Origin of the sequence: Bradyrhizobium monzae (assembly GCF_021458635.1) — a bacterium.
Taxonomy (GTDB): Bacteria; Pseudomonadota; Alphaproteobacteria; order Rhizobiales; family Xanthobacteraceae; genus Bradyrhizobium.
In genome coordinates, this window is the sequence record NZ_JAIRDQ010000014.1 from 1 (window position 1) to 55,121 (window position 55,121).

Genomic DNA, 55,121 nt, shown 5'->3' on the forward strand with positions numbered 1-55,121 from the left:
TTGCAGACCTTGGCCGTGAGCCGTTGCTCGTATATCCTTCAGGTTGCAATTCGCTGCTAGTCTCGGATTTTCCTTAAACAGTGGGAATTTGGTCATGACGCATAGCGCAATATCGCGTCGCCGCATGCTTCGCAGTGCTGCAGCTGGTAGTCTCATCGCAACAGCGGCGCCCGACGTGATGGGTGCCGCCCGCGCGCAATCTGGGCAAAAGACCTTCGTCTTCGTCAGCGGGGCTTTTTGCGGCGGCTGGATATGGCGACGGGTCACCGATCGACTCGAACAGAGCGGCCACAAGGTATTCGCTCCATCACTGACCGGTCTAGCAGAACGCTCGCATTTGTTGAGCAGGGACGTCAATCTGGACACCCACATCGTCGACGTCGTCAACCTGATCAAGTGGGAAAGTCTCGACAACGTCTGCCTCGTGGCGTGGTCCCTTGCAGGCTATGTAGGTTCCGGCGCGCTCGAAAGCATCGGCGATCGCGTCTCATCGGTTGTATGGCTTGATGCCTTCATTCCAGCCGATGGGCAAAGGGCTGCAGACACCGCGGCCGAGCCGGTTCGCAAAGGCATACAAGCGGCCATCGACAAGGGCGAGGCAGGTGTTCGCGGATCGGCGACGTATCCGCCCGCTGTCGTTGCCGAACGCGATCGGGCGTTCGCCGAGTCCAAAGTGACTCCGCATCCAGTCGGCGCCTATCTTCAGCCGATCAAGGTAACCGGGGCGCTCCAAAAGGTGGCGAAGAAGACATATATCCGTCTCCCCAAATTTCGACAGCCGCCGTTTGATAAGGCTCTGGCAGAATGCAAGAGCGACAAGTCTTGGGCCACGTTCGAGCTGCCTGATGTCGGGCACATGGCAATGCTCGATGCACCAGATCGCGTGAGCGAGTTGATACTGCAAGCCGCGTGAGATCGAACTCCCCATGACGTAAAGTACAGACATCACGCCGGAGTGCGTCATGTCCGCTGTGGGTCAAAAGCGCCGGTTTGACCCTCAGAGCGAGACGTCCGGTCTACCCCCAACTGCGGACATATCCCTGCGCCACGCAAACTGTCGCGAAGGGCCCAGAACCGGAAGTAGCCGGTTTCTCGACTAGGTCGTACATTGCACCATTATTCTTTTGAGAGATTGGACATGGCAGAAGGTAGGTCGGACCCCCCTCCTCACGTTCGATTAATCCAAATGGGCCGGGCCCATGTTGTCGCGAGAACCGTCTACGCGGCGGCCAAGCTGGGGTTGGCCGATCAACTCGCCTCTGGTCCCAGGAGCGCTGCGGAGCTTGCCGGGCCTATGCGAGTACACTCGCCTTCGTTGCACCGGCTGATGCGTACTCTTGCGAGCATGGGCATTCTAACCGAGCAAGCGGAGCGGCGTTTTGCCCTGACTGATTTGGGCGAGGCGCTGAAAACTGGAGCGCCTGGCTCAGCAAGATCAAGCGTGTTGATCTCCGGCAGCCATTGGGCTCAGAGGGGCTGGGATAACATCATCTATTCATTGCAGACCGGCAAAACCGGCTTTGAGAAGGCGCACGGCGTATCGTTCTTTGACTACCTCGCGCAACATCCCGATGACGCGTCGCTGTTCAGTGAGACGATGGTCGGCTTCCACAGTCAGGAGCCGCCGGCCGTCGCTGCCGCTTACGATTTTTCTACTTTGAACACCATTGTTGACGTTGGCGGTGCGACTGGGAATTTGCTGGCGGCCGTCCTTGCCAGTCATTGCGGACCGCGGGGCATATTGTTTGACAGGCCGCACGTGGTGCAGGACGCACCAGCGTTGCTTGACGCAAAAGGCGTGAGCAATCGGATCAGCATCCAGCCCGGAAATTTCTTCGAAAGCGTTCCCGCGGGGGCGGACGCTTACATTCTTTCTCACATTCTCCATGATTGGACCGAAGATCAATGCCTTACGATCCTCGGCCATGTCCGCAAGGCTATGAACCCGGCCGGACGTCTGCTGATTGTCGAAATGGTGGTGCCGCCCGGCGACGCGCCGCATCCAGTAAAAATGCTTGATATAGCGATGCTTGTGCAAATGGGAGGCCAGGAGCGTACGGCCGACGAATACAAGCTACTTCTAGGCAAAGCCGGCTTTCGCCTAGCTCAAGTGGTACCGACCAATTCAGCCGCAAGCATTTTGGAAGCTGTTATTGCTTGAGGCTGGAGCGTATCTTCTTGACGTCCGTTGCGGGTCAAAATGCGACCTCCTATCCATCGAATTGGACCTAAGTATGCCTCCAACCGTCCGGAAGCCGACGTATGTTCAGAAGGTGACACGTTCGAAAGTGACCGGCCTCATTAACTGAGGAGGTCATCATGACCGATGTCTCAAACTTCGGAAAGTACGTCCCGTGGAACAAGGGTAAGATTGTTGGCGCTAAGCCGCCACTTCGCCCGAAGTACGTCTGGTCTATCCGGACGAAGCTCCAGGTCGAGGGGCGACTCCGTGATCTGGCCTTGTTCAACATCGCCATCGACAGCAAGCTTCGTGGCTGCGATGTGGTGGGCTTGAAAGTCGATGACGTGGCACCAAGTGGCTATGCGGCCGATAGAGCAAGCGTGCGCCAGAAGAAAACTGGACGGCCGGTCAAATTCGAACTTACAGAGTCCACCCGCCAAACCATCGATGACTACCTGAGGGCAACCGGCAAGAAGCGTGGCGACTGTCTGTTCACCGGTCGTCGAGGCTCCGGGTGCAGCCTGACAACTCGGCAATATGCCCGGCTGTTATCGGGTTGGCCGGCCGGTATAGGTTGGATCCTCACCTGTTCGGAACGCATGCGCTCCGTCGAACAAAGGCGACCCTTATCTATCGGCGCACCGGCAACTTGCGAGCCGTGCAGCTGCTTCTGGGGCACACCAAAATCGAGAGCACCGTCCGGTACCTGGGAATTGAAGTCGACGATGCGCTCGCGATAGCAGAGCAAGTCGACGTCTGAACTACTGGGCAGAGCGGACATGCTCTGCCCCCTCTCTTTCAGCCGGCTGCGGGCCATGAAGCGACAGAAGGCGACATTCCAACCGAACGCCAGATCGAGCAGCTGTTGGAGTTGGCCGAGCGTATCGGCAGCCCGGCTCAAGTTAGTAACGGAGCCCTCGCAGAGGGTGTCCTCTGATTTCAGTTTACTTTCGCAGCATCGCGCCCGGTTTTTGGTGTACTAGGTCGGCTTGCGCATGCCAATGGAAACGGTCTCGTGTGCACCCACCGGGGTGCAGGTCGTGAATACGAGCGCAAACCGGCTGCACTGCCAGTCCGCGCCGAGCGCGGCGCTGGTGGGTGATGTCAGGTTGACCGACAGAAATGCCGCTACGCAGGCCAACGTCACGTACGCCGCGAACAACATCGCTCTCTTGTGGGTCCTTGGCTGAGAAATCATGGCCTTGGCTCCTGTACGATGGCCGGAAGATTAAGGGGCAGGCTCCACAGTCCCTGTGAGTCCTTGTGATCTAATCCACATCCTGACCCACACTTTTCGCTGGCGGCCCGAAGGCGCGCGCGATTGCTGGCACTGGATCCGCGCCGCAGCCGGACTCGCGCACCGGAGCAAACAGCATCTTTAGTCGATCAACCTCGTCGGCACAGGCGAGCAACGCGGGCGGAATGTCAACGCCGAGCGCCCTGGCTGTCATGGGAGTGATGACCAGCTCAGACCTGGTTGGCTGCTCGACAGCCCTCGCGTGCGGCTGCTGCCTGGGTTTGATCGTGATCAAATTCAGCAGCGTCGCCACCACGATCATCACCAGCACGCCACCAACACCGAGCGTGATCTGCATCGTCAGCCCCTTCGAGATGTCGAGCAGCGCCAGGTGGCTGACCAGCGTCAGCAGAACGCCAAGGCAGTAGATTGGCAGCGAATTCTGGCCACAGAGAATGGCGCCACGCATCACCGGCGTCGTCAGCCCTCGCCAATCGCGAGGCACGAGCCATGCGGCCAAAACTGCAAGGGCCAGAAAATGCAGCAGTCGCAATGGAGCGAGATTCGATTTGTCCATCGGGTAAAACAACGTCAGGAGTGCCTGCGGGACCAACGCTTCCAGCGGTTTGACGCTAAAGCTCAATGCGATGATGAGGCTGATCAGCAGATAGAGAACCGCGGGAACAAGCACGGTGCGTGACGTCACCCACGGTCGAAATCTCTTGCCCTCGATGATCCACCACGCGCCAAGCACAAGCGGCAGCTGCCAGGCCAGCGGATTGAAGAACCAGTGGCCGTTCGGCCATGCCGGGATGGTCCAGCCGAAGACGTGCACCAGTGTGTAAAGCAGCAGCGACGCGCCCAGCGTTGCGTTCGGCGCTCGCAGCAGCAGCCACAGCAGCGGCGCGAACAAAAGGTGATAAAGCACGAAGAGCGGCAAGATGTCGGTATTCACCGGGCGGTATTGCAGGGTCGCCGCGTGCGCGAGCGTCACGCCCGGCTGATCCAACAGAATGCGGGTATTGCTCTTGTCGGCAAGAGGGCCGCCGCCTGCGAGGTGAACCACGATGGCGCAGGCGAGCGTGAGCAGCAGAAATGCGACATAAATATCCCAGCTGCGCCACAGCGTCCGGCCGATCACGCCGGCCCAGCCCCCGCTCTGCCGTGCCTTGCCGTAGGACAGCGCGCAGGTCAAACCCGAAAGAAACATGAATACTTCCGCGGCATCGCTGAAGCCGTAGTTGCGCAGCGTCAGCCAGCTCCCGATGTTGTCGGGGACATGGTCAAGAAAGATCCACCAGAGCGCGATGCCGCGGCAGGCATCAATGCGCAGATCGCGGCCGTAGCCGTTCAACTCCGGCAGCGCGCCTGCGAATGGCTTCGGGGTGGCAGTTCGATCAAGCATCTGGTTCCCCGTCCGGCGTCCGAGCACGTTTCAAGAGGGACCGAAACTGACGAAAAACATCAGCCGCGCCGGACCCGGCCGCGAATTACGGCGACGCCTGGTAGAACCTCCTGGCGCGGGAGGCTGTCGGTTGACGATTATCGTTCAATGGCACAGCGCGTAAATCAGCCGGAGGTCCTCACGGAGGGGTTCCTAGGTCCTATGATCAAGGTACCTACAGATATCCGCAGTCTGAATCCCGCGTCTCCTGTGGTCCGCACGCGCTTTTTTGGCGTCCCGTGAGCTGATTACAATTACAGCATACAACGGCATTCAACTTCTATCTTGGGTGCCTCACCGTGAGCCGCTGGTTGGGCCAGCGATGAAGAATGGACCGGTTTCGGGGCCAGTCTTCCCGCCAGCCTCTTCCTCGCCAAGGACCCAAAGGCGGGTGTATGATTTCTTGAATTGGATCTCCGTGCCATGCGATTACGGAGAGCTTTTCATGAAAGTCCTTATCGTCGACGATCATGCATTGATACGCGAGGCGTTGTGCGCCGTCCTGAGACAGCTGAAGCGAGAAGCCGTCATATTTGAAGCTTCGAGCAGCCGTCAGGCAGTGGGCATAGTCGAGGAACATCCCGACATCAGCCTCATCTTGCTTGATATCAATTTGCCCGACAGAGATGGCTTCTCTGTCCTCCGCGAACTGCGAGACAGCTATCCGACTATTGCTATCATCATTCTTTCGTCCTCGAATGATCAAGACACGGTCAAGCGCGCTTTCAAACTTGGCGCGCTGGGTTTCATCCCTAAAACGACCGAACGAGAGGTCATGCTCAACGCCATTGAGTTGGTGTTCTCTGGCGGTATTTACATTCCCTCTGAAATTCTGGAGGAAACACCGTCTCCGCGGCTAACAAATAAATCAACGACGCCCGACTTTCTCAGGGGTCTCGGATTGACCGATCGGCAGATCGAAGTGCTTGCACTTCTGATGAAGGGAAAAAGCAACAAGATCATTGCCAAGACGCTCAACATGGCAGTGCCGACAGTGAAAAATCACATCACGGTCGTTCTCAAGGCGCTCAGCGTAACGAGCCGCACCGAGGCAGTCATAAAAGTAGGAAAAATGGGCTGGGAATCGCCGCCGAAATCCGAGTCATGAAGCCGCCCGGGTACCCCTCCCATCGCCATGATCCATCAAGAGCTCGTGCATGACAGCGCGGAGCCGCATCGGGTCGACAGGCTTGTGCAGCAAAATGTATCCTCTATCTTTGACCTCACGTGCTGGTTCAGGTGCCGTATCGCCGCTGATGAGAATAGCTGGAATGGATGAACCGAGCGCCGCATTGATTTTTTCAATGGCTCGGATCCCGGTCTTTCCATTCGCAAGATGATAATCCGAGATGATGAGATCGGGGCGTTGTTGGCGCTCCGCAAGTCGGATAAGTGCCGCTTCGTCGGATCCGGTGGTAAGGACGGTGTATCCCCATCTGCCAAGCAGTCCGCCCGTTCCCTCCTGGACAATTGGAGCATCGGCAATAACAAGAACGACCTTGCCTTCGACTGCAAAGGCCGCGGGATGGGGAGAGTCGACGGGCTCGGCGGATGTGCCGCATTCATCGGCCATCGGAACCAGGATCGCGAATCGCGAACCTCGGCCCACGGTCGAAGCCAAGTCGATTGGATGGTTGAGAAGCAGGCGGAGCCTGTCGACAATAGCCAAGCCGAGCCCCATGCTGCCGTACCGGTTCCGGTCTCGGGCGGCCAGTTGAATGAACTCGCCAAAGATATTCTGCTTCTGATCCTCGGGAATGCCGGGACCACTATCCCATACTTCGATGCGCAACATTTGACCGCGCCGGCGACAGCCGACAATGATCCCACCCTGCAACGTATAGCGCACAGCGTTAGATACCAAATTAAGCAGTATGCGTTCGAGCAGCATGGCGTCGCTCCGCACCCAGGCGTCACTTCGCCTGACGCGCAGACGCAAGCCCGTTTCTCGCGTTGCCTGATCAAACGTCGTCTCAATTTTTTGCAACAGTCGCGCGATCGGGAATTCGGTGATTGTGGGTATAAGGATTCCAGCATCCAGCTTGGACATATCCAGCAGCGAATTGAGCATTTCATCCATTTCCTTGCGCGTTGCATCGACCAGCTCGATCGTCCTTGTCCGTTCCCCCGATCTGAGCGGCATGCGCAGCTGGGCAATGAACAAGCCCAGTGCATGCAATGGCTGCCGCAAATCGTGGCTTGCCATGGCAAGGAAGCGCGATTTTGCTGCATTGGCGAGCTCAAGCTCCTGCGTACGCTCTGCGACCTTCCGTTCGAGTTCGATCTGCGCGCGGCGCAGACGTTTCTCCCCCCTCTTGCGGACCTCGACGTCGGCGCTCAGTAACACGCTCGGAACCGTAATGCTGATCAGGAACATCAACACCAGCAGGAATGAAACGTTGAGGTCCGCGGTCGTGAAGGGGCCGCCGCCCGTGAGCGTCCCCCAAACCGTGATGCCGGCAAGCACCAGCGCAACCGTTGCGGTGTCACGCGGACCGCGGCGCAGCGCCGCCCACAACATTGGCAGGATCGCGAGAAAACCCAGTGGATCTCTGCCCGGCGTTTGCTCGATCAGGGGACTGAAAGCAATGAGTCCAACAGCCGCCGCCGTTGCGAGGACACCGACCGTCTCCAAAAAATCATTGCGGTTGAATGCAAGGTCGTGGCTCGATGCCCAAAGCACGATAACGGGGGCAATGACCAGCGCGCCGGTCACATCTCCCAGCCACCATGTGACCCAGGCGTCCGCGAAATTGGTCCGATCGATGTACCCGGCGGTCGCCAGGCTGGTCAGTCCAATGCTGGCGCTGATCGGCGTCGCGATCACGATGCAGATCAGAGCAAACTTCGCGACAGAATTTGGTCTCGAAAACGTATGACGTCCGCGCGACCATCGATTGACCAGATAAGCGCCAACAACGGCCTCAAGAGTGTTGCCGGTCGCAATCGCAATTGCGGTGGCAACGGAGCCGGCGGTGGTCGCATTGGCGATCACCGCTGCAATGAAAATTGCGGGCCAGGTCCGATATCCCCACAACAGCACCGCCGCCAGCGCGAGACCCGTCGGTGGCCAGATCGGCGTTGCGCTGGGATGAATAGAGGCGAGAGCGAGGCCGCCTTTTGCCAGGACGAAATAGATCACTCCAATCGCGACCAGGCCGCCGGCATACTTGGTGCCCCGGCGGAAATTTATCTCCGGCATTAGCGATCGTGGATCGGACATCGTCGACGCCTGGACCAGGCAGTTGGATTGTCCATGATGGCTGACCTTTTGATCTCCCTGATAAAGATCGAAGATCGCTACTTTCCCGTTGACCAAGCGGTTGATCGACGCCCCTACGTCCGATCGGTGCGCCACTGCAAAACTCGGCGAGATGCGCTCAGATCGGATTGATCACTGCAGTCTGCCGACGGACGAAGAGATGGCGCGTGTTTGGCTCACGCGGGCAAACCCTCTGCCGATGCCGATCGGCATCGGCCTGGGGGCTGGAATGGGCGTGGCGGTGAATATAGCGAAGACGGAGCCTTCCGGAGCAATGCTTTGGGCCTGGACATTGCCAGCCATGAGAACGGTAGCAACTAAGGACGTTGACAGAACTGAATAGACATTTGCCATTGCGGCCTCCTGGAACTGCGAATTGGGACTACAGCTCGAGGATCTAAAGTCGCGCAAACCTTTCGGAGCTAAGCGGCCTGTCGCTGACTCTGATAGGAATCAAGGCCGCCCCCCACAACCGCGGCGGCCACCGCAATTGCCCTGCATCATCGCGCATCGGGTTCGTTGGGGAAACTACCCATTTCGAGTTAGAGGAACGCGCAACTGCTTTGTAAGCCCTCCCCGCGAAGTCTGAAATGGGCCAAAATGCGAAGAACTCAACGTGAGCAAATCTAGACCGCTCTACCCCACTGACCGGACCTCGACGAGGCGCGCCGACACTTCGCAAAAGGGCCAACAACGGACATGGATGTCGATAGTGGAATCTTCGCAGGGAGGACGCGGCCCACCACAGTTATTTCCGTGAAACAGCGAAACCGGGCTCGCCTGGTTGGACAGTTTGAGAGGTAGCGTCGGCAAATCTTGGCTTTGACGTCAATCGCCATTTTCAACCAGAATCGCCAACGTGATCTCGCCATCGGTAATGTAGTGATTGACGCGTTCGGCGAGAAGATTCTCGCCGGCCTGATAGACTTTCACCGCTTCGATGGTTCGAATCCTCTTCAACTCACCGACAATATGATCGCGCTCTGCATTCGTATCCGAATCTGTGGCGTGGGTGATTTGAAATGAAAGGCGAGTGAGGGATAGGCCGGTGTCCCTGGTGCCAGCTCCTATCCAAAGAACGCATTCGTTGTCCGGCGGGCGTTCGGTGTTTAGCCAGAAATCTGCTGTTCCCCAGGTTGCCTGGGCACGCGTTTGACTCAAAGCCCAGAACCGTACGTGGTGGCGCTTCCGCGGGCTGTTATCGATCGCCTTTTGAAAACCGATGTCCTGGCCCCGCCCGAAAAGATGGAGGGTGCTGAACGGGGCGGTGGGGTATGGGGTATTGAGCACAAAGGCTCGGACCATGCCCCATGAACTGACTAGACTAAGCCGATCTGCCTCCGACCAGCCGAGCGCTGCGAAGGCCCCGCGAAGCTGCTGGAGCGTGCCGACGAGCACGACATTCACGGGATCTCCAGGCAATCCGTCGCCCGTAATCGTGTAACTCGGCACACGTTTGCTTTGGAGAATCTTCAGGCCCATTCGAATGGCGCGTGGCAGAACAATATACGCGGCAATGCCGTAGGTAGCACTGACCGCCAGGATCCAAGGTAGCCTGCGGTCCGCGGTTTCAAAAACAACAAAGACAATCAACCAGACACAGAAGATTCCCAATCCAAAGATCAGCAAACGCTGCACAAGAAGCTTGAGCAATCTCATGATCTTGCACGGCCTCGTTGAAAGCCCCCTCAGTCCAACAGCTTTCCCTGAGGGGACCGGATTCAGCAAGACACGTCCGTATTGCTGTTTGGACAAATTGCACGTCTCGAAATCCTTGAGAACTTCAAGAACAGGTCGGACAAGCTCCCATTGAGTGGAGACGACAATCGAAGTCGCCTTCGGGTCAAAAGCGTCGGGCAGAACCCAAGTTGGCGACCTCCGGTCTAACCCCAACTTCGGAAATGTCGGCGCGCGGCGCAACCCTCCACGATCAGCCCAATAGCTCCTGACATCTCCAATACCTCCCGAGCCTCATTCATACCTTCAGGCTGCAATCGCGGGTCCCGAGTTCGCCTAAAAGCACGCCCCTCCGCAGATCGTGTGCGGCAGCCGTCAAATGGGAGCCCACGATCAGACCGAGCCGCCTTAAGGTCAGGAGTGCAACGGGGTCGCACAGCTCGATAGAAAGTCCGGCTCCCAATATCGCAATGGCGCGTTGCTCATCCGCGTCGAGATCAGTCCATGCAACGCTTTCCATCACACGCCTCAAAGTCGTCCCCGAGGGACAATCTCAAAACCCGAACGCGTGCCTGATTTGCCGCAGCATAGCCATGGCCGCGTCGGTGTATCGACCGTTGGTTAGGTATTGATCCAGTTGCGCTGTACTAATCAGCGCCACAACTGCCGCCGTGAAGCCCTTAAACATTGGGCCTCTCCTACAAAGGACCGCCAACCGGCCGTCCCGAAGTATTAGACTGTTCTCAGAATGCGCTGCCGCATAATGCGACCTATGTGTAAATGGTGACAGTGACCAGTAACCAATCCCTTAACCGGTGCGACGTTTGGATGCGCGGGCTGCGGGATGAGACGAAGGCGCTGCTGCGACCATTGCCGGATGATGTGCTTAAGATCGTGATGCGCGGGGCGGAGATGGAAGATCGGGCGGCAGCATAATCTGTCCGCTTAGCCCTAAGGAGCAGACCAACAGAGCCGGCCCAGTAAGGGCGCGATGGGCCATCAGCGGAAATGCGAGCTTTGGTCGTCGCCCAGTTGCTACATGATGCTTGTCAGACTGGCGCCCCTGGGCTTAGGGCGCCCGTCACCATATTCTACTTGCCAGCGTGCGACTGAATGGCCTTCTCGATCTGCTCCTTGACGGCTTCCAGGTTGAAGCTCGCACCCTTCTGCATTGGTGGAAACTCGATCGCAGTCTGGGCGAGCTTGCCCACCTCCTGCTGCACGAACTGGAATCGCCAGAACTCGTAAGCGAACCAGTTATAGAATGCCAATGACCCCTTATCGCCGTTCGGCAAATTTGTGCGCTCGAAGGGATCAAGGCGGAGATTGGTGAGGATCGGCCAATCAACCTTGACTGTGCCGCCCAACCAGCCGCCGGGCTGATCGGTGAAGCGATACTTGAAGTCGTCGACGCGCACCGCGCTCAGTGTGCCCTCCGTGAAATAGAAGATCGCGTGGCGCGATGACGGGCCTTTTCCGGTAATCAGGTCCATCTGGTTGTACCCGTCGAGGTAGACCTTATAGGTTTTGTCGCCGAGCTGCTTTCCCTTCCTCAACTCGTCGGCGATATTCGGATTGCCGGCGGCCGCGACAAAGGTCGGGAACCAGTCGAGTCCGGACATAATGCCGTTCTCGACCTTTCCCGCCGGCACCTTACCCGGCCAGCGAATCATGCAGGGCACACGGAAGCCGCCTTCCAGGGCTGTTCCCTTGCCGCCCGCGAACGGCGTCTGGCCGCCATCAGGCCAGGTGAAGTTCTCGGCGCCGTTGTCGGTTGTGAACGCGACGATCGTGTTGTCGTCGAAGCCCTCGTCCTTGAGCTTCTTCATCACGGCGCCGACGATGTCGTCGAGTTGGGCGAACCCGCCCTCGGAAACCGACCAGCCGTTTTCCGAGTTGCGCATGTTCTCGTATTTTTCCGAGAGATGCGTGACGACGTGCATGCGCGTGGGGTTGAGCCAGACGAAGAACGGCTTATTGTCCTGCTTCGCCTTGTCGATGAAGGCGAAGGTGGTTTGCAGAATTTCGTCGTCGACCGTTTCCATCCGCTTCGGATACAGGGGCCCGGCGTCCTCGATCCGCTGCTTGCCGATCTTGCCCCAGCGGGCTTGCACCGACGGATCGTCGACGTTGGTCGCCCATGAATGAACCATGTTGCGAGGACCGACCGTGGCTAGCAGTGATTGCGGGTAATTGCGGTGGGCGGGGTCTTCCATAGCGTCGAGGTGATAGAGGTAGCCAAAGAACTCATCGAAGCCGTGCACCGTCGGCAGAAACTCGTTGAGGTCGCCGAGGTGGTTCTTGCCGAACTGACCTGTGGTGTATCCCATGGATTTCAGCGCGGTCGCAATGGTCGGCGCTTGCGCCGGCATGCCGATCGGGGAGCCTGCCTGACCGACCGTGGTAAGCCCGGTACGGATCGGCAGCTCTCCGGTGATGAAGTTGGCGCGGCCCGCCGTGCAGCTCGCCTCGGCATAGTAGTCGGTGAAGCGCATGCCTTCCGCGGCGAGCTTGTCGAGGTTCGGTGTCCGGCTTGCCATGATGCCCTGGTGATAGGCACCGATATTGAACCAGCCGATATCGTCACCCATGATGAAGACGATATTGGGCCGCTGTCCGCTCGGTGCCTGCTGCGCCTGGGCCAGTGCCGTTTCAACCGATGCGGCGGCGCCCAATGCAGACGCGGCGGCAATGCTTGTCGTCGCGAGCAGAACATTGCGGCGGCTCATATTGCGCGCCTTGTTATCCTTCTTCTCATCGCTCATCATTTACTCTCTTCCTTATGACGCATCGAAAACCAACGTGGCTCGTGGACGTATCCACCGCTTCCGCATGGCGCGCAGCCGGGCGATAGCGGCGGCAGTAGTTCGGCGCGCAGAGATGCGAGCCGCCTTTGAGAACCTTGCGGGGAATTTTGATCCTGGGGAGAGACGGATCATGGCTGTCTTGCTCACGCCCGCCGCGTGGATTGCGCGGAATGCAGCACGCCTTGGCCGCATCGGGCTCATGTCTGGTGGACCACCAATCCGTGGTCCACTCCCAGACGTTACCGATCATGTCATGGAGGCCGTAGCCATTCGGCGAGAACGCCATCACGGGCGACGTGCGTGCGTAACCGTCGCTCTCGAGATTTTGGTACGGAAAAGCGCCTTGCCAGATATTCGCCATGGGCTTGCCGCCGGGCATGAGCTCGTCGCCCCAGGCGAACTCGGCTCCGTCGAGTCCGCCGCGCGCGGCAAACTCCCATTCGGCTTCGGTCGGCAAGTCCTTGCCGGCCCATGTCGCGTAGGCCTCAGCATCGCGATAGGCAATGTGGACCACGGGATGATCGTCGAAGCCGCTGATCGAACTGCGGGGGCCGTATGGCCGGCGCCAGTTGGCGCCAAACTTGAAACTCCACCATTGCGACCAGTCGCGCAAATCGATCGGACGCTTCGGTGGCGTGAACACCAGCGAGCCTGCTTTGAGCATGTGCGGCAGCGCGCCTGGATAGTCCTTTGCCTCGGGCCGCGTCTCCGCGAATGTCACGTAGCCTGTAGCGTTGACGAACTTGCGGAAATCGCGATTGGTGATCGGCGTTCGGTCCATCCAAAAGCCGCTCACAGACACGCGATGGACGGGTGCCTCTTCGGCGTAGTGCCTGTCGGAGCCCATGCGGAACGTGCCGCCCGGAATCCAGTTCATGCCGCCCTGGCTAGGCTCATCCGACAAAGGTACGCCTGCCGCAACCCCAACGTCGTGCATCTCTGCTCCCAGCGAATGAGCTTTAAAAAAGTGCGAGGGGCACCCGCAAAATCCCTCGGCAGTTTCCTAGCGTCGATTCTGCCGGCGGCGAGCGCGACTTAACATCTTAGTCAGTCAACATGACCAATCGAACACCTGAAGCGGTCGCACGTTCGCAGCGGCACATCCTTCTTCTATTGATCTAGATCAATCGAGAGAGGTCGCCTCTTCCTTGTCGAGAGGCCCAGATGACTATGCAAAAAGTGCCAGGGTCGTGGCGTCATGGACACAACCGTTCAATAAACAATCCGGCTGAACTCAAGTATGCCGAATTTGCGTAGACGAACGGCGGCATCACGACTGATGCGACTAACAAGACTGAACGCAGCATATCTTCTCCTCCATCCTTTTGCTTACTTCGCGGGCCAAGCACGAAAATGTCGGGCTAAGATCCTTAAGTTCTATTCGGTCTGACCGTTTGCTTCCTCCACTCGGCAAAACGTTTCGAGCAGTTAACTCGCTCTCCTCGGAACCAGTTGCATCGGCAGCCCATTTGCGGGGCGTAATGTAACGCGCTGAAGGGGCCAGACCTCAGCGTGCGGCAACAGCCGCATTTCGAAGCGGCGGGTTAAGAGAGCAAGAACGATTGCAGCTTCCTGCAGGGCAAAGGACGAACCAATACAAGTCCGAGGCCCAATCCCGAAGGGCAAAAAGGCAAAACGTGAAATTCCGTCGCGGTTCTCCGGTAAAAAACGCGAGGGGTCGAATGCATCGGGGCGGCCCCACAGCTCGCGATGTCGATGAAGAACATACGGCGCTATCACGATCCGCGAGCCTGGCCCGACCGGCATATCACCCAACACATCAGTCTCTACCGCAGCCGGCTGAGTGCGGCGATTGGTGGGTAGAGGCGGAGCGCTTCTTCTATTACTGCCTTTGTGATGATCAACCGGTCGGCCAAGTCATCTCCCGGATTGGACAATTCGCGTTCAGCTTCCTCCACGACACGTGCCCGCCGCTCGGGCACTTGTGAAAGCAAATAGATCGACCAAGCCAGAGTGTTCGCAGTCGTCTCATGTCCCGCCGAAAGAAAAGTGAGAATGTTCGAGCGAACCTCTGTCCGGCTGAGTTGCCGTCCCGTCGAGGGATCCGATAATCCCCGCAGGGCTCTAGAGCTGCGGAACACGTGGAAGCCCCAGCCCTGCCGATCGTGAATCCCTGACCCGTGCTACCCCCGGAACGAGCAGGCGGGCCGAAGGATTCGTCCCGGCAGGAGTGATCTCGATGCTGATGACGAAGGAACGGAGGCCGGCGATCCGCACGCTGCGAGGGTGGGCCATCAACGTGCTGCAGGAGGCGGGTGCTATTCAAGAATGCGAGGAGCACGGCTGGATGCAGGACCGCGCCGACCCCCATGCGCGCGACCGCGCCTTCGATGTCGCCCGGCAGGATCCGCCGTCTGGGTTCTCTCCCGACGAGGCGGTCGCGGAAGTCCACGGCGTCCTCGATTCGATCGGCGACACCTGCCCGGAGTGCCGCTTGGACGCCGCCTAATTTAGACCGCCTCTTCCCTCCCTAGGCGCTCGCGACCGACCGGCACCCGCAGGCGAGTGAGTTCGATCCACGCCAGTGCGGCGTTGATCCACCTCTGCCGTTCGGCGCCATCGGCTTCGGCGGCGAGCTTCATCGCCGAAAATGCCTCGCGCTCGGGGTCGTACTCGACGTCCATGGGACTGAAATATAATCACAGATCGTAAACGATCACGCATCGTTGCGACCGTAGGAATCCGGGGCGGCCACACCGCCGAACTTCCGTGCTGCCGGTGATGGTGGACATCACGCTCCTCCCGCGATCTGCGACGGACCTTCAAGAATGACTTGTTGCGTCGGCCAGACTTCCCTGACGACAGCGATACTTCAGAAGATGCCAAGGAGAGCGAACACCGCGACTTCGCCGAGGAAGGCCAAGGTCATGACCGCGACCGTGAGAAACACATCACCTATCGGCATGAGGGGCATGGGCAAGGCCTCGCGTGCTGCGCCCCCTGTCGTGAACACATGAAGTCACGGGAAAGTTTCGGTTCCGCCTACCGGGTTCCCGGTATAGAGTTCGCCGCGGGGCAGGCCCTTCCAACGGGGCAGATTATGCGAGTCCTGTGCGTGACCGCGACGGGCCTAGTCGTGGTTGTCGCGGTCCTGACGCTGCTCTGAAGTCCGGCGCAACGTCCAGCCGGGTCAGACGGGCCCCCTCCCCACGTTAAGAAGCTGCGAGACGGCGGTGACCAGCTGCGCCGGCGCGAACGGCCCGCCATGTAGGCCATCGGAAAGTCCAGATCGATCTCCCTCGTCCTTCGGGCGAGCGCCCAGCCGTTGAGGCCAGTGTCGATGCCTATGTCGGTGAGCAGAGCGAATCCGGCGCGACGTTCCGTGGAAATATCCGCTTGCTCTGCGCAACCACCGACCGCCCAGCATCTTCCGAAGTGATAGCGGCCGACTGAGGCGGCGTTACAATTGAGATACCAAAAGGGTCACGCACGCGACCAGCGTTGCCGTACTGAGGGTCACTACGACGAGAGCTTGTTCACTGCGGGCTTGCAGATCATCATCGTCCATTCACCCCAACGCGGGGATCACGCTTCCGGTTTCCATCCACAGCGAGAGACTCGTTGGTTGTTTTGGCTGTGGAACTCAGCAGGGCCAATGGCGGCGACCGCGACCATCCTGACCGTCGGCGGGAGATCATCACGCGAGGCGGAGAAACTCGCGTCGCCATCACCACGAGATGGTCCTTCGCCTTTCGGAGCGCATGCGGGCGACAATTAGGCCCGGCGGACCGACGGACCTGAGCGGAACGATGGCCCGGGATGGGCGACTTCGAGCCAAGCCTGCGCAATCTGGATCAAGCGCTGCCGTTCTGCGCCGTCCGCGCGCACGGCTTCTTTCATCGCCGCTTCCGCCTGCCGCTGGGGATCGAACTCATTGTCCATGACGCGCAATTCGTAGCAGGATACCCCCGATCCCTATGGTGCGACTTCCAGCCTAGAAGGCCGCTCCGACCCTCAGCTCTGTAGGTGCGAACGATCGCGAGATCATGCTTCGCCGCATAGACCGCGATGGTCGCCATCTGGTTTTCGGCGAATACCGCTGATGTTCCGTCGACATCGACTGAGCTACGCGTCCATCGCTTGTCGGCGGCAACAGATCGGTTCCTGGGCGAACGATCAGCGCGTTGGCCATGTGCTGCCTCCGCAACGGGCGTCACCAATACGTGGCAAGGCCACGCCTGCTCAGCCATCCGAGCACAGCCGAACCTAGGAGGGAAAACAAACCACCCAATAGCCAGGAACGTCCGCCCGCGGCGCTGATAGATCTTAGATACAAGAACGCTCCAAGCAACGTCCCGTAGTTTCTTCGGAAGTCTCCATTGAGCTTGGCTATCTTCGATAGCTCGGACGACGCTGGGAATTCTTCCGCCATAGGGTGCGCTCCTCATTCGGTCGGGAGCACCCTATGAACCACTGTTTTGCCCGACGGAGCAAGCAATAATTCGGAATATCAGCACATCCTTTTTGAGACGATCTGTCCCCCTACCCGCTGGGTATCGCTAGGATTCCGCGACCCAAGGGATTGATAATTTGACTCTCGCCGAGACCGCGTTTCGATGGGCGTCATGACCAAGGCAGAGAACCGCGCGGCCGCAAAGGCCTGGCACGAATATCGCGAGCAACAGCGCCGAGAAGCTGGCCGGGCCGCTGATATCGCCGCAGACCTGGCCGAGCTCGACCGGCTGCGCCGCTACCTCATCCTCGGGCGGCGTGCCCACGGCGCCGACGCCGAGAAACTGCGGAGCGCGATCGACGACTATGTCGAGGAGCTGACGGGAGATCGGACCAGGCTGCACGCTGGCTCATCGAGCATCGGATGAAGAATCGCCCTATAGTTGGTTGAACGTTTTTCCACGGCTGGGGGACCGATCCATGAACATGACCAAAGACCGTCCTTACTCCAACCCGGAGGCCGCGGCGCGCAAGCTGATCGAGCTCGCTGCCAGCGTCCCGGCTGTCCAGGACGGCCGCATTTATATCGAGCGCATCAACGCCCCGTTCCTGTTCACGCTGGAGGCCAGCGGCCCGGAGTTCGGAGCCGGGCTGCGCTATGCGATCGAGCAAGGCTGGCTCGATCTGCAGGAAAGCGGCTCCTTCGTGCGGCTGATGGCGCCGAGCGCCAGCCCATTCCCGCGTCAGTAAGCAGCATCACCGACATCCAGGCCGCCGGTGTTGTCCTAATTAGGACAGTCGTAACGATGAATTGAATTAGGACAGTGGGGCTAGGCTGTCTTCGTTCGGCCGTCGCACACCCGGACACCTTTTGGTGCGCTATGACCCCAACGGATTCAGCCCGGAGCTGGGGTCTTTGCGTTTAGAAGCAAAAACGCCGCCCGCTTAAATGTGACGCGGGCCGCGGCTTTCCAGCCCCGGTGGGTGTGGGTGCAAAAGACCGGTGCGGATTAGTGTGCACAAGTTGTGCCAAGGTTTTATGTCGCATTACGGGACACCCGCGGAGGGGAAACAAAACCCCGCCGAATCGATGGGGTTTCTCCACTACCAAAAGAGGCCACCAACTGAGGCGGCCTCTTTGACAACGGCCCTGCTACAAGAAGTAAATGCTCGTAATCGCCACCGCGAGCAGCAACGCGCCGCCGCCCAACGCAATGGCGAAGCAAATGCGTGCCGGGATCGAGTACGTATCGAAGTGGCGTTCTCTGATCATCATGCTACGGCTCCCTCCTGGGTTGGAAGTGCAACCGGCGGCTTTTCATGAGTGGAACCAGTTAATTCCCTTTTTGGAACGACGCCGAGTCGATTCAGTTCCACCGCGGACAGGTCGGGTTTCAGACGCCATCGCAAGCTAATTCCGCGAATTAGGACATTTCGAAATTCACCTTAGGACACTGGGATTTAAATACGGACAGTACCCAAATGAGGCGGCCTACTTCGGCTTTTCAGCGTGGATGTGGAGAACGTACAGCGTGTTCTGGAATTCGTCCGTTACTTCCATTCGCCAATCCCGGTCGGGCGCAAGCTTACCGTCTATGCCTTGAAGGATCTGCCCGGCCGTTATCGTGGCTTCCTTCCACGCAGCATGCTTGTCGGGCAGCTCCTCGCCTTCGCGGTCGATCTCATGGCGTTCATGCGTGATGTGAAAGAAGTACCTCGGCATGCGTCAGTAATGCTGCCGAGCTGGTCGCGTTCCTATTTCGGCGGTTGCAATCCCGGCGACTTAGCCCATTTGTCGAGATGATTGGCTACGTCGGCCTGCCGCGCCTTCTTGATCAAGGCGTCACGTTCGGGGCCATGGGGAAGCTTCGCAGCCTCCAGTTCGATTTGCTTGGACCAAGCCGCCAGACGATCTTGAAGCGTAAGCTGTTGTTTGAAACGACGCCGCCGCTTGTACATGGCATGCTCCTTTCCAGGAGGAGGACAGGCGCGCAACACCGGCGGTGACCGCGCGCCAATCGGCAGTAGACGATTGTGCCCCTACGACCCGCTCAGGCGCGATAACTTAGGTTAATAAATCCGCGGACTGAACCGGCTCTACGTCCCGGAGTCCGGGGCCGACGCAAGCTGAAGAGGGATCAATGACCGTCTTCGTGTACGTGAACACCGCTAAGCAGGTCGGCGACAAGGACCATGTCAAGGTATTTGCGAGCACCGACGCGGCCGAGACATGGTTTGAGGAAAACGACCCCGAGGGGTGGCGTTTGAATATGAGGTTCTCGAATGAACCGGATGGGCCGCAGGACGGTCTACGCAATGCTTGTTATCGCGGTGCTCTTGGTCCTCTGGCAGATTCTTGGCTCGCGCTGGCCGGCATGAATGGACGCCGGCCCAGCAGGCCAGCCCAGCGTGACCGGCGGTCTTTGCTAAGCCATGCTAAATGAACTAACCCGCGATTGGGCCGGAGAGCGTTTGAATCCCAGCCTCAATAGCCGCGAGGTCTTGCTCGACCTGTACGATCGACGATCGGTAATCGAACCCGATTCTAGCCTTCAGGTCTACGGCCAAGCGTCGGCGATGCATCCTGAGATTTTCCAAGGCCTCCCGATCTTTCAGCCTTGCGTACCCATCTACAATCAAATCAATTGCACTCGACATGACGCTACCCACAACGAAAATTCGGATTTGCAATAGCCGCTAGGCTAACGCTGGAACTGACTTCTGTAAATTGGTAAAGGAAAACCCGCTTGGCCCTTTCCCTAGCGAGGAACAAAAGCGGGCAGTTAGGCTTTGTGAGTCTCGCTGGCTCGTCATCCGAGCTAGCGAGCGGCCCGGCCATACCCCTGCCCCTGCGAGCCCGGGCCGTCTCTGGACGTTGGCTGTATCCGAGTAAGCGCAAACGTTCCTCGCCATCCATGGTGCCGACGCGAGGGTCACAGGAGCAGTCCAAGACGGCTCCCGCAACCGACACCGCGACGTTCCGCACGATCGCCGCGGCGGTTGCAGGGCTTACCCACATCCCAGGCCGGTCCGGGCAAATCAGGAACAGACCAGATGCTCAGCCGTGTGGTGGCGAGCGCAACTGCTCCAGACCACCCTCGATCACTCGGATGTCCTCAAGTATAAAATCTCGAGACTGAGCCGTGTCGATGCTGGATTTGGACTGTAGTGGTTTGAGCAATTGGCGGCGCAACTCTCGCATATGCTCCAGAGCTTGCCGGTTTTTCAAACGTACGTAAGCCGAAACGATCGCTTCGATGGATGTTGGCAATGGGTAGCTCCAAAACACAAAGTTCGAAAAAGTTCTAATATGAGTTGCATCATAGCCCGTTAGAGTTAAGCCGCAAGATCATCGTCACATATAGACTTTGGTAGGGAATTGGGCCCAGGCTGGCCTGTGGGACGGGGCCGACGTACGCGGCCTTGTGCTTGGGGTTGAGGGCTCGCCAGTTTGCCAGCCCCGGCGGGTCCTCCCTCACTTGCTACGCAATTAAATACATTTCCAAGTGTGACTTAGATTACATTGCAGCGCGGCGGAGTTGCTGTACGTCTGCACTCACCGGGGCTGGCTGCATATTTCACTTAGATCTTTTTAACCCGGAATTTTTTGACCAAATGCGCGGGCCGCAGTCTGCCCCCAGGCTGCGGCCTTCGTGCTCTTCGAGAGTCCTTTCTGAGGATGATCTTCATGTCTAACGAACATTGCCTGATAGTCCACGCAGCCGGAAGACAGTTGGATCTACTGCGCGGAGAAGCTTCGCGGATAGCGAAAGGGAAACAGATCAACTGGTGGACCGATCGCGCAGACATCGGCACACGCTTTTGTTTTGAAGACGCGAAGGCGAAAGAGTCTTTTGCGCTTACATGTGACGGCTTTGGCATTCGTTGCCGAGACGGTTAGTTTGAACGTTTGCGCGTGTTGAGGAGACATCTTTGTGGGTCGGGACTATTTGGGGAGCAATGATGCCAACATCGATTTCAGCACGAGCGATCTACACTCAAAAATCATTGGATACCGGCTCTGACCAACTATCCGCAGTTGCCATTTTCTCAGGAATTGGTCTCTTGGTTTCCCTTGTAGCAGTGCTGTTTGGCACGCAGGGTGTCTGGCTTTAGCATCGGCAACAAAAACCCTCGGCCTCGACAGCCAGCGGGTTCTCCATACCCACGCGTCCGCGGCAGTTGTCACCCGATCCGCGATGGATTCTGCCAAGGGGAATTATCCCCGCGGAAGCGGCGCGCCCATCATCTTTGCCCAGCTAACTGCTGCAGGCATTCATGCTAACCGCGCGGAAGATCTGACCCCCTCGACCGCGAGAGGGAGTGCTGCCCACTCGCCGGTGAGATTCGACCAGCGATCTCGATTGACTTGGTTGAGGCTACGAGCCGCCTGCGTGCGGCAGTTTCCGCCTCCTTATAAAATTGCTGAGCGGACAAGGCCACCTTGGAATAGTGCGAGAGCTCACGAGTCCGGCATTTGATGGATTTTGAACAGTGCCATGGGGTCGGGTCGCGGGAGCTCTGAAGGGTAAGGCGAAGCTTCATCGCCGCGCCCTTACGAGCATTGTCGCCGGCCACGGCGAAGGGATCGACTTTTTACCTGTGAGGCGCCACCGAGCGGGGACAACATGGCCCCGCTCACGGGTTTCCAAGCACCGTCCCTGACAAAGCTGCGCCGTGCCAAGCCGGGCGCCTGCAGCCTTCGCCGCGACGTTCGTCGTGTCCTATCCTGATCGCTTTGCCACTTCGGCGACAATCAAAGCCCGCTCCTGCAAATGAGCCTTTTGGGTGTCGATCAGTGTGTCGAGGACGGATAGCGCGATAGCAAGATCGCGCCCGTCCCGCTTTAGCTGCGCAATCACCGTCTCTTGATGTGCAATGTGCTGCTCGCCTTCGATAATGCGACGTTCGACCACGGATAGAAGTTTGTACAGACGCGGCAGCGGTCTCGATCGTCTCCGCTCCGGCTCAAAGCGTGCGAAACACCGCGGACCACACCAAACCTCCACAGGGTGGTTCGCCACTGCGGGAGAGCCCAGCTGTAGAGCCTCTTCGACGTTATTGCAGTCGATTTCTTGCGCATTCAGTGTGCTACCGCAGTCGTCGAGCGTGAATAGATAACAGCGCATCGAAGTTTGGCAGCCGTTGGACCTATTAACTGCGCCCTATTCTAGAGAAAGAACGCTACTAGGAACGGCGCGTTCCTCTGCTCAATCCCTTGAAGGAGCTGGCTCGCAACAGCCCTTCGGACGTGATGTCCCGGTACTCTACTTCGGCGTAGAACTTCGGCTCGACCCACGTCGCCTTGGGCTTCCTGATAGGCCTGGTGAGCTTTGTCTTCGGACTAACGACCGTATCCAACGCCTTGCGGATTTCCACAGATTTGGTTCGGCTCCAACCGGTGCCAACCTTTCCGTGTACAGCAGATCTTTCGCATCCTGCTTGCCGAGATAGAGCGCTGCAACGCCGGTAGGATCTTTGACGAAACCGACAATGGGGAATTTGTCGCGCTGGACCGTCTTCACCTTCCACCAGGCTTCGGTCCGCTCCGATGGATACGGTGCGTCAACACGTTTCGAAACGATACCTTCGAAATTCAGCCGGGCGGCGGCCTTCTTGATCTCGTGAATCCAGTCCTCGCCCGCCGGGGCTTTCATCTTGAGGGTGGCGAGCTGAGGCTTGATGAAGCCTGGCATCGCCGGTCTGGTACGCCTTGCCACTTACCCAACTCACAAAAATACCCGCCCCCGGGTTCGCGCCGATGGCGGGCAGTTTACCTTCTTCACTCAACGAGTCTGCAACTCTCCAAGCCGCTCAGGTGTTCCATCCGCAATTACATTCCAACGTGGTCACACAACCGCACATGGCTTTCTAGGTTGTGTTTTTAAGAACCATCCTCGAACGGCCCGCGAACAGGATGTGACAAAGGAGAACGGTCTCAGGTATCACTCCTGCTCCGGTTCGGCCCGATGCTGTGCGGTTTGTTGAGGAAGAACTCCCGATTGCCGAAGGCCGCCCTCGAGTCCTGTCCCGCATGTGTCCCAGGAACTATACGTGGCAGCCACGGTTCCCCGGGTAACGCAACCCGCTGCCCAGATGTCCCAGACCGTCACCGACTTCATCGTCCAACGTCTGCATCAATGGGGAGTCCGCCATATCTTCGGTTACCCCGGCGACGGCATCAACGGTGTGTTCGGCGCGATGAACCGGGCAGAGGCCAAGATCGATTTCGTGCAGGCCAGGCATGAAGAGATGGCGGCGTTCATGGCGAGCGCCTATACGAAATTTTCCGGCGAACTCGGCGTCTGTATCGCGACATCGGGCCCCGGGGCGTCGCATTTGATTACTGGCCTCTATGATGCGCTACTCGATCACCAATCGGTGCTGGCGATCGTCGGCCAGCAGGCGCGCAGTGCGCTTGGCGGGAGCTATCAACAGGAACTGGATCTCGTCTCGATGTTCAAGGACGTCGCGGGCGCCTATGTGGCGCAGGTGTCCTCACCGGCCCAAGTGCGCCACCTGATCGACCGCGCAGTGCGCATCGCGCTCGCAAGCCGGGCTCCGACCGCAATCATTCTGACCAACGACCTCCAAGAGGAACCTTATGAAGCGCCGCCGCGCGCGCACGGGACCCTGCATTCTGGTGTCGGCTACAGCGCCCCACGCGTGATGCCGCGCGAAGCCGAGCTCGATCAAGCCGCGGAGGTGCTCAACGCCGGCAAGAAGACCGCGATGCTCATCGGAGCAGGTGCGCTGAACGCCACCGACGAGGTGATTGCGGTCGCCGACCGCTGTCCGCCGGCTGTGCCAAGGCGCTGCTCGGCAAGGCGGCCCTGCCGGACGATCTTCCATGGGTTACGGGCTCGATCGGCCTGCTCGGCACCGAGCCAAGCTACAACATGATGATGGAATGCGACACGCTGCTAATGATCGGCTCCGCGTTCCCTTACGCGGAATTCCTTCCCAAAGAAGGTGCCGCACGCGGCGTGCAAATCGACATCGATGCTGCAATGTCGTCGATCCGCTTTCCCATGGAAGTCAGCCTAGTCGGCGATGCCGCGGAGACATTGCGGAGCCTGCTGCCACGCCTTGCGCCCAAGAGTGACGGCGCCTGGCGCAAGGGTATCGAGGACGGCGTCGCCAGATGGTGGAAGACGCTGGACGACCGTGCGCACCAGCCTGCTGCCCCCATCAATCCGCAGCTCGTCGCCTGGGAGCTTTCGCCGCGCCTGCCCGAGCGCGCGATCATCACCAGCGATTCCGGCTCCTGCGCCAACTGGTTTGCGCGCGACATCAGGATTCGGCCCGGCATGACGGCCTCGCTGTCCGGTGGTCTCGCCTCGATGGGCGCGGCCGTGCCCTACGCCCTCGCCGCGAAATACGCCCATCCGGACCGACCTGTCATCGCGCTGGTCGGCGACGGCGCCATGCAGATGAACAACATGGCCGAGCTGATCACCGCCGCGAAATACTGGCGATCCTGGCGCGATCCTCGCTTCGTCGTCTGCGTCTTCAACAAAGAAGATCTCAACCAGGTCACCTGGGAGCAGCGCATCATCGATGGCGATCCCAAATTCGAGGCCTCGCAGCGCATCCTCGACGTTGCCTTATTCGCGCTTCGCCGAGATGATCGGCCTCGCCGGCATTTTCGTCGACAGCCTGCAACTGCTCGGCTCGGCCTGGGATCAGGCGTTGGCCAGCGAGATGCCCGTCGTGCTGGAGGTAAAGACAGATCCCGAGGTGCCACCGCTGCCACCGCACATCACCCTGCAGCAGGCCAAGAACTTCTCGCTTGCCTTGATGAAGGGCGATCCCGACGAAACCGGGGTGATCAAGGGAGCAGCCCGGCAAGTGCTGGAAAAGATCCTGCCCGGAAAGGAATGAGGTTAACCATGGGTGACTTCCATGACATTCAACATGGCGTCAACGATCCCGTCGACGGCGTCGATGTGGAGCACCAGATCAATGCCAATCAGACGCCACACGAGCGGGCGCAGCATTATGCCGACGTGCGCGCGACGCCGTCGGTCTTGCCGTCCGAACCTTTCCTGCCGGAGCGACTGCGGCGGAAGCCGACCGATCCGATCAATCCCAGCACCGGCCGCAACCCGACGGATTAGGAACATCGGCCCGGGCGCGGTGTTGGTCGGCACAAAGATTCGCGCGGAAGCGGCCGCGCAGCCAATCAGAGGGACCGAACTATGAAACGCACCATCATTGCCGCTGCCTGCGTACTGCTCGCAGGCCCAGCGCTCGCCCAGTCGCTCGGCGAGAAGACCGGCGTGAACTCGGCGCTCGGCGTCGCGCCGACGACTGCCGATTTCGTCAAGGAGGTCGCCGTCAGCGACATGTTCGAGATCGAATCGAGCAAGCTCGCGGAGCAGAAGGGCAACGCGCAGGAGACGAGATTCGCTCAGCAGATGGTGACGGACCACACCAAGACCAGCAGTGAGCTCAAGGCTCTCGTCGGGGACGGCAAGGTGCAGGCCACGCTACCGACCGCGCTCGACAGCTCGCACCAGAGCAAGCTGGACAAGCTCAAGGGTGCCACGGGCAAGGATTTCAGCTCGGATTTCGACTCCTATCAGGTCAGCGCGCACAAGGATGCGGTCTCGCTATTCGAGCGCTACGCTAACGGCGGTGACAATGCCGCGCTGAAGGACTGGGCCGGCAAGACGCTTCCGGCATTGCGCCACCACCTCGACATGGCGCGGGAGCTCGGCAAGGCGCCGAGCGTCGGACAATCGAAGTAAGGTTTCGGAGAGCGCCGGTTCCGCCGGCGCCTTCTTCAAGCAACGAGGGTCTCTCGGGTGGTTGAATCGCAAAGAGCGATAGGTGTCCGCACGCTCTCAATCGGGCATTCTGCGGGAGAAATTTTGCCAATGATCTGCGAGCGCCGCCCGAGCAACATCAGCAAGCCGCCGACCTGGGCAGTAGCGCGAGCAGAACGAGCCGAAGCATGGCGAAATCGCTCGGCGCCGGTCGAACCGTACCGAGCGAAGCCCATGCAATGAGCTTCGCCGCGGCATCCGTCTGGGGATCCGCAATTTGCCCAACGGCGGCCACCGCCGCGTCCAGGATCTGTCGTCGGTCTACGACCGCCGCCTCGCGCTCCCGGCAGAACTTTCCTGTTCCGCCTTTGCATTCGCGATCTCGAGCTGTCATCGCGTCGGAAAGAGCCGACTGCGAAGCCGTGACGGCGGGCGTGACGTGACGCACGTGCAAGCGTCATGTCACTAACGTTCGTCGAGGCGAAACAAAGGCCCGCTGTGACGGCGAAAACGAACGTCACCAGCCACAGCAACCACCCAAGAGAGCGGTCCCGCGCTGGCGGATCGGCCAGAGATTGGCGGCACGGGATGGAATCCCCAGCGCAATGAGATCGGCGGCCACGCCAAGGGCGAGGAAGAGCCATCCGGCGATGTCGCTGGCACCTAGCGATCGCGCGAACCAACCGTTGATTGCTATGCCGACGCCGGCGAGCGCGAGAGCGGCTATCGTAATGAGAATCGGGGCGACTTGGAGCCGTGACGGCGTGACGGGCGCGAGCGTAACGAGGTGGGGCGCGGCGGCCGTCACAGGCAGCGTTGTTGCGGCGCCGGGCGGCGTTACGGGGGCATCTTCCGTTTCAAGGCGCGCGGCCGGTGTTGGCGGCGGAGCGTCAGCTTCAGCCGGCGCGTGTTTTCCTTTCCGCTTTCTATCCCGGTAAGCCTTGGCGCGCTCAGCGCCCGTCAAGGCATTGGATTTTGGTGGAGCTTGGCGGAGCGAGATGACGGCGGAGCTGTCGGAGGTCATATGAGGCGATCCGTTTTGTCGCTTTCAGCGGTTTGATCGGGTTTACTGTGACGCTTGAGGCATGGTTCGCGGGACTGAGTTTGGCGATGCGGGGTACTTCTCAGGACGTTGCCGCTGGCGTCACTTTTTCACTGAGCTCCCGCACAACGAGCCAGCGTTTCTTTGAACTGCGGTTGAACTGCTCACGCATCGAAGCCTTCCTTCGGGAGTTACCCCGCGCGACCTCGATCTCGGCTGCACAGCTGCAAACGACCGTCGCCGTCATCCCGGATCTGACGACCTTTTCGAGCGCGCCGGCCGAAATAATCGGTAAGCCTGCGCACGACGGCGCCGAGCTTCTCGTTTGCCGTGGCTTGGCCGCTAGCACATGCCGCAACAGCTAGTGCGCCGCGCACGTGAGCGCAGTCCTGACTTTCATCTACCCTCTCCCCGCGTTCCTGTCAGTTCAAGCATGCAAGGCAATTCAGGAGTCGCAACCGAAGGAGTGCTAAGGCGCGGCCGCGCATCTGCTCTGCAAGCGCCCGCACGGCGGCAATGAATTGTTCTCGGCCAACCTTGATGGTCATCCAGCGAACGGCCGCGTGCTCGCGCTCCGCGCCCGGGAGCTTCCGAAAGCGGGACTTGCCCATGTGGTTCTTGAGGGCGAAGCGCGAAATGCCGATGTGGTCGCATATGGCGTCCACCGTGAGGACAGGTTCCGTCACAGGGCGCAGAGCCGGCGGCGGGAGAGCGCGCGCCAGGACGGGGCGGCCCTCGTCCTCGGCCAGCCAGAAGCGCACGTCGCCGGCAGCCGTCCGGACGTGCAGCGGGGCCACAGGGAAGGGCGGCGGTTGGGTCACGGCGATCGGTGCCGAAGACGTCGGACACGATGGACGGTGCCTGCGGGAGAGTCAGGACCAGTGGAGGGCAGCTTTCGACGGTTGGCGGTCCGACGTCCTCCCCGACCGATTCAAAAAGGGCCAGAGCTTTACCCAATCGATCGGACCACGCCGCGCACGATCCGAATGAAGGGCCGGATCGATCGACACCAGATGAGATCGCCTAGAGCCGGCGATTCTGTACCGATATAGGGGCCACCCCCGTGCCCTCCGTCCTTATAGGAATATCTCTATAAGGACGAAGGGCACCTTTCGCCGCCAATACCGCATCCCCCCTCGCGCAATGCCATTTCGGTCGGGTTTTTCTCGAACCAGCGGCGTACGGCGGTAGGAGTGGGAAAAAGGTCCGCCAAAGCCGCCTGTTTGCCTTCCCAGCTAGTCGGCCAGAATCCGCGCGCCGCGAGGAGGCCGGAGAGGTCTCCAGCCACTCTTCGAACGTGCCGGTGGTGTCGACCGTGATATCGATGGGAACGCACGCTACGATCTCGAGGATTAACGGCTTATCTTTGCTCCGCCGCATCGGCCGAGCGCGGTGAGCAGCTTGAGTGACTTCGGCGTCCCGAACTTGCTCCAAGATCGCGTCAGGCCGCTTGTCCGGATGGTAAGACTGTTCGACCAAGACGACCACATTGCCCTCGCTTCGCAATGCGACGATGCGGTCGGGGTAGAAGCCCGCCCCTATTGAGGGCGTCGGGTGCCGTCCGAATTCCTCGCCGCGCGTTCAACGTCGCCCACCTGAGGTTCAGGGCGCGAAATTAGGATCTCGCGTAAGCAGTCCTCAAGATTGTTCATGCCTCGAATGTTTCCATAGTGGTTCAGGATCACATTCCGCGGCCGGGTCCCCCACATCCTCCAAGTTTGCTCCAGGTACTCCTCGAGGCTCTTCGGCGCGATAACGCCTGTCTTTCCGCCCGCTTTGCGGTCCTCAGCCGCTTCACTTCATTCGCGCGCATGATCCGTTGCGCGTAATTTTCCTGAGACGATAGCTTTTGCAGGCTCTTGTCGCCGCCGGCGCCAGGCACCACTCGCCCATAACTCACGGCCTGATCGACAATCTGGTGCACCGTCACTGCTTCGCCACGCTCGACGCGAATGAGCAGAGGAACGCGCCGTTCCTAGCAGCGTTCTCTTCTCCAGATCACGGAGGATGAACGTGGCGGATAATCTCAGCAAGCGTCGTCAGCCCAACCGCAGCAAGATCAACATGCACGAGGCTCACGAGGTCAAGTATTGGACCCATGCGCTCGGCGTCACCCGTGAAGTGCTTCAAAGAGCGGTCGATAAGGTGGGCAACTCTGCAGCCACGGTCCGCAAGGAGTTGGGCAAAGAGGCAGATGCGCAATGAGGACCGCGAATGGCTGCTGTTCTATGTCGACGTCGCGATAGCGGTTTGCATTTCCGGTCTTATGGTATCTTTCGCTCACATGGTGGCCGGGCTGCTCTTTGACTGAACAAAATTGCCCCATCGGCCACGGCCTTGGCTGGGTTTGCGAGAACCTCCCGATCGGCCGTGGAGCGAACGGGCGACGGTTGCCAGTGCGGCGCGGGCAGGCCGTGCGAGTGCAATAGGATACGGCGTCGATCTGCCGGACGGCGAGGGAATCATGAAAGAAGTGGAGCCGAAGCGAGGCCGACGTCAGCTTGGCTGAAGATCATACCGGCGCTTCAAGCGATCAGTCGCGACTTTTACAGCGTATTGAATGCGGTCGAGATCGCCTTCATCACTCGCCATGACATATAGCCTCCAATCGATGCCCCGCGGGGCGCCGGTCTCGCCTTCGACTTCCACAGAGAGGACATGTTCGGAACCGGGGAAATTGCGGATTTCCTGAAGCGCGATACGTTCGAGGTCGGCCTTTGAAATTAGAGCTTTTGCCACCTTAGCCTCGCCGAACACCACACCCCGGGGCCACGCCCGGCTGCTCCACGATTTCAGCACCCGGTATTGCACGATGGCGTTAATGCAGCGGAAGAGCCAGGAGTTCCTAACCTCACTCCCGGGCCAGCAAAGGCATTGGGTTGACATGGTCGACTACGGTGTCGGGCTTCGCGCAGGAAGTCCGTAACCATCATCTGTCCGTGCGCTGCATGATCGATCACAACAGCGGCCGGTATCGGCTAAGCCTCCTTCCGCTTCGCAATCAGCTTCGCGCTGGCCGACGTCAGGTCGCGGCGGATCAGATTTTCGTCGATTTCGGTCAGCGTGTGAGGAACAGCCTACCCGCGCTTTCATTGGTTTCCTACACGAGCTTTTGGAGGACCAACATGACATCGGAAGGACGTGAAACAGGCAATCTGATCGGCAGCGACAAGGTCGAAGGCACCGCGGTATACGGGGCCGACAATCAGAAGATCGGCAGCATCGAACGCCTCATGATTGATAAGACCAGCGGGAAAGTGTCCTACGCTGTTTTGAGCTTTGGCGGTTTCCTGGGCATCGGTGACGATCATTACCCGCTCCCCTGGCAGTCACTGAAGTACGATAAGAACCTCGGCGGCTACGTTACTGGCATCACTGAAAGCCAGCTAAACGGCGCGCCGAAATATCGCGATGAAGGCGGTTGGAATTGGAATGATCCGGCGGTCGGAAAATCGGTCAACGACTACTACGGCGTGCCATTCTAACCCTTGCCACGGTCCCGGCGGCGGGCACGCCCAGCCCCGGTCTGGTCAATTAAAAGCGCCGATCAGGGACGGACGCCGCACGGCCCCTCTCCGCGAAGCGCCGATACGAAAGACGAACTCCGCTACGGCATCTAGCATCAGGTTGGCGCTCAGGGAGCGCAAGACCTTTACGATTACTTAGACGGCTTCGAGGCCGATGAACCCTGCGCCGCTGCGGAGGGCCGTGAGCTGCCGGCGCATCTCAATGAGATCGATGGTTTCGCGGTCTGACTGCTTGATCAAATAAAGCTCGTGGACTGCTTTACAGCCAAACGAAGCCGACGCGCCGAGTATATTGACGCGACGGCTTCGCCACTGGGGACCCGGACGGTGCAATGTCCGGTGTGAAGAGAATAGCGCTCCGTAACCTCGCTGCAATCAAAGGCGCGGATTAAGCTTGATGCGGGCACAGAGCGTTAATTCTGGAACTCAACCTCAGACGCTTCTCCAAGATACATGTGGCCCATCCGGCTGGTTTGACGACCAGTGTTGCGCCACGCAAACCACCGCACCGAGCAACACTAAGTTGGCGGCCTCTTTCATTGGTCCCGCTTCAGCTTGCGTCGCCCGTAACGGCGAACAGGCGGGGACCGAGGACAAAGAGTAAGGCGCTGTGGTCATGCTTCTCGGTACGTTCATGTATAGGTGGCTCGGTCCCCATCAGTGTCGCCAGCCGTCGTCCTTCTCAAATTCAATGCGAAAGAACCGGGGACGGCGCGGTGCCTGGCCGTCAACCGGCACGTTGCAGCGATGGCAGGGTGCACCGGGGCCATCGCAATCGCAGGCGAGAGGTCCATCCCACAGGCGATCGGGGTGGGTTCTGCAGACCCAGCCGCTGTCTCCACACACTTTGCAACTCATCACGCGCTTCTCTGGCATGCAGAGACGGCCCCGGCGGGGCTGGGGGCCGGAGGTTTGCCGGGGCCGTCTGCCAGCATCCGCGGGGGTGCATGGCAAAATGCTAATGAAGGTATACCGCCTGAGGTTCCAAACGCTCCAGGTTACAACCGCAGATTCATGGCCGCGATCCGACGCTCATGCAGATCATGCTTTACTGACGTGGGAAGAGCGCGGCGCCCGGCGCCAGCAGCCGGACGTAGGTGCCACTCTCGTGCAATTCCAACCAGCCGCGCTCGATCGCTAGCTTGATGCCGGCACCGAACTCCGGTCCGCTCGCCTTGAGCTTGGAGAGAAACGGTGCGTTGATCTTCTCGATGTGAATGCGGCCGTCCTGGACCGCCTCGGTGCTCTTGGCGATCTCGATCAGCTTGCGCGCCGCGGCCTCCGGATCGGAGTAAGGACGGTCAATGGTCAGTTTCATAGATTGGCCCGCAGCCCCAAAATTGCTAGTGAGCTATAGGGCGATTCTCAAACGAGTAGGACAATGCCATTTCCAGACAGTCGCGCCTGTCCGAGCTCGCTCACGTCGTAGGATCTCATCGCGGATTGGTGACGAGCACCGCGGTACGTATGAACATCAAGACCCTCAGCCCGCAACGCACCCTAGCATCGGCTCACGATCCGTCGCCGAATCAACACCCGGCGCCGCAACATGGCAAAGTGGAGGGAATCGCCTATCCGACGTTTGAGTGCGGATGGCTCCAGCTCGTCGCGAAACATCAACTGACGGCTATCGTGGCTTGCGGTCGAATGGCACTTGGAAGCGCCGCCAAAAATTGGTCGCGGTCCGTCGGAGGCTTTGGCCGATTATTGCAGGCGACATCGCATCAGCTTCGACTGGATGCTCACCGGCTGCCCCGTGGACCTCAAGAAAATGGTCGACGAGCGCTGCGGGCGAGAGGCTGCCGTGCTGAGCACCTCGAGCTTATTTGCGAAGTATGCCAAGCTCACACCTGAGCACCAGGCGATCATGACGGCCGAGATCCACCGCATTCTAGCGGAGCGCGACGAATGAAGAGCAATCGGCAGCGGCTCATGACGCACCGCCGGCGGCTGAGGCGTTGACAGAAGGACGCGGGCTTTGGTCCCGCGCTCACGCGGCAGACATCGGCCCTGTTGCTTTAGCCCGGCGGGCTTTTCTTTTGGCTTTTGCGGGCGCTGCACCCGGGATGACGCTACTTTCAGGCCGCTGTTGTTGCGCTCCGGTTGGTTGCTTCGGGCAGAGAAACCTAGCGCACCAACGCTGCTCGAACCTTCGTTGGACGTCCAGAGGAACGACGGACATCGGAAAACCTCCTCGCCCCCGGGGTTCGTTGCCTTAACGCGGGGGGCTCTAAAGGTCCCCAGCCATGCGCCGGCTGTCATCGCAACCGGAAGCGTCTGGCGGTTGGCATGCTGGAAGGCTGCGACGATGAAGCCCTACCTGCGGTTCACGCTGGCGGGCCCTTGTTCTCGTTTCACGAAAGAACTTTGGACGCGCATGAAGATTCAACATCTTGCGCAAAGATTAGGCCTTGCGGTGCCTGCGTACTTTGAGGCTCCATACCTCTCAGGTCTCTCGCTCTACTTCTTGCTGCGAGGACCCACATGCCGGACGAAAATTTCCCCAAGGATTCGCTGTTCATCAAGCTGGGTGGGTACTTCCAAGCTGGAGCTACCGGACCACTCGCTAATTTGGCGCTTCTCATCATTGCATTAGCAGTGATCGCGGCCCGAGCCTTCAGCGGTCACTGAGGCCGCCTCAGTTGGCGGCCTCATCATTGATTGCTCCTCAGTTTGCGCCGCCCCCAATGCGGTTCCCCGCCCTTCGGATTGAGCGGCGGAACGTAGTGACGGTTCAGCGCACGCATGATGCCGATCCGCGCGAACGGCGTTGGGCCTCCGCCTTCCGCCACTAGTATAAGCGCCTCCATCGCCGCCTGCCATTCGGGGGCGCGGCGTGCTCCTTTTTCGGCAACGCGGCGATGTACTCGCCGGCGTCGCGCAGCGTCACCAAAGCGCGATCGCCGATTAGGATCGGATCCTCGAAAGGCCGCCGCCAGCGTGTCTTCATCCGGTGCGTTTCATGCTGTCCGCGATTGCGCGTTCCACTTCTGAGGCGAGAACCGTCAGGTGTTCGGTCAGCCTAGTGAATAGCTCTCGCTTCTTCGGGTCGGTCGCCAGGTCGCGGATGAGGGCGCACTCGGCCGCATCTGTGCGGAGCTTTTCCAACTGAGCCTGCATGTCTTTCATCGCAGCTACTCCGTTCCCTGATGGGAGCCGTATAGCCAAGTTGCGGAAGCGAACAGAGCTGGTTGCCAATTTTCCCAGGCTCGCGGTGCCGGGCATACGCGAGGTCCGACCACCTCCAGCGGCCCCGGCGATGCCGTCGTCTTTACGCGGCAAAATGCGAGGAACCCGAAACACGTCGCGACATTAAATTGGAAATCTCACACTGATTCATGGAGCCCGGCATGATTACGTCCGCCAGATGCAGGGAACTCGCAGATCACTACAAAGCGCTTTCTTCAAGTTCCCGCATTTCCGAAAGCCGAGCCTTCCTATTGAAGAATATCGCCAGAAGCCTTAGGGGCTTAGTCGGTCAACTGGAAAGACTGGATGCGGTGACGAGAGCCGAGATGACGAGACCCGAGATGACGCGACCCGAAGAGACTTCCAGCTTGGCTCAACCACCATCACGCATCTGTTCCCCCGCCCAAATTGCCACCGGACCAGCGAGACTAAATCCACCATTAAAGCGATAGGCGTGCCGCCCGAGAAGCTTTCCTCGCCGTTTCGGAGGCAGGCGGCGTAAGACGTCCTCCATTGGCGGGACCTCATCCAATGCTCGATGAGCCAGCGTGCAGCCTGGTCCGATCGCCCGTTAGCTCCTCGACATAGTCGTCGTTCGCGTTCTGCAGCTTCTCACGGTCGGGGCCGTAGGCGCGGCGACTGAAGATCAGATAGCGCCTTAGACGGTCGAGCTCGGCAAGGTCCGCAGCAATATCAGCGACGCGCTCGGCCTCCCGGCGCTGTTGCTCGCGATATTCATGCCAGGCCTTCGCGGCCGCTCGGTTCTCTGCCTTGGTCATGACGCCCATCGAAAGAAGAAGCCGGCCAAGAAGGCGAAGAGGGCAGCAGCGGGCCAGAAGGAGATGCTGATGCCCATCGCTGGCAAAAAGCAGGCGAAAGAGGCCGCCGCGAAGAAGCCGGCGGCCGGTCGCCAGCGAAAGTCGGCGTGAAGCATCCGTAACGCCGACGGATGCTACTTCGTCGTCCGCGGCTTGTAGAGAATGGCCAATCCAGACCAGACGAAAGAGCTCACCGCGCGTTACGGTTTGCGCGAAAGCGGTGATGGAAGGGGCCGGAGAGCGAAGCTCGGCTCGCGGCTCTCCGGATCTCCGTCTACTTGCCTTCCGGGACCCAGGTGGTGCTGGTTCGATCGTACTTGAAGCCCGGTGCGCCTTTCAGCTCGTCCTTGGTTTCGTCCAAGGTCAACCACCATTTGTCGTTCTTCTTGGCCGTCTTCACCGCCGTGAACGGGACGATCACGTCCTTCTCGCCCGCCCCAAGGAAGCCGCCGACGCCGATGACGAGGCCGGTGATCTTGCCCGACTTGTCGACGAGCACGTCGTCGATATCGCCGATCTTGCCTTCCTTCGGATCGTAGACGGCCTGCTTGTAGTAGTTCGCCACCGTCCAGCTTTCGGTGGGTGCCGCCGTCAGCACCGTCGTAGCCGCAAATGCGCTGGTTGCCATTGTTGCCGCCAATAGCGAACCGATTGCGAAAGATTTGTTCATGTGATCCTCTTCAAAGGTTTGGTCACATCAAACGGGAAGAAGTGGCAAATGTTCCCGCATGGAACGAGGGCTTCTTCTCCGCGGTTGGGACGCTTGGAGATCACATGAGACTGAAGCGACGCATCGAAGGCCTCGTACCAATCCTTGTTTCTGTTGGCCGTGCCGACGGCGACGGTGGAGCCCTTGAAACTGGTCGCGGTCGCAGTCGCCGGGAAGGGACACTGGATCGCGGGAACGACGATGATCGCGTCCTGCTATCTCCTTAGCCTAGTCGTCGTCGAACGTCTGTTCGGCATCGTCAAGAGGTGCATCGTTTGGCCGTCCGGCGATTGCGGGCAAAAGCACCTCAATGGGGTTCGACCACATAGGTGCGGCCGTCCCGATTGATGTACCGGTACTCGCGAAGCGTCGGAGCATCCCGGATAGACTTCCTTCGGGATTGCTTCGATCTCGACGCCCTCGGGCACGCGTTCACGGGTACGGATTTCGGTCCGGACTGCGCTGCCGGTGGTCACCCGCTTCTCGCGCTCGACAGGACGGGCCTTGGCGTGCTTGCGGATGACTTCCCGATCGTTGTCGGTAAAAGTCATCTTGTGCTGCTTCGTGCTCGCCGGCGCGGCGGCCGTCGAGCGGCCGGAGTACGGCAGGACCGTCACGATCTTGTAGGTCGCCGGCTCCACAATCACGATCTCGTCCTTCACCAGCACGAAGTTGTAGCCGGGGTACTGCGGCACGATCTCGACGACGTCGGCCGGCAGAGGCTGCAGGCGGACGTCGCGCGGGACCACCGTCCCCACCGACAGGGAGAAGTTGACGTTGGTGAGCGGCTGCACGTTCAGGTGCGAAATCGACGCGCCGATGCGGGTCCGCTGTTGGTCGTTGATGTTCACCGACGCGTTAACGTTGGTGTTTGACGAACGATCGGCCGTGTTCTGCCGATTGCTAGGCTGCTGGGCCGTGTTGGTCGAACCGCTACCCGACGGCGACTGCGCCTGGTTGGTGCTTGAGGACGGCGGGTTGGCGCTCTGCGTCTGGTTGTTCGTGTTCGAAGGAGTATTGGTCTGCGCCTGGTTGGACGGGGTCTTGGTCTCGCTAGACGGCTGGTTGGTCTGAGCCTGGTTGGCCGAAGTGTTCGAGGCCGGCGCCTGGCTGGTGTTGGTCCCCGTGCCGGAATTGGACGACTGGCCTCCAGCAGTCTGCCCCGTCGATGACGGAGACTGGGCGGAATTTGTCGAAGGACTGGTCTGCGCGGATCCGGACGAGTTGTTCGCCGGCGCCGACGTTGAAGACGACGGCGACGAGGAATCCTGCTGACGTTGGAGAAGACTGCGCGAACGCGGAGGTGGCGATCGCAATCGCAGCCGCAGCGGTAGTGGCAAGCAATAAACGCTTGTTCATAGGAAACTCCCTCATTGTTGTGGGCAGACAACTTTGGCTGCCTGCTTGGGTTACAAATCGGGAAGTCGGCAATCAGCACCATGTCTGCGCTCGAACGCTTCACGCGCGGACAAGCGAGCTCCACATACGCGATTCCTCCCAAGATCACCGTCGGGAAAAACTGGCACTTTCCGACGTGGTTTCGGTTGGCGATGACTACTTCAAAGTCACTAAAGGAAATGGACATGAAGAAGCTTATCGTCTGCGGCGCTCCTGCCGCCTTCGCTCTCGCCACGCGGCGCCAGCGCCGCGGAATTCTACGTCGTGCGCGATGCCACGACCAAGAAGTGCACCGTCGTGGACACCAAGCCCACCTCGACGACCACCACCATCGTGGACAACGGCACCTACAAGACCAAGACTGAAGCCGAGACCGGCATGAAGACCACCAAGGTCTGCACCGAGCAGTAAGCGCTGGAGGCCGAAGCGGCCCCCAGACACGTAGTTCGATATCCGAAGGAGGACAGTATGCCCGTATTGCTGTTGTGGGCCGTGCCTGCCGTCATAGTTGTCGGCGGCGCAGGCTATTTGTTGGCTCACATGCATTGAGCGAGTGATCCTCTCGCTCGAACGGCCTGTCCGATTTCGGACGGGCCGTTTTCCTGTCCGCGTCTGGTGTGACGGCTCGCTCCCGGGCGGCTCGGCGACGCTGAAGTGGCGTCCGAGCTTGGCATCTCCTACAAGACCGTCGCCAATACGACTTCGACGCTCAAGACCAAGCTCGGCGCCAAAAATCATTCCGACCTCGTTCGGATCGCCGTCGAGATCAATCTGCATTGACGAAGCAAGTCAACCTGTTCTCTCGCGCAAGCGACGAAACGAAGCGACGGCCCGAGTGCGTACGGAAAGCACGGCTCTCCAGAGCTTCGCGAACCACGGGATGGTCAACAGCTTCGGCTTTTCGAGCGGTGGATCCATGAACAGCAGCCGGGAGGTATCGCCTGGAAAAAGTCTGCACGCGGTCCGTGGAAAAGACTGGAAGGCCATTCGCGAGCGCGTCGGTATGCCGGAGGTGATTCCCTATGCTTTGCGGCACTCAAGCCTCGTGCGCGGTCTCCGAAAGGGCTTGCCTATCCAGCAGGTCGCCAAACTGCACAACACCTCAGTCAAAATGATCGAGCGGCACTACGCGAAATACATTGTGACCGCCCTGGAAGACCTCGTCAGGGCGGCAGTCGTGCCCCTGATGCCGCGGAGAGCCGATGGGAAAACGGGGGTAAGGGATAACCTGCGGTCTTGATCGGTGCGCCTCAAGGCCTCCCTCACCTCGCAATATGATAGTCGGTCAATCTCGCCGGACTTCGGATTTAGACCCGATCCTACCTAAATCGACGGCGCGGTTGCCTGGCTAAGATTTCCGATGATGGTGTCGGCGGGCTCGCTAGACATGCCGCTAATGATCTTTGAAACAGACATCCATTTATAGTTTGGCCGCCCCTTTCGCCGCGTCCACGGCGTCTATCCCCGTCTGCCTGACGCGGTCCAGCGCCTCCTCTCCAAGATCGGTGAATTCCGCCTTCACGGTATCCGAGGCTTCGCGAAGGCTCTGTGCCACGGCCTGCGTGCGCCTGCCGAAAGTCATTCTTCACATCGTCGCTCAGCCTCCCCATCGTCTCGGATTCAAGCGCCGTTGCCCGGAATGCTCCCGCAACCGCCGAGCCGATCGCTATGCCAACGGCTCCGAGCCGCAGAGGCTGCCGTTCGAATGCGCTGGCCAGCGAGGATCGCGCCTTTTCGTAAGTTTGCTTCCCGGCCGATGAATCGGCGATCCCGCTCAATGCGTCCTGCGCAGAGGCGATGCCGTCGTTTAGACGCCCTTTCACCTTCTCCGCCGTGTTCGACACTGCGTCGGACGCGGCGCCCGCGGCCTTGCGCATGGCACCGGCCCTCTCGTGTGTTTCGTCGTCCAGATCCGGGGCCGTCGGCGGAGATGTCTCAAAGACCGTTGCGGCGGACTGCGCGGCCTTGGCACCGAGATCCTTGGCCGGCGCTATCGCGGCCGTGAACGATTTGGCAGCCGTCCGCATCTTCCCGTCACCGGTTATCAGCCAAAGCAGGCCGCCTCCGACCAAGGCCGCCGCCAGGGGATTATCCTTCGCAGCTACCAATAGACTATCGACAAAACCGGGCTTTTCGCTGCTCATCGCGCCATTCCCTTCACGGTATTACTGTCTTTCTCGAGTTGCCGCATCGTCTCACCGGGTATCAGTTTTTTTCGGATCCAACCGATTCATCCCGATCGCGACCAGAAGTCCCGCGAGGGCCGCGGCCACCACGGCTGACGTCAAATAGGACAGCGGCTGCGACCAGCCGGCGGAAATCAAAGCGGCCGAGAGGGCAAGCAGCGCCATCACCAGGGCGGGGATGACGAGGATGGCGCCACCGGCCAGAAAGCAGACTGCAGCAGCCATCGCCCGCGTCTTTTCGGTCAATTCCGCCTTGGCGAGATCGACTTCGTTCTGGAAAAGCTTCGCGGCCTGTGAAAGCGCATCGCCGAAAAGGCCTGATACCGCTCGCAGATCGTCTCGTCCGGTCTTGACGTCGTCTTGAATGGTCATGTCAACTCGAGCCCTCTGATTGATCCGCCGGTGCGATGATCTCGCGCTGGCTCATCCGCCGGATCCGCCTGACCGCGCATTGTCGTTCCCTGAAGACGCCGATCGATCGTGTCCCTGCGATGAAGAACCGCCGTCTGAGGCCCGCAGAAAACGCACGGCGGCAAAGCCGGCGAGAACCGATAGGCCGAGGAAGGCAGCCGGCTGACGCTTGGCGAAACCGGTGGCGTTGTCGACGAGATCTCGGAAGCGGCCGTTGCGAATCTTCTCGCCAGCACCTTCGACGTATTCCGCCGCCGAGTTGATCCCCTTTGCCGCGAAAGGTGCATCATTTTCGAACGCGCGTGCGGCCTCCCGGATGTTGCCGGCAAAACGCTCGATGAAATCAGCACTGGATTGCTATTTGTCGCGCGCACGATCCTGAAACTGATCGACAGCCCCGGACGCCACGTCCTTCGCCGCATCCGCCGCTTCCGCGAATTTCTCTCGCGCTCATAATTGCCTTCCGCCGAGAAGGTCCGACGTGGAGTTCGTAGATCACGGCTTCGGCCCACGAGCGACCTGGATAAAGCGTTGCATCACGCAGCGCGGCGGTATTGATGACTTCACTCGGCTTGCCGACATCTTCGGGCTGAAAGCAGGAGGCGGGATCGGGGACGACAAGGTTTCCGTTCATCCGGAATTGATATCGCGTGCCGACATGAGCGGTCGGACTCAGCGTCTGGTACCATCCATCGTTATCATGAGGCATGCGGCGCGGAGGGCGGCCGACCTCAAGCAGTTCGACAAAATCCGCAGAAGGCGCCCAAAGATTGAACGACACGCCGTGGTCGATGACCTGAGGCCCATGCCGCCTGAGCTGTTCGGCGACTCCCAAACCCGCGATCACCTTTCCTCGCTTTCTTTCACTGGACTTTTGACCATCAAGGCCGAGCACGCGTGCAAGGCGCGTTCGTGCGCTTCTCAGGGATGGAAGAAGATGGTCCAGACGGCAACCAGGGTGACGGCGGCCAAACCGAGACTGACGAGCAGCAGGGCAAGAATGCTCGGACCAGGTTCGGCTTGTCGCGCTTCCGTCGAGGTTTCAACAATTCGCCGCTCGCGTGTAGTGGCCATCACATCCTCCATTTCGGAAGAAAGGCGGTGCTGGGCCGTTTGTTCCTGAGTAGGAACGAGCGGATGCCGAGTACGTTCGTGGAATAGGAAGGATGCCGCCATGACCGAAAAATTCGATCCCTCACCGGCCGACAAGCATGCGGAAGACCCCAAGCGGAGCGTACAGCGTGACAAAAGAAAGGATGACGCGTTGGAGAAGGGCTTGAAAGACAGCTTCCCCGCGTCGGACCCGATGAGCAGCACGCAAGCGTCCAAGGCAACCCCGGACGCTTGACTGGAGGAAGACATAGGTTTGGTACGATATCAGCGGTCGCGACGGCGCTTGGCATGTCGGGCATGATGGCAACACATATGAGACGAAGGAAGCGGCCTTTGAAGCCGCCGTGAGGGCTGTCTTTGGCCATACGGCAGAGCCACGCCGTGAGGGTTACGATTAGAGTTCCCGAGAGCGAGAACGCGGGGGCGCACCCAATTCGAGCTAAGCTGCGCCTGCGCCTTAGCGTGACGGAGATCAAGAATGAGCGATAAGGGTCGATTTGCGGTGGTGATTGGAAAAGCCGCGTTAGGCGTGTGGGCCGAGCTGCCGCGGGACATTCAGGAGCGCCTTTTCGAAGACGCCGTCGGAGGCGAAGAATCGCTCCGCCAGGAGCTCGCCGTCTTTCTTCACGACCACCACCCACGAACTGCGCATCCCCCCAAACCCGCTGCTCTGGCTTGATAATGTTCGGATGATTCCGCGGGCGCGGCAGCCCAAGGCGAACAATCGCTGCACGATCGATGGAAGGCGACCATGCGAAAGCCGTCGTACTTGTCCTCGAATATCCAGTCCTTGTCGTCGAACGGCGCGTCGGTCAGCGTCGCGAGCATCGGCTGCATTTTTTTCGGCAAGGTGGAGACGCGGGCCACTACGAAACGCCCCCTTCGAGCAGATTGCGAAACGTAATTGAGTATCGGAGGCTTTCGACGCCCGGAATGCTGTGCTGCCATTCGGTGCGAGAAGGACCGCGCAGGAGATAGATGGAGCGCGGCTCGGCAGAGAGATTGTGGCGCTCAAATCCGATATCCTTCCTCCTGCGAAGCCGGAAAATACAGGCAGAAAGAAGCGAAATGCCAACGACTTCGCCAAAGACAGAGCGGTCTTTGTGCCAGCCGATGCCGGCTCCACTCGCATACTCGGTGAAAAGTACCTGCTGAAAGCTTCGGGGCGGGTTTCCGGCGAACGCTTCCGCGCGGCTGCGGAGATCGATCAGAAACGCCGGCATGTCATCCGTCTTCGTCAGCCCGCCGCCGTTGAAATCGTAGCGCCAGCCGAACGAGACCGTCCGGCGCTTGCCTGTGAAGCCGCGGAATTCGAACTCTTTGAACGGGAGCGTTCTGATATCGATCAGAAGTCGCTTTTCTTCCTCAGACGTCAGAAAGTCGCGCTGATACTTCATGCCTTCCGGAAGGCTATCCCCTCCGAAAAGATCTAATGTACCGCTACTTTCGCGCACTCGTTTTTTTCCGTGACTTTGCCTTTGCAGGCTTGCGGTCGCCCCGGCCCGCTTTGGCGGCTTTTTGCGCTTTGGTGCGCTTTTCCTGCGAAAGCGAGCGACCAACGTCATCGCTCTCTTTGATCCTGCCTTTCGCGTCGCGCCGGATGTAGCGCTTGCCGCCTTTGGGCTCAAGTTCGAGTTTGGCGGCGGCCCGCCATTTTGCAATGCGCTTCATTCCAATCCCCAGCTTGTGATACAAGCGGAGCCGCAGGGTTCCGTTCTGGAGATGGGCGCGCCGGATGCTGCGCAGGCGGCCTGGCTCTAGCGCGTGCCGCGCCCGGGTCTTCGTCCCGGCCATCCGGTGACGATCCTTCGCGCTTAGAAGCCGGGGCTCACGCCCCCTGCGGCCGTCAAGGGCGAGCTCGCTCGCGCTCGTGCGACGCGCAAACTTGACCGCCGCTACCCGCTCATTGCTGCATGGCTAGCCGGGTTTCAGGCACCCCTTTTATGGACAGGAACCAGGGTCCGCGCCGCTCCGTTGGAGCTGGCGTTTGAGGATAGGGCCATGGCAAAGAACGACGACCTTCGCTGGGGAAGTCCCGGAGAGAACGCGGTTCATATCTGTGTCGATATGCAGAGGATGTTCTCTGAAACCACGGAATGGAAGATGCCGTGGCTGCCGCGCGTGCTGCCGAATATCGTTTTGATCGCGGGCGCGCATTCCGAGCGGACCATTTTCACCCGCTTTATCCCCGCGAGAAAACCCGGCCAGGGCGTCGGCATGTGGCGGCATTATTATGAGCGCTGGGAAGCGATGACGATCGACCGCCTTGGCGCCGAGATGATCGGACTCGTCCCGGACCTTGCGCAGTTCGTTCCCCCGGCGCGCACCTTCGACAAGGGCGTCTACTCGCCCTGGACCGGAAGCGACCTGCACGAACAGCTGCGCGGCGCGGGTGTCGATACCGTCATCATCACCGGCGGGGAAACCGATGTCTGCGTGCTCGCCACCGTGCTCGGCGCGATCGACTGGGGCTTCCGCGTCGTTCTGGTGACGGATGCGCTGTGCGGTTCAGCCGACGAGACGCACGATTCCATGATGAATATCTACATGAACCGCTTCGGGCAGCAGGTCGAGTGCGTCACGACCGAGACGCTTCTGAACAGCTGGCCCGGAAGCGCGCGGGCGAGGCTTGTGTCGTGAACAACTCCTACCTGATCCAGATTCTCCTGCCCAAGGAGAAAGGCGATGGCCGGCCGGTTTCACAGCGCTGGTTTGAAGACTTCCTCGAAGAGCTGAGCGGCAACTTTGGCGGCGCGACGAGCTTTGTCCGGGCGCCTGGCCACGGCCTGTGGCGCAGCGGTGAGGAGAGCCTGGGGGACAATATAGCCGTCATCGAGGTTATGGCGGCAAAACTCGCACCCGAATTCTGGCGGAGCCTGCGTGATCGCCTTGAGCGGGAGCTTTCACAAGAGGAGATCGTTATCCGCGCCCAGGAAATCATTGTCCTGTGAACGTTTAGGAACGGTCCTCCCGGCGGAATGTTTGCTGTCCGAAACCAAACCCGGAGGACCCCATGGGTTTTTTCACCAAGGACATCAAAACACTCAACGACCTGTTCGTGCACACCCTGCAGGACATCTATTACGCCGAGCAGCAGATCGCGAAGAACCTGCCCGACATGATCGAGAAGGCAACAGATCCCAGCCTCAAGAACGGCTTCCAGACGCATCTTTCCGAGACCAAAGGGCAGATCACCCGGCTGGAGAAAGTGTTCGAGATGCACGGCGTTGCGGCGAAGGGCGTCGACTGCCCGGCCATCGACGGCATTCTGAAGGAAGCGAGCGAAGTCGCGGGCGACATTGACGACAAGCAGGTCATGGACGCCGCCCTGATCGCAGCGGCCCAGGCCGTCGAGTACTACGAGATCACCCGCTACGGCACTCTGATCGCCCGGGCCAAGATGCTGGGCCGCGCGGATTGCGCTTCCGTCCTCCAGCAGAACCTCGATGAGGAGAAGGCGACCGACGAGAAGCTGAACACGATGGCGCTGCGCAGCGTCAACCAGAAAGCCGCCTGAGCCGTTGGCGGTCCCCGGCCGCGCGCTCCCCGCGTGCGGCCCCTTATTTACTGCAGGACATTATGGGTCTTGAAATATTGAGGGCGGCGGCAGCGGCCATAACGATTATCGCGGCCGCCAAGGTCGCAGCGAACCTCACCGCACGGATCACTGTGTGGACATTCGCGATCTTCATAACGGCATCCATCTTCTGGAGCGCGGATGGCGTGCTTGAGGCAAAAACCTCGCTTGTCGTCCAGAACGCCGTCCTGCTTGTGATCAACGTTCTCGGCGTATGGCGTTGGCTGCCGCGCGCCGGCAAGGAAGCCCGCGCAGCATAAGGCGTCAGCGTACGGTCCCTCACGCCTGCTTTACGTCCGCGATCGACCGGCCGGCGAGAGCGGCCTCGCCTGCTTCCGTCAAAGCGCCGATGGTCGTCTTACCCTTTTTGGCGCAGCGCACGAGGCTGTCCGCAATAACGACCGGAACTCGTGGCCCCGGCAATCGGGCCGGCTATCGCATATGCGGTCGAGAGCAGCTTCCATATTTGTCAGGATCGGGGATCAAAGCTTTCGAGGATCATGGCACTCTCCCTGCGTCAAAGGACGCGGTCGGCGACCCAACCCCGATGTCGCTCGCCGGGTCCAATTTCGGAACCAAAACGTTCCGGCGCCGGAACAAAGCCCTGATGCGATCCATTGGACCGGAGTGCCGCGCAAGCTCAAGGTCTATCAGACTTCCCAGGGATTTTTCGATCTAGCCATTGCAGCCCTCTCGATGAAGGCCGCGCTCGAAGCATGTGGCGCGGCCAGCAACCTCTTCCACCAGGGATTCGCGAAAGACGCGGAGGACGAGACGGTGATCGCCGCCGCCATGGCAAAGCCCGGTGTCGTGCTGCAGCTACCCGTCGGATCAAGCTCCGCCTTTAAGGAGCACGCGGAGTTGCCATCCGCCGCATCGCTCGACGGACCACCGCGAAAGAAGGAAAGACCCGGGAGGAAAGCTCCGCCGAAAACGCATGATGAGAAAGCCGAACGCAAGGCCGCGGCCAGATATGAGAAGGAGGAGCGCGCACGGAAAGCGCGCCGCGCGAAGGAAGAGGCCGAAGCTGCCAGGGCCCGCGAGAAACGCAACTAAGCAATTGAGAAGGCCCAGGCGGCGCTTCTTGAGGCAGAAGCCGATCACGAGGAAAGAGCTGACGCCATAGCGAACGATCTTGAGGCCGCGCAGAGCCGCGCCGAGGCAGAAGACGAGCGCTGGCGCGAGCTTAGAAAGCGCCTCGAACGCAATTTGCGGAAAGCGAAGGACTGACCGGTGCCTTCCTCATCTCCTGCCCCCATCAAACAACTGACGCTGGAGGAAAGACGCGAACGGCGCCGGCTTCGCCGCGAAAAGCAGCGCGAGAATAACATCCTGCGCGCGGCGAAGATGCACCGCGTGAGGCTCAAGATGGAGAGCGAGGGTCTTCCGCCACCGCCTGATTTAGAGAAGACAATCTTCGTAGGCTGTTCCGGTTGGCGTTACTGGAAATGGCGGGATTCCTTTTACGCGTCGGTGCCGCAGGCTAACTGGTTCTCGCTCTACGCGTCGGCATTCGACACCGTCGAGATCAACGCGTCATTTTACTCATGGCCGACCGTCGCGGATGTTCAGGCCTGGCGCCGCCAGCCGGGCGGCAAGGATGTCATCTACACCGTAAAGGTCTGCGAACTCATCACCCACGTCAAAAAGTTCAAAGGCACGAAGACGCTGATCCGTGATTTTGGAGTCATCGCGGATATTCTCGGTGAGCAGATGGGCTGCTTTCCGTTCCAGCTCCCACCGAGCGTCTTCAACTGAAAGACGACCGCAGTCCGCAAACTGACTCCATTTGCGACCAAAGCTTATTAGTGCTGTGCGTCAGCGCGTCCGCAGTGATGATCATTTCTCACCAGCACCGACGTGAAGACGCTGCCGGCGATGGTCGCAAGTCAGACTGGCGAAGAATTGAACCAGTTGTCGGTGGCCGCGCCGTCCACGGCTGCAATCGCGCCTCTCGTCATCGTCGGCATCTTCCTTGAATTGCCCATGCTCAGTGGTTCAACGACGTACCGCAAAGTAGCGGCGAGCCATATAGTGAGATCATCCACGGCGGTCGTTGCGGTCCACCCCTCCCGCGCAGAGAGGTAATACGAATCTCGGGCTAGAACCAGTCAAGCGTATTCATGCGCTTATCTCGGAACAGGCGCTTCCGATGCCAGCAGGCGCGCGGCCTTGAGATCGCTCCAGAGCGCGGTTGGCACCGTGGCGCTCAGCGCTGCCACGTTGCGCTCGACCTCCTGCGCATTATGCGCCCCCAGCACCACGCTCGCGACCGCGGGATGACCGAGCGCGAAATGCAGAGCAGCCGTTGGTAGCGCAACGCCGTGAGCTGCGCAGATACGCTGGATTTCGGCAACCTTCGAAACGATCTGCGGCGGCGCGTCCTGATAATTGTACTTGGCACCCTTGGTGGCGCCCGTCGCCAGAATCCCCGAATTGAATACGCCGCCGAGCAACACCGCGATGCCCTGCTTTAGCGCCAGCGGCATGAACTCCTCGAGGGCCGGCTGCTCTAGCAGCGAATAGCGCCCGGCAAGCAGCATCACCTCGAAGGATCCGGCCTGCGCGAAGCGCACGCACATCTCGGCCTCGTTGACGCCGATCCCGATACCCGCGACCACACCTTCGGAACGAAGTTTGTCGAGCGCTACATAGGCGCCGGACATCGCTTCGCGAAATCGGTCCTCGATCGCGTCCTTGCCGTGGGTCCACACATCGACATCATGGATCAGCAGCAAGTCGATCCGGTCGGTGCCTAGACGCAACAGCGACTGCTCGACCGAGCGCATGGTGCCATCATAGGAATAGTCGACGACGGCTCGGTGCGGCTGCCCTCCAACAAATCCGGACCGGGTCTCCGGCTGGTGAAACGGGTCCATCCAGCGGCCGATTTTGGTGCAAAGCACCACATCCTTTCGCGGCACACGCCGAAGCGCCGTTCCGCAGCGATGCTCCGAGAGGCCGTTGCCATAGTGCGGTGATGTATCGAGCAGATTGATGCCGAGTTCGAAGGCGCGGCTTGCTGCGGCAACTGCAGTCTGGTCGTCGAGCTCGAGAAAGAGATCGCCGAGCGGTGCGGTTCCGAACCCGAGGATGGAGACTTCTAACCCGGCTCGGCCAAGTGTACGGCGGGGTAACGCTGATTGCGAAACCATGGTGGATTGCTCTCCCTTTTCCGCGTCTCAATCGCGCGCTGGTTTCATTGGCAGCGACGCGCAGGGTATGTATTTGCCGTCACGTGTCAACGCGAAGAATGCGCCCCTTTGCAAGGCAGTTCAGCTCATACCATCGGGCCGTTAAGGATAGAAGAAACCGACACGCTGGGTGTTCCACGACCTGCGACAACACGGAACGATGCTTCCCTAAGTCACGCGCGACGCGCTTTGCACGCCTGATCGCCTAGCTTCAACTCGAACGGCAATACGACGATCGCGAGAGGCGGCTGTCGGTCATCATGCGTGGCCTCCGCCGATACGACGCCGAGCAAGGCAGTCCGTTTCGCCGGCCGGTCGGAGAAAGCCTTAGAAGTCTTCACCATCTGGATACGCCAGGTATTGCCGACGAAACCATTGATTAGCGCGATCCCTTAGGGGACCTGCCTTCTTGGGCCACTCAAAAGAACTTGGTCTCGGACGACCATGGCTTAAAGCAGACGGGTCGGCGCCGGGGCCGGGAGACTACCTTGGGACCTGCCGGAGCACTCACCGACGACAGCAGCGGGTCGGAGCAAGCCGGGCCCGCCAGACGAAGCGTCATGACAATTGCGGGAAGCAGAAGCGGAGCAATGACAATCAGATGTGCGTGCCCGGCAAGGGATTGTGCAGCGGCGAAGGTGGCCATAGCCGGCCTTCATGATCGCACCCAAACCCGTGACCAAAAAATGATACCCAGGGAAAACTGCTATCGCGGTGCGAAGCCGACCGAGCCCCGCTTGCTGAAGCTGAATTTCCAGAGGCTGGGACTATTTACTTTCTACCGGCGGATAGCGTGGCGTTTCTTCGCAGATCTATGGCTGTAGGACCGCCGGTCGCTCGCAGGTCCTCACTCAGCAGCTCAAAGGCGAGATCAGGTATCGCACTGCGGTGGCGGTTCGCGAACATGTCGCTTGCTTGACACCTTCTGGAGCGCCGGTCTCTAATCTGCTTCGAGGTCCTGCGGTGGACAGGCAATACTTTCTGCCCCAAGCAAGAACAGGATCGACTGCCCCACCCAGCGATTGGTCAAGGGTGCAGAATTCAAAATAGTTTCCTGGGAGGGAACAATGGACAGACGCCAGACACTCAAGCTGATCGGTGCTACGTCCGCGTTGGCCGGTGCCGGTTTCCCGGGCCTTGCCTTTGCGCAAGCCCAAAAGGAAATGGTCACGGTCGTGAAGATCGCTGGAATTCCGTGGTTCAACGCACTTGAAAAGGGAATCCAGAAGGGTGCGAAGGATTTCAGCATTAATGCCACTATGGTTGGCCCGGCGAACGTCGATCCGGCACAGCAAGTAAAGCTCCTTGAGGATCTGATCGCAAAGAAGGTCAACGTGATCGGCTTGGTGCCGCTTGATGTAAAAGTCTGCGAGCCCGTGCTGAAGCGCGCCCAAGCCGCCGGAATCAAGGTCATCACGCATGAGGGGCCGGAACAGGAAGGCCGCGACTGGAATGTGGAATTGATAGACTCCGTTCGCTTCGGCGAGGTTCAGATGGAACGTCTCGCCAAGGACATGGGCGGCGAGGGTGATTATGTCGTCTATGTCGGGACTCTTACGACGCCGCTTCACAACAAATGGGCAGATGCCGCGATTGCCTACCAGCAGAAAAATTTTCCGAAAATGAAGCTCGTCGCCGATCGCTTCCCCGGCGCCGACGAGATCGACACCAGCCAACGCACGACGCTCGACGTGATCAAGGCCTATCCGAACCTGCGTGGTATTCTCGGCTTCGGTTCGAACGGACCAATCGGAGCCGGAAATGCCGTACGTCAGCAACGCCTTGGCAAGAAGATCGCGGTGGTCGGCACCGTGCTGCCGAGCCAAGCGAAGTCGCTTATCGCAGATGATACGATCCGCGAAGGCTTTCTTTGGAATCCCACCGATGCGGGTTACGCCATGGTCGCCGTGGCTAAACTCGTGCTGGATGGCAAGCCGATCACGGATGGCGTCGATGTACCCGGTCTTGGCAAGGCAGCCGTCGACGTCGCAGGAAAGCAGATCAAGGTGGACAAGATCATGCGCATCAACAAGGAAACCATCGACGGGTTGATCGCCGGAGGACTCTAGGCCGAGACCGGTTTAGCGCCTCATCGCGCTGCATTCCCGGCTCTCACGGGTCGGGGATGCAGTACCAGTCGAGTGATCGCACGATCGAACCATCGCAGGCGAACCTTTGGCGACTTTCCTGGAGATGTCCGGCATATCGAAGCGCTTCGGCGGCGTGCACGCGCTTCGCAACATCGATCTGACTCTGGAAGTCGGCGAGGTGCATTGCCTGGTCGGCGAAAACGGCTCCGGCAAGTCTACCCTGATCAAGATCATTTCGGGCGTCGAGGCAGCGGAGCCTGGCGGCCGGATCGCAATTTCCGGCAAAGAATATCCCAAACTAAACCCGGTCTACTCCACGCATTGCGGCATTCAGGTCATCTACCAGGACCTTTCGCTATTCCCCAACCTCACCGTCGCCGAGAACATCGCGATGGCCCACCATCTGGGCGGTCTCCATTCGGTGAACTGGGCCGCGATGCGCGCCATTGCGAAGGCCACGATGGCAAAGATTGGCGTTGAGTTCGACCCGGACACAAAAGTCTCAGAACTCAGCATTGCCGGACGCCAGCTGATTGCGATCTGCCGGGCCCTGGCTGCGGATGCCAAACTCCTGATTATGGATGAGCCGACTGCATCATTGACTCGCCACGAAGTGAATGCCCTGATCGAGCTCGTGAGCGAACTAAAGCGTGCGGGCATCTGTGTCGTTTTCGTTAGCCACCGCCTCGACGAGGTACTTGAAATCGCCGAACGCGTAACCGTACTGCGGGATGGCGCCAAAGTCGGTACCTTTGCTGCAGACACAATCGACGGGCGGAAACTCAGCCACCTAATGACCGGTAAGTCTTTCGAGTATCAGGTGCAGGCGCCTGAGCTTGCCGCCGGCCCGGTCGTCCTGGAAGTTGAGGGGCTAGGCCGCGAGGGTGAGTATGAGGACGTAAGTTTGCGGTTGCGCGCGGGGGAAGTGGTGGGTCTCACCGGTCTACTCGGCTCAGGTCGAACCGAACTCGCGTTGTCGCTGTTCGGCATGAAGCCGCCAGATCGTGGCACCATCGTGCTTGACGGGCGGCCGATCGCGCTCCGCACAAATGCAGAGGCGATCCATCGAGGGATCGCCTATGTATCCGAAGATCGGCTTACGCTTGGTCTCATCCTGAATCAGTCCGTCACGGCGAACGTGACGCTTACGGTGCTGGAACGCCTGGCTAGCGCGTTCGGCCTGATTGCAGCACGCGCGCGACAAACCCATGTCGCCCGGTGGGTTGCTGAACTCGGGATCAAGGTCTCCAACCCGGCCAACGCGGTGAAGACACTCTCCGGGGGCAATCAGCAGCGGGTCGTGCTCGCCAAATGGATGGCGACCAACCCGCGGGTGCTTATCCTCGATAGTCCCACGGTGGGCGTCGACATCAGCGCTAAGGACGGCATTTACGAAATTATCCGGCGGTTGGCGCACGACGGCGTCGCGGTGTTGATGATATCGGACGAAATCCCCGAAGTCCTTTATCATAGTCATCGCGTTCTGGTGATGCGGGAAGGTCGTTTGACGACAGACGTGGCTGCCGCAGCCACTTCCGAAGATGCGCTTCGGCTGGCCGTCAATGCCTGAATCGCACATTGCATCATTCGGCAGGTTTCGTCGCAGCCATGAGTTCTGGCTGCTGATAGTAATCCTCGGGCTCTGCGCCAGCTTGGGTTTCGCGAATGCCCAATTCCTGACCATGCAGAATCTGTTTGACCTGCTGACCTCCTACGCATTCGTCGGCATCCTGGCGCTCGGATTACTGGTCGTGCTGATCGCCGGCGGAATCGACATCTCATTCACCGCGACCGCGTCGGTGGCGCAATATATCACACTCTCGATTGCCAATGCTTACGGCGCGAACTGGATCGGCGTCTTTGCCATCGCGATTGGCATTGGCGGTGCGCTCGGTGCCTTAAACGCGATTTTCATCCAGAAATTTCGAATACCATCGATCATCGTTTCGGTGGCAACGCTGAACATCTTCTATGGGCTTCTGATCTTCTTCACCGGCGGCAAATACATCTATTCTTTGCCCGACTGGTTTGCGGCCGGGATATTCTGGTTCGAATTCGAATGGGGCAAGGATAGCTCGTACGGTGTGAACCTGCAGATCCTCGCGCTCGCGCTGGCGTTTCTCGTCACCTGGCTCCTGCTCAACCGAACCAATATCGGCCGGCAAATCTATGCCTTGGGAGGCAATGCCGATGCCGCGCAACGGCTTGGCTTCCACATTTTTGGCCTCAACATATTGGTCTATTGCTACATGGGTGTCATGGCCGGAATCGCCTCCCTGATCCAGGCACAACTCGCGCAGTCTGTTGCCCCAACAGTGCTCGTCGGCAAGGAACTCGATGTGGTCGCCGCCGTCGTGATTGGCGGCGCCAGCCTGATGGGAGGCACCGGCACCGTTCTTGGCACGTTCTTAGGCCTGACACTGCTAGCCGTGCTCCAAAATGGAATCATCTTGCTGGGTATTTCGTCATATTGGTCGCCGTTTTTCGTCGGTTTGGTCATTCTTATTTCGGTCTCGGCGACCGCCTGGTCGCAGCGAGAGCGGCGAACCCGGGGCGCGCGCCGATGAGCAACGCGCCCACCCTCTCACTTGGTCGGCGTATGGTCGGCCTCGCCGGCAGCGGCACGGTCGCCACCCTCCTCCTGCTGTTACTCGCGCTCTGGGCGGTGTTCGCGATCACGATCGGCGACCGGTTCTTCTCGGTCAACACGCTGCAATCCATGGCTTTCCAGATGCCGGAACTCGGCATCCTCTCACTTGCGATGATGCTGGCATTGCTATCCGGCGGGCTCAATCTTTCCATCATCGCGACCGCCAATCTGTCAGGACTGACCATTGCCTTCCTGCTGACGCGCTACATCCCGGGCAGTCAAGGTCTTGCCTGGGTCGGCATTCAGGTGCTGGCGATCACTGCAGGATTTGCAGTGGCCGCGTTGGTCGGCCTCCTCAATGGTTTTGTCATCGCGTATCTCGGCGTTTCGCCGATCCTGGCCACGCTCGGCACGATGACGCTCTGCAAGGGCCTCGCGATCGGCCTGTCGCACGGTAACGTTATCTCGGGATTTCCGGAGCCCATTGTATTCATCGGAAATGGAACGGTTTTCGGGGTACCCTTTGCTCTAATCGTACTTGCGTTCTGCGCGTTACCCGTCGCGCTCATGCTGAATATGACGCCATTCGGGGCAAAGGTCTACATGATCGGCTCGAACGAGAAAGCGACCCGCTACTCCGGGGTCAACACCCGCGCCGTCCTCCTCAAACTCTACGTCTTTTCCAGCCTGCTCGCGGGCGTGGCAGCGGTGGTCATGTTGGCACGTTTCAACTCGGCCAACGCGGCTTACGGCGAGAGCTATTTGCTGGTCACCATACTTGCGGCCGTCCTCGGCGGCATCGATCCGTTTGGTGGCTTCGGCAAAGTCGGCGGGCTATTGCTTGCACTGATCATCCTTCAGGTGATCTCCTCGGCATTCAACCTTCTGAACCTCAGTCAATTCCTCACGTTGGCGATCTGGGGTGGAATCTTGATTGCCGTCGCGGCGGTTCCTCGTTTTGCTGGTAAAGTGCAACGGTAGCAGCGATGATGAGCTCGGTCGTCTCGACGCCAATCGCGGTTCTCGACATTGGCAAGACCAGTCTGAAACTGCTAGTGGCGACCGAGGAGGGATGGCCGCTCGAAACACACGCGGTTCCGAATGTGCCGATAACTCAAGGTTCGTATCTTGCCTATGATCTTGCCGGGGTTAGAAGGCTGGCTTCTCGATACCCTTGCCGTCGTGTCTCAACGCCACGCCACGCCATTGGCGCCGTGATCGTGGCCGCGCATGGATGCGGCGCGGTTCTCGTCGACGGTGACACGCCAGTGCTGCCGATGATGGACTATGATGCGGTCTCTCCGCCGGCAATCGATGAAGCCTATGCCCGGATCGCGCCCGGCTACGATGAGGTGTTTTGCGGATTCGGAGGCGCGATGCGGCTCGGAAAGCAGCTGCTCTGGCAGGAAAGCGCATATCCCGTCGAATTCGCCCGCGCAAAGACCTATCTGACCACCGCGCAGTTTTTCGCCTTGCGGCTTGGCGGACGTGCCGCCAGTGAAATCTCGCAGTTCGCGGCTCAGAGCCATATTCGCTCTCCCCTCATTCATCGGCTGCGACCATCAAAACGATAATAACGCTAGTCCGAATAGTACAAAGTTTGCCGGAAGTCCGCCGCTCAACCCTCCAGGTACTGACGGCCTCTCTGTAATTCGGCGCGGCGTTTGCGTCATCGGCGCCAAAGGCTGACCCCAACCAGAATCAGCGCGGACTTTGAAATCATTATGTGCGGGTAGTTGTTGAACGCAGATGGGAGTCAAGCTTTGGCGCTTATCACATTGCACTCTTCCGAACACTTCATCAAACGCGACCCAAGATTCAACGACGCTTCTTCATCGCAAGTTCTAAACGTTGGCGAAGAGACTGCGGGGTGTAAGGCTTCACGAGCAATATCGCGCCCAATCGCGCGGCTTCAGATTGCACCCCACTGTCACCTGTCGCGAGAACTAGGCGTAGACCGGGCCGGCGCACGTAGACGTCCCTTGCGAGCTGCAGACCGGAAACTCCAGGGAGGCCGACATCAGTAAGTAAGATGTCCACGGGCTGCTCATCCAGAATCTTCAGGGCTTCTTGAGCCGTGCTGGCCTCTTTTACCTTGCATGCGATATCGTTCAGCATCTCCGTCGTCGTAAGGCGGGTGAGGTCGTCGTCTTCAACTAGCAACACGGTCGCGTTCTTGAAAGTCTTTTCGCTGGCCAAGTGTTGCGATCCCCGTGCGCCGCGCCTTTGAGCTTGATTGGCCAACACGTGTCTGATTTTTCGGGCAAGCGCCTCGCGTGTATAGGGTTTGGCTAGAAGCTCTACCCCAGGATCAAGCCGCCCGCCGTGCACGATGGCGTTCTGAGTATAGCCGGATGTGAACAGGACCGCGACGTCGGGCAATCGTTCCTTGGCTTTTCGCGCCAAGTCTGGGCTGCGCAGCATGCCAGGCATCATGACGTCGGTGAAGATTAAGTCTATCGGGATGCCGCTATCGACGACGACGAGTGCGCTCGCCGCATCCCGCGCCTTGACCACGCGATAGCCGAGCTCGGTGAGCATCGAGACCGCGACCTCGCGAACCTCATCGTCATCTTCAACCACGAGGACAGTTTCCTCCCCGCCTTTGATCTCGCCGGACGGAGAACCGACCAGAGTATCTTCGCTCGCCACCTCTCGCGGGAAGTAAAGCTTCACTGTGGTTCCGGCACCTACCTCACTGTAGATTTTGACATGTCCGCCGGACTGCTTGAGGAAGCCGTAAACCATGGCGAGGCCCAGGCCCGTGCCCTTGTCCTCCGCCTTAGTTGTGAAGAACGGCTCATAGACCCGTTCCAGGATGTCCGGCGGAATGCCGGTGCCCGTATCGGTCACCGCGATCATCACGTATTGTCCCGCGGACAATTCCTCATGCTGCCGGACATATTCGTCATCGAGGAAGGCGTTGCTAGCTTCAATCGTCAGTCGACCTTCGCCGTCCATCGCGTCGCGGGCGTTGATCGCGAGGTTCAATACCGCATTTTCCAGTTGATCCGGGTCGATGAGGCTATTCCACAGCCCACCCGCGACTACCGTTTCAACCTCGATTTCCCCACCCAGGGCGCGACGAAGCATCTCATCCATGCCTTTGATAAGACGGCCGACGTTCACCACTTTTGGTTCCAGCGGCTGTCGCCTCGCAAAGGCAAGCAACTGGGAGGCAAGTTTCGAACCGCGGGCAACACCTCCAAGAGCGCTTTGGACCCGCATCTCGGCACGGGCATTGCCGGCGATATCCTTGCTCAGCAGTTGCAGGTTTCCGCTGATGACCTGCAGCAAGTTGTTGAAGTCATGAGCGACGCCGCCGGTGAGTTGCCCGATCGCCTCCAGCTTCTGCGATCGGATCATGGTCGCCTGCGCCACTTGGAGCGCAGCTTCCGCCTCGCGGCGTTCGGTGATATCCCGCGTCACCTTGGCGAAGCCGACGAGCTTGCCGTCGTCATCCCGAATGGCATCCATCACGACG

General features: G+C 59.7%; 61 protein-coding genes and 6 pseudogenes (1 of these 67 running past the window's edge). 31 read left to right on the plus strand and 36 right to left on the minus strand.

Going from position 1 to position 55,121, the window contains the following annotated elements:
- Positions 1-94: 94 nt before the first annotated feature.
- From K3F49_RS34250 to K3F49_RS34260, 3 genes and pseudogenes are all read left to right on the plus strand, one after another.
- On the plus strand, positions 95-913 hold the full coding sequence (locus tag K3F49_RS34250; RefSeq protein WP_234685285.1) for an alpha/beta fold hydrolase: 819 nt from the start codon (positions 95-97) through the stop codon (positions 911-913).
- Between the two features lie 273 nt (positions 914-1,186).
- Positions 1,187-2,161, plus strand: coding sequence for an acetylserotonin O-methyltransferase (locus tag K3F49_RS34255; protein ID WP_234685286.1), 975 nt, complete (start codon positions 1,187-1,189; stop codon positions 2,159-2,161).
- 158 nt (positions 2,162-2,319) lie between these two features.
- Positions 2,320-2,942, plus strand: a pseudogene (locus K3F49_RS34260) (tyrosine-type recombinase/integrase).
- Positions 2,943-3,161: 219 nt separating this feature from the next.
- Here K3F49_RS34260 and K3F49_RS34265 read toward each other — a convergent pair.
- On the minus strand, positions 3,162-3,380 hold the full coding sequence (locus K3F49_RS34265; RefSeq protein ID WP_234685287.1) for a hypothetical protein: 219 nt from the start codon (positions 3,378-3,380) through the stop codon (positions 3,162-3,164).
- A gap of 70 nt (positions 3,381-3,450) precedes the next feature.
- Positions 3,451-4,824 (minus strand): OpgC domain-containing protein, encoded by a 1,374-nt coding sequence (locus K3F49_RS34270; protein WP_234685288.1) that lies wholly within the window; start codon positions 4,822-4,824, stop codon positions 3,451-3,453.
- 484 nt (positions 4,825-5,308) lie between these two features.
- Between K3F49_RS34270 and K3F49_RS34275 the strand changes: the two genes are divergently transcribed.
- A complete protein-coding gene (locus K3F49_RS34275; protein ID WP_234685289.1) occupies positions 5,309-5,971 on the plus strand; it encodes a response regulator transcription factor in 663 nt (220 codons plus the stop codon).
- Here K3F49_RS34275 and K3F49_RS34280 read toward each other — a convergent pair.
- From K3F49_RS34280 to K3F49_RS39285, 8 genes are all read right to left on the minus strand, one after another.
- On the minus strand, positions 5,966-8,221 hold the full coding sequence (locus K3F49_RS34280; protein WP_234685290.1) for an MASE1 domain-containing protein: 2,256 nt from the start codon (positions 8,219-8,221) through the stop codon (positions 5,966-5,968). The two genes, K3F49_RS34275 and K3F49_RS34280, sit on opposite strands and share 6 nt — an antisense overlap.
- A gap of 732 nt (positions 8,222-8,953) precedes the next feature.
- Positions 8,954-9,784: an LssY C-terminal domain-containing protein gene (locus K3F49_RS34285; RefSeq protein ID WP_234685291.1), complete on the minus strand. Its 831-nt coding sequence runs from the start codon at positions 9,782-9,784 to the stop codon at positions 8,954-8,956.
- A gap of 316 nt (positions 9,785-10,100) precedes the next feature.
- On the minus strand, positions 10,101-10,322 hold the full coding sequence (locus K3F49_RS34290) for a hypothetical protein (RefSeq protein WP_234685292.1): 222 nt from the start codon (positions 10,320-10,322) through the stop codon (positions 10,101-10,103).
- Positions 10,323-10,355: 33 nt separating this feature from the next.
- Positions 10,356-10,490 carry a hypothetical protein gene (locus K3F49_RS39275; RefSeq protein WP_276575444.1) on the minus strand — a complete coding sequence of 45 codons (135 nt, stop codon included), beginning with the start codon at positions 10,488-10,490 and terminating at the stop codon, positions 10,356-10,358.
- Between the two features lie 403 nt (positions 10,491-10,893).
- The gene (locus K3F49_RS34295; RefSeq protein WP_452101150.1) at positions 10,894-12,531 is read right to left on the minus strand and encodes an arylsulfatase; all 1,638 of its coding nucleotides are present in this window, start codon (positions 12,529-12,531) and stop codon (positions 10,894-10,896) included.
- A gap of 25 nt (positions 12,532-12,556) precedes the next feature.
- The gene (locus tag K3F49_RS34300; RefSeq protein WP_234685294.1) at positions 12,557-13,546 is read right to left on the minus strand and encodes a formylglycine-generating enzyme family protein; all 990 of its coding nucleotides are present in this window, start codon (positions 13,544-13,546) and stop codon (positions 12,557-12,559) included.
- A gap of 491 nt (positions 13,547-14,037) precedes the next feature.
- Positions 14,038-14,376 carry a cytochrome P450 gene (locus K3F49_RS39280; protein WP_276575447.1) on the minus strand — a complete coding sequence of 113 codons (339 nt, stop codon included), beginning with the start codon at positions 14,374-14,376 and terminating at the stop codon, positions 14,038-14,040.
- 20 nt (positions 14,377-14,396) lie between these two features.
- A complete protein-coding gene (locus tag K3F49_RS39285; protein ID WP_346657382.1) occupies positions 14,397-14,711 on the minus strand; it encodes a cytochrome P450 in 315 nt (104 codons plus the stop codon).
- Positions 14,712-14,809: 98 nt separating this feature from the next.
- Between K3F49_RS39285 and K3F49_RS34310 the strand changes: the two genes are divergently transcribed.
- Positions 14,810-15,079, plus strand: a complete 270-nt coding sequence (locus K3F49_RS34310; RefSeq protein ID WP_234685295.1) for a hypothetical protein — start codon at positions 14,810-14,812, stop codon at positions 15,077-15,079.
- Between the two features lies 1 nt (position 15,080).
- Here K3F49_RS34310 and K3F49_RS34315 read toward each other — a convergent pair whose 3' ends face one another.
- Both K3F49_RS34315 and K3F49_RS34325 read right to left on the minus strand, forming a co-directional pair.
- Positions 15,081-15,254 (minus strand): hypothetical protein, encoded by a 174-nt coding sequence (locus tag K3F49_RS34315; protein WP_234685296.1) that lies wholly within the window; start codon positions 15,252-15,254, stop codon positions 15,081-15,083.
- 1,090 nt (positions 15,255-16,344) lie between these two features.
- Entirely contained in the window at positions 16,345-16,512 is a 168-nt protein-coding gene (locus tag K3F49_RS34325) for a hypothetical protein (RefSeq protein WP_234685297.1), read from the minus strand.
- Between the two features lie 683 nt (positions 16,513-17,195).
- Here K3F49_RS34325 and K3F49_RS34330 point away from each other — a divergent pair.
- Entirely contained in the window at positions 17,196-17,450 is a 255-nt protein-coding gene (locus tag K3F49_RS34330; RefSeq protein ID WP_234685298.1) for a hypothetical protein, read from the plus strand.
- A 52-nt stretch (positions 17,451-17,502) separates the two neighbouring features.
- Positions 17,503-17,772, plus strand: a complete 270-nt coding sequence (locus tag K3F49_RS34335; RefSeq protein ID WP_234685299.1) for a hypothetical protein — start codon at positions 17,503-17,505, stop codon at positions 17,770-17,772.
- A gap of 403 nt (positions 17,773-18,175) precedes the next feature.
- On the opposite strand, the gene K3F49_RS39290 is transcribed toward K3F49_RS34335, so the two are convergent.
- The 3 genes from K3F49_RS39290 to K3F49_RS34345 form a co-directional block, all read right to left on the minus strand.
- Positions 18,176-18,298: a hypothetical protein gene (locus K3F49_RS39290; protein WP_276575445.1), complete on the minus strand. Its 123-nt coding sequence runs from the start codon at positions 18,296-18,298 to the stop codon at positions 18,176-18,178.
- A 216-nt stretch (positions 18,299-18,514) separates the two neighbouring features.
- Positions 18,515-18,745, minus strand: a complete 231-nt coding sequence (locus K3F49_RS34340; RefSeq protein WP_234685300.1) for a DUF6894 family protein — start codon at positions 18,743-18,745, stop codon at positions 18,515-18,517.
- 32 nt (positions 18,746-18,777) lie between these two features.
- Positions 18,778-18,981 (minus strand): hypothetical protein, encoded by a 204-nt coding sequence (locus K3F49_RS34345; RefSeq protein WP_234685301.1) that lies wholly within the window; start codon positions 18,979-18,981, stop codon positions 18,778-18,780.
- Positions 18,982-19,163: 182 nt separating this feature from the next.
- Here K3F49_RS34345 and K3F49_RS34350 point away from each other — a divergent pair, with 182 nt between their 5' ends.
- Complete coding sequence (locus K3F49_RS34350; RefSeq protein ID WP_234685302.1) at positions 19,164-19,466, plus strand: hypothetical protein; 303 nt, start codon at positions 19,164-19,166, stop codon at positions 19,464-19,466.
- A 614-nt stretch (positions 19,467-20,080) separates the two neighbouring features.
- Here the strand turns inward: K3F49_RS34350 and K3F49_RS34360 are convergent.
- The 3 genes from K3F49_RS34360 to K3F49_RS39540 form a co-directional block, all read right to left on the minus strand.
- On the minus strand, positions 20,081-20,293 hold the full coding sequence (locus K3F49_RS34360) for a hypothetical protein (RefSeq protein WP_234685304.1): 213 nt from the start codon (positions 20,291-20,293) through the stop codon (positions 20,081-20,083).
- Between the two features lie 1,453 nt (positions 20,294-21,746).
- Positions 21,747-21,938 (minus strand): hypothetical protein, encoded by a 192-nt coding sequence (locus tag K3F49_RS34365; protein ID WP_234685305.1) that lies wholly within the window; start codon positions 21,936-21,938, stop codon positions 21,747-21,749.
- Positions 21,939-22,209: 271 nt separating this feature from the next.
- A complete protein-coding gene (locus K3F49_RS39540; RefSeq protein WP_346657383.1) occupies positions 22,210-22,554 on the minus strand; it encodes an ATP dependent DNA ligase in 345 nt (114 codons plus the stop codon).
- 564 nt (positions 22,555-23,118) lie between these two features.
- Here K3F49_RS39540 and K3F49_RS34375 point away from each other — a divergent pair.
- The 3 genes and pseudogenes from K3F49_RS34375 (at position 23,119) to K3F49_RS34385 (ending at position 25,775) form a co-directional block, all read left to right on the plus strand.
- Positions 23,119-24,906: pseudogene (locus K3F49_RS34375) on the plus strand (thiamine pyrophosphate-requiring protein).
- 8 nt (positions 24,907-24,914) lie between these two features.
- Positions 24,915-25,142: a hypothetical protein gene (locus K3F49_RS34380; RefSeq protein ID WP_234685307.1), complete on the plus strand. Its 228-nt coding sequence runs from the start codon at positions 24,915-24,917 to the stop codon at positions 25,140-25,142.
- Positions 25,143-25,223: 81 nt separating this feature from the next.
- Entirely contained in the window at positions 25,224-25,775 is a 552-nt protein-coding gene (locus K3F49_RS34385; RefSeq protein ID WP_234685308.1) for a DUF4142 domain-containing protein, read from the plus strand.
- Positions 25,776-26,310: 535 nt separating this feature from the next.
- On the opposite strand, the gene K3F49_RS34390 is transcribed toward K3F49_RS34385, so the two are convergent.
- Together K3F49_RS34390 and K3F49_RS34395 are read right to left on the minus strand one after the other, a co-directional pair.
- A complete protein-coding gene (locus tag K3F49_RS34390; protein WP_234685309.1) occupies positions 26,311-26,817 on the minus strand; it encodes a hypothetical protein in 507 nt (168 codons plus the stop codon).
- Positions 26,818-27,257: 440 nt separating this feature from the next.
- Positions 27,258-27,596, minus strand: a complete 339-nt coding sequence (locus tag K3F49_RS34395) for a hypothetical protein (RefSeq protein WP_234685310.1) — start codon at positions 27,594-27,596, stop codon at positions 27,258-27,260.
- Between the two features lie 1,252 nt (positions 27,597-28,848).
- Here K3F49_RS34395 and K3F49_RS34400 point away from each other — a divergent pair.
- Positions 28,849-29,040 carry a DUF3606 domain-containing protein gene (locus tag K3F49_RS34400; protein WP_234685311.1) on the plus strand — a complete coding sequence of 64 codons (192 nt, stop codon included), beginning with the start codon at positions 28,849-28,851 and terminating at the stop codon, positions 29,038-29,040.
- A gap of 291 nt (positions 29,041-29,331) precedes the next feature.
- On the opposite strand, the gene K3F49_RS34405 is transcribed toward K3F49_RS34400, so the two are convergent.
- Positions 29,332-29,646: a hypothetical protein gene (locus tag K3F49_RS34405; protein ID WP_234685312.1), complete on the minus strand. Its 315-nt coding sequence runs from the start codon at positions 29,644-29,646 to the stop codon at positions 29,332-29,334.
- 314 nt (positions 29,647-29,960) lie between these two features.
- Between K3F49_RS34405 and K3F49_RS34410 the strand changes: the two genes are divergently transcribed.
- Entirely contained in the window at positions 29,961-30,320 is a 360-nt protein-coding gene (locus K3F49_RS34410) for a PRC-barrel domain-containing protein (protein WP_234685550.1), read from the plus strand.
- A gap of 1,090 nt (positions 30,321-31,410) precedes the next feature.
- Here the strand turns inward: K3F49_RS34410 and K3F49_RS34415 are convergent.
- Positions 31,411-31,680, minus strand: coding sequence for a hypothetical protein (locus tag K3F49_RS34415; RefSeq protein ID WP_234685313.1), 270 nt, complete (start codon positions 31,678-31,680; stop codon positions 31,411-31,413).
- Positions 31,681-32,016: 336 nt separating this feature from the next.
- Between K3F49_RS34415 and K3F49_RS34420 the strand changes: the two genes are divergently transcribed.
- Together K3F49_RS34420 and K3F49_RS34425 are read left to right on the plus strand one after the other, a co-directional pair.
- Positions 32,017-32,274, plus strand: coding sequence for a hypothetical protein (locus K3F49_RS34420; protein WP_234685314.1), 258 nt, complete (start codon positions 32,017-32,019; stop codon positions 32,272-32,274).
- Between the two features lie 572 nt (positions 32,275-32,846).
- Positions 32,847-32,993, plus strand: coding sequence for a hypothetical protein (locus K3F49_RS34425; RefSeq protein ID WP_234685315.1), 147 nt, complete (start codon positions 32,847-32,849; stop codon positions 32,991-32,993).
- Between the two features lie 315 nt (positions 32,994-33,308).
- On the opposite strand, the gene K3F49_RS34435 is transcribed toward K3F49_RS34425, so the two are convergent.
- From K3F49_RS34435 to K3F49_RS39545, 5 genes are all read right to left on the minus strand, one after another.
- A complete protein-coding gene (locus K3F49_RS34435) occupies positions 33,309-33,491 on the minus strand; it encodes a hypothetical protein (RefSeq protein WP_234685316.1) in 183 nt (60 codons plus the stop codon).
- 584 nt (positions 33,492-34,075) lie between these two features.
- The gene (locus tag K3F49_RS34440; protein WP_234685557.1) at positions 34,076-34,330 is read right to left on the minus strand and encodes a hypothetical protein; all 255 of its coding nucleotides are present in this window, start codon (positions 34,328-34,330) and stop codon (positions 34,076-34,078) included.
- Complete coding sequence (locus tag K3F49_RS39295; protein WP_276575446.1) at positions 34,327-34,485, minus strand: hypothetical protein; 159 nt, start codon at positions 34,483-34,485, stop codon at positions 34,327-34,329. Before K3F49_RS39295 ends, K3F49_RS34440 begins: the two co-directional genes overlap by 4 nt.
- A 158-nt stretch (positions 34,486-34,643) precedes the next feature.
- Positions 34,644-35,039 carry a PRC-barrel domain-containing protein gene (locus K3F49_RS34450; RefSeq protein WP_234685317.1) on the minus strand — a complete coding sequence of 132 codons (396 nt, stop codon included), beginning with the start codon at positions 35,037-35,039 and terminating at the stop codon, positions 34,644-34,646.
- A gap of 254 nt (positions 35,040-35,293) precedes the next feature.
- Entirely contained in the window at positions 35,294-35,929 is a 636-nt protein-coding gene (locus K3F49_RS39545; RefSeq protein WP_346657384.1) for a DUF1236 domain-containing protein, read from the minus strand.
- Between the two features lie 229 nt (positions 35,930-36,158).
- Here K3F49_RS39545 and K3F49_RS39550 point away from each other — a divergent pair, with 229 nt between their 5' ends.
- The 4 genes and pseudogenes from K3F49_RS39550 to K3F49_RS34470 all read left to right on the plus strand — a co-directional run.
- Positions 36,159-36,353 carry a hypothetical protein gene (locus K3F49_RS39550; protein ID WP_346657385.1) on the plus strand — a complete coding sequence of 65 codons (195 nt, stop codon included), beginning with the start codon at positions 36,159-36,161 and terminating at the stop codon, positions 36,351-36,353.
- Positions 36,354-36,661: 308 nt separating this feature from the next.
- Positions 36,662-36,887 (plus strand): annotated as a pseudogene (locus K3F49_RS34460) (hypothetical protein).
- Positions 36,888-37,127: 240 nt separating this feature from the next.
- Positions 37,128-37,256 (plus strand): annotated as a pseudogene (locus K3F49_RS39120) (LuxR C-terminal-related transcriptional regulator); the annotation flags it as partial.
- Positions 37,257-37,373: 117 nt separating this feature from the next.
- Positions 37,374-37,716, plus strand: a pseudogene (locus tag K3F49_RS34470) (tyrosine-type recombinase/integrase); the annotation flags it as partial.
- A 180-nt stretch (positions 37,717-37,896) separates the two neighbouring features.
- Here K3F49_RS34470 and K3F49_RS34475 read toward each other — a convergent pair.
- The 4 genes from K3F49_RS34475 to K3F49_RS34495 all read right to left on the minus strand — a co-directional run bounded on the left by K3F49_RS34475 (position 37,897) and on the right by K3F49_RS34495 (position 40,249).
- Positions 37,897-38,058 (minus strand): hypothetical protein, encoded by a 162-nt coding sequence (locus K3F49_RS34475; protein ID WP_234685319.1) that lies wholly within the window; start codon positions 38,056-38,058, stop codon positions 37,897-37,899.
- A gap of 613 nt (positions 38,059-38,671) precedes the next feature.
- A complete protein-coding gene (locus K3F49_RS34480; RefSeq protein WP_346657386.1) occupies positions 38,672-39,034 on the minus strand; it encodes a phage holin family protein in 363 nt (120 codons plus the stop codon).
- A 382-nt stretch (positions 39,035-39,416) separates the two neighbouring features.
- Positions 39,417-39,968: a hypothetical protein gene (locus tag K3F49_RS34490; RefSeq protein ID WP_234685558.1), complete on the minus strand. Its 552-nt coding sequence runs from the start codon at positions 39,966-39,968 to the stop codon at positions 39,417-39,419.
- A gap of 26 nt (positions 39,969-39,994) precedes the next feature.
- A complete protein-coding gene (locus tag K3F49_RS34495) occupies positions 39,995-40,249 on the minus strand; it encodes a hypothetical protein (RefSeq protein ID WP_234685559.1) in 255 nt (84 codons plus the stop codon).
- Here K3F49_RS34495 and K3F49_RS34500 point away from each other — a divergent pair.
- Positions 40,248-40,421 carry a hypothetical protein gene (locus K3F49_RS34500; protein ID WP_234685320.1) on the plus strand — a complete coding sequence of 58 codons (174 nt, stop codon included), beginning with the start codon at positions 40,248-40,250 and terminating at the stop codon, positions 40,419-40,421. The genes K3F49_RS34495 and K3F49_RS34500 overlap by 2 nt on opposite strands.
- A 509-nt stretch (positions 40,422-40,930) precedes the next feature.
- On the opposite strand, the pseudogene K3F49_RS39755 reads toward K3F49_RS34500, so the two are convergent.
- The 3 genes and pseudogenes from K3F49_RS39755 to K3F49_RS34520 form a co-directional block, all read right to left on the minus strand.
- Positions 40,931-41,053, minus strand: a pseudogene (locus K3F49_RS39755) (non-homologous end-joining DNA ligase); the annotation flags it as partial.
- Positions 41,053-41,583 (minus strand): alpha-ketoglutarate-dependent dioxygenase AlkB, encoded by a 531-nt coding sequence (locus K3F49_RS34515; RefSeq protein WP_234685322.1) that lies wholly within the window; start codon positions 41,581-41,583, stop codon positions 41,053-41,055. The pseudogene K3F49_RS39755 and the gene K3F49_RS34515, both read right to left, overlap by 1 nt.
- A gap of 43 nt (positions 41,584-41,626) precedes the next feature.
- On the minus strand, positions 41,627-41,857 hold the full coding sequence (locus K3F49_RS34520; RefSeq protein ID WP_234685323.1) for a hypothetical protein: 231 nt from the start codon (positions 41,855-41,857) through the stop codon (positions 41,627-41,629).
- A gap of 330 nt (positions 41,858-42,187) precedes the next feature.
- On the opposite strand from K3F49_RS34520, the gene K3F49_RS34525 reads away from it, so the two are divergent.
- The 6 genes from K3F49_RS34525 to K3F49_RS34550 all read left to right on the plus strand — a co-directional run bounded on the left by K3F49_RS34525 (position 42,188) and on the right by K3F49_RS34550 (position 45,521).
- A complete protein-coding gene (locus K3F49_RS34525; RefSeq protein WP_234685551.1) occupies positions 42,188-42,826 on the plus strand; it encodes a cysteine hydrolase family protein in 639 nt (212 codons plus the stop codon).
- Positions 42,823-43,137, plus strand: coding sequence for a hypothetical protein (locus tag K3F49_RS34530; RefSeq protein WP_234685324.1), 315 nt, complete (start codon positions 42,823-42,825; stop codon positions 43,135-43,137). Before K3F49_RS34525 ends, K3F49_RS34530 begins: the two co-directional genes overlap by 4 nt.
- 62 nt (positions 43,138-43,199) lie before the next feature.
- A complete protein-coding gene (locus tag K3F49_RS34535; protein ID WP_234685325.1) occupies positions 43,200-43,703 on the plus strand; it encodes a YciE/YciF ferroxidase family protein in 504 nt (167 codons plus the stop codon).
- A gap of 62 nt (positions 43,704-43,765) precedes the next feature.
- A complete protein-coding gene (locus K3F49_RS34540) occupies positions 43,766-44,023 on the plus strand; it encodes a hypothetical protein (protein ID WP_234685326.1) in 258 nt (85 codons plus the stop codon).
- A 367-nt stretch (positions 44,024-44,390) separates the two neighbouring features.
- Positions 44,391-44,819 carry a cell envelope biogenesis protein TolA gene (locus tag K3F49_RS34545; RefSeq protein ID WP_346657387.1) on the plus strand — a complete coding sequence of 143 codons (429 nt, stop codon included), beginning with the start codon at positions 44,391-44,393 and terminating at the stop codon, positions 44,817-44,819.
- Between the two features lie 177 nt (positions 44,820-44,996).
- Positions 44,997-45,521, plus strand: coding sequence for a DUF72 domain-containing protein (locus tag K3F49_RS34550; protein ID WP_234685327.1), 525 nt, complete (start codon positions 44,997-44,999; stop codon positions 45,519-45,521).
- Positions 45,522-45,892: 371 nt separating this feature from the next.
- Here the strand turns inward: K3F49_RS34550 and K3F49_RS34555 are convergent, their stop codons facing one another.
- Positions 45,893-46,918, minus strand: a complete 1,026-nt coding sequence (locus K3F49_RS34555) for an aldo/keto reductase (protein WP_234685328.1) — start codon at positions 46,916-46,918, stop codon at positions 45,893-45,895.
- 1,106 nt (positions 46,919-48,024) lie between these two features.
- Here K3F49_RS34555 and K3F49_RS34560 point away from each other — a divergent pair.
- From K3F49_RS34560 to K3F49_RS34580, 5 genes are all read left to right on the plus strand, one after another.
- On the plus strand, positions 48,025-49,026 hold the full coding sequence (locus tag K3F49_RS34560; protein ID WP_234685329.1) for an autoinducer 2 ABC transporter substrate-binding protein: 1,002 nt from the start codon (positions 48,025-48,027) through the stop codon (positions 49,024-49,026).
- Positions 49,027-49,132: 106 nt separating this feature from the next.
- Complete coding sequence (locus K3F49_RS34565; protein ID WP_234685330.1) at positions 49,133-50,617, plus strand: sugar ABC transporter ATP-binding protein; 1,485 nt, start codon at positions 49,133-49,135, stop codon at positions 50,615-50,617.
- Entirely contained in the window at positions 50,610-51,614 is a 1,005-nt protein-coding gene (locus K3F49_RS34570; protein WP_234685331.1) for an ABC transporter permease, read from the plus strand. Before K3F49_RS34565 ends, K3F49_RS34570 begins: the two co-directional genes overlap by 8 nt.
- Positions 51,611-52,618, plus strand: coding sequence for an ABC transporter permease (locus tag K3F49_RS34575; RefSeq protein WP_234685332.1), 1,008 nt, complete (start codon positions 51,611-51,613; stop codon positions 52,616-52,618). Before K3F49_RS34570 ends, K3F49_RS34575 begins: the two co-directional genes overlap by 4 nt.
- An 8-nt stretch (positions 52,619-52,626) precedes the next feature.
- Complete coding sequence (locus K3F49_RS34580; protein WP_234685333.1) at positions 52,627-53,211, plus strand: acetate and sugar kinases/Hsc70/actin family protein; 585 nt, start codon at positions 52,627-52,629, stop codon at positions 53,209-53,211.
- Positions 53,212-53,455: 244 nt separating this feature from the next.
- Here the strand turns inward: K3F49_RS34580 and K3F49_RS34585 are convergent, their stop codons facing one another.
- On the minus strand, positions 53,456-55,121 hold the 3' portion of the coding sequence (locus tag K3F49_RS34585; RefSeq protein ID WP_234685334.1) for a hybrid sensor histidine kinase/response regulator. It continues 698 nt past the right edge of the window; only the last 1,666 of its 2,364 coding nucleotides appear in the window; its start codon lies off the right edge, out of view; the stop codon is at positions 53,456-53,458.

Bases quoted from the DNA above. Each gene is read 5' to 3' on its own strand.
- K3F49_RS34315 (WP_234685296.1), bottom strand. From the start codon at position 15,254: ATGGACGTCGAGTACGACCCCGAGCGCGAGGCATTTTCGGCGATGAAG.
- K3F49_RS34340 (WP_234685300.1), bottom strand. From the start codon at position 18,745: ATGCCGAGGTACTTCTTTCACATCACGCATGAACGCCATGAGATCGAC.
- K3F49_RS34540 (WP_234685326.1), top strand. From the start codon at position 43,766: ATGGGTCTTGAAATATTGAGGGCGGCGGCAGCGGCCATAACGATTATC.
- K3F49_RS34575 (WP_234685332.1), top strand. From the start codon at position 51,611: ATGAGCAACGCGCCCACCCTCTCACTTGGTCGGCGTATGGTCGGCCTC.
- K3F49_RS34255 (WP_234685286.1), top strand. From the start codon at position 1,187: ATGGGCCGGGCCCATGTTGTCGCGAGAACCGTCTACGCGGCGGCCAAG.
- K3F49_RS34520 (WP_234685323.1), bottom strand. From the start codon at position 41,857: ATGAAGCGCATTGCAAAATGGCGGGCCGCCGCCAAACTCGAACTTGAG.
- K3F49_RS39295 (WP_276575446.1), bottom strand. From the start codon at position 34,485: ATGCTTCACGCCGACTTTCGCTGGCGACCGGCCGCCGGCTTCTTCGCG.
- K3F49_RS34285 (WP_234685291.1), bottom strand. From the start codon at position 9,784: ATGAGATTGCTCAAGCTTCTTGTGCAGCGTTTGCTGATCTTTGGATTG.
- K3F49_RS34425 (WP_234685315.1), top strand. From the start codon at position 32,847: ATGCCGGACGAAAATTTCCCCAAGGATTCGCTGTTCATCAAGCTGGGT.
- K3F49_RS34380 (WP_234685307.1), top strand. From the start codon at position 24,915: ATGGGTGACTTCCATGACATTCAACATGGCGTCAACGATCCCGTCGAC.
- K3F49_RS34345 (WP_234685301.1), bottom strand. From the start codon at position 18,981: ATGTACAAGCGGCGGCGTCGTTTCAAACAACAGCTTACGCTTCAAGAT.
- K3F49_RS34570 (WP_234685331.1), top strand. From the start codon at position 50,610: ATGCCTGAATCGCACATTGCATCATTCGGCAGGTTTCGTCGCAGCCAT.
- K3F49_RS34415 (WP_234685313.1), bottom strand. From the start codon at position 31,680: ATGAAACTGACCATTGACCGTCCTTACTCCGATCCGGAGGCCGCGGCG.
- K3F49_RS34295 (WP_452101150.1), bottom strand. From the start codon at position 12,531: ATGAGCCGCCGCAATGTTCTGCTCGCGACGACAAGCATTGCCGCCGCG.
- K3F49_RS34480 (WP_346657386.1), bottom strand. From the start codon at position 39,034: ATGACCATTCAAGACGACGTCAAGACCGGACGAGACGATCTGCGAGCG.
- K3F49_RS34515 (WP_234685322.1), bottom strand. From the start codon at position 41,583: ATGAAGTATCAGCGCGACTTTCTGACGTCTGAGGAAGAAAAGCGACTT.
- K3F49_RS39290 (WP_276575445.1), bottom strand. From the start codon at position 18,298: ATGATGATCAGAGAACGCCACTTCGATACGTACTCGATCCCGGCACGC.
- K3F49_RS34475 (WP_234685319.1), bottom strand. From the start codon at position 38,058: ATGACTTTCGGCAGGCGCACGCAGGCCGTGGCACAGAGCCTTCGCGAA.
- K3F49_RS34500 (WP_234685320.1), top strand. From the start codon at position 40,248: ATGACCGAAAAATTCGATCCCTCACCGGCCGACAAGCATGCGGAAGAC.
- K3F49_RS34335 (WP_234685299.1), top strand. From the start codon at position 17,503: ATGAACATGACCAAAGACCGTCCTTACTCCAACCCGGAGGCCGCGGCG.
- K3F49_RS34440 (WP_234685557.1), bottom strand. From the start codon at position 34,330: ATGACCAAGGCAGAGAACCGAGCGGCCGCGAAGGCCTGGCATGAATAT.
- K3F49_RS34350 (WP_234685302.1), top strand. From the start codon at position 19,164: ATGACCGTCTTCGTGTACGTGAACACCGCTAAGCAGGTCGGCGACAAG.
- K3F49_RS34325 (WP_234685297.1), bottom strand. From the start codon at position 16,512: ATGGACAATGAGTTCGATCCCCAGCGGCAGGCGGAAGCGGCGATGAAA.
- K3F49_RS34495 (WP_234685559.1), bottom strand. From the start codon at position 40,249: ATGGCGGCATCCTTCCTATTCCACGAACGTACTCGGCATCCGCTCGTT.
- K3F49_RS34270 (WP_234685288.1), bottom strand. From the start codon at position 4,824: ATGCTTGATCGAACTGCCACCCCGAAGCCATTCGCAGGCGCGCTGCCG.
- K3F49_RS34390 (WP_234685309.1), bottom strand. From the start codon at position 26,817: ATGACCTCCGACAGCTCCGCCGTCATCTCGCTCCGCCAAGCTCCACCA.
- K3F49_RS34410 (WP_234685550.1), top strand. From the start codon at position 29,961: ATGACATCGGAAGGACGTGAAACAGGCAATCTGATCGGCAGCGACAAG.
- K3F49_RS34310 (WP_234685295.1), top strand. From the start codon at position 14,810: ATGCTGATGACGAAGGAACGGAGGCCGGCGATCCGCACGCTGCGAGGG.
- K3F49_RS34275 (WP_234685289.1), top strand. From the start codon at position 5,309: ATGAAAGTCCTTATCGTCGACGATCATGCATTGATACGCGAGGCGTTG.
- K3F49_RS34265 (WP_234685287.1), bottom strand. From the start codon at position 3,380: ATGATTTCTCAGCCAAGGACCCACAAGAGAGCGATGTTGTTCGCGGCG.
- K3F49_RS39280 (WP_276575447.1), bottom strand. From the start codon at position 14,376: ATGCCGGTCGGGCCAGGCTCGCGGATCGTGATAGCGCCGTATGTTCTT.
- K3F49_RS34580 (WP_234685333.1), top strand. From the start codon at position 52,627: ATGAGCTCGGTCGTCTCGACGCCAATCGCGGTTCTCGACATTGGCAAG.
- K3F49_RS34450 (WP_234685317.1), bottom strand. From the start codon at position 35,039: ATGAACAAATCTTTCGCAATCGGTTCGCTATTGGCGGCAACAATGGCA.
- K3F49_RS34300 (WP_234685294.1), bottom strand. From the start codon at position 13,546: ATGCACGACGTTGGGGTTGCGGCAGGCGTACCTTTGTCGGATGAGCCT.
- K3F49_RS34555 (WP_234685328.1), bottom strand. From the start codon at position 46,918: ATGGTTTCGCAATCAGCGTTACCCCGCCGTACACTTGGCCGAGCCGGG.
- K3F49_RS34385 (WP_234685308.1), top strand. From the start codon at position 25,224: ATGAAACGCACCATCATTGCCGCTGCCTGCGTACTGCTCGCAGGCCCA.
- K3F49_RS34250 (WP_234685285.1), top strand. From the start codon at position 95: ATGACGCATAGCGCAATATCGCGTCGCCGCATGCTTCGCAGTGCTGCA.
- K3F49_RS34560 (WP_234685329.1), top strand. From the start codon at position 48,025: ATGGACAGACGCCAGACACTCAAGCTGATCGGTGCTACGTCCGCGTTG.
- K3F49_RS34330 (WP_234685298.1), top strand. From the start codon at position 17,196: ATGACCAAGGCAGAGAACCGCGCGGCCGCAAAGGCCTGGCACGAATAT.
- K3F49_RS34435 (WP_234685316.1), bottom strand. From the start codon at position 33,491: ATGAAAGACATGCAGGCTCAGTTGGAAAAGCTCCGCACAGATGCGGCC.
- K3F49_RS34535 (WP_234685325.1), top strand. From the start codon at position 43,200: ATGGGTTTTTTCACCAAGGACATCAAAACACTCAACGACCTGTTCGTG.
- K3F49_RS39275 (WP_276575444.1), bottom strand. From the start codon at position 10,490: ATGTTTAAGGGCTTCACGGCGGCAGTTGTGGCGCTGATTAGTACAGCG.
- K3F49_RS34290 (WP_234685292.1), bottom strand. From the start codon at position 10,322: ATGGAAAGCGTTGCATGGACTGATCTCGACGCGGATGAGCAACGCGCC.
- K3F49_RS34525 (WP_234685551.1), top strand. From the start codon at position 42,188: ATGGCAAAGAACGACGACCTTCGCTGGGGAAGTCCCGGAGAGAACGCG.